Annotated in this window: 40 protein-coding genes; 12 read left to right on the top strand and 28 right to left on the bottom strand. The window is 46.8% G+C overall.

Features of this window, described 5'->3' with window-relative positions; genetic code table 11:
- Nucleotides 1-265 precede the first annotated feature (265 nt).
- From AC438_RS13865 to grpE, 7 genes are all read right to left on the bottom strand, one after another.
- Nucleotides 266-1285, bottom strand: a complete 1020-nt coding sequence (locus AC438_RS13865) for a hypothetical protein (protein WP_053981865.1) — start codon at nucleotides 1283-1285, stop codon at nucleotides 266-268.
- A 1070-nt stretch (nucleotides 1286-2355) separates the two neighbouring features.
- Nucleotides 2356-3159: a serine O-acetyltransferase gene (gene cysE, locus AC438_RS13855; protein WP_053981863.1), complete on the bottom strand. Its 804-nt coding sequence runs from the start codon at nucleotides 3157-3159 to the stop codon at nucleotides 2356-2358.
- Nucleotides 3160-3265: 106 nt separating this feature from the next.
- Complete coding sequence (dapB, locus tag AC438_RS13850; protein ID WP_053981862.1) at nucleotides 3266-4072, bottom strand: 4-hydroxy-tetrahydrodipicolinate reductase; 807 nt, start codon at nucleotides 4070-4072, stop codon at nucleotides 3266-3268.
- A gap of 150 nt (nucleotides 4073-4222) precedes the next feature.
- Nucleotides 4223-4819, bottom strand: a complete 597-nt coding sequence (locus AC438_RS13845) for a DUF502 domain-containing protein (RefSeq protein ID WP_053981861.1) — start codon at nucleotides 4817-4819, stop codon at nucleotides 4223-4225.
- Nucleotides 4820-5106: 287 nt separating this feature from the next.
- Entirely contained in the window at nucleotides 5107-6231 is a 1125-nt protein-coding gene (gene dnaJ / locus AC438_RS13840) for a molecular chaperone DnaJ (protein WP_053981860.1), read from the bottom strand.
- A gap of 119 nt (nucleotides 6232-6350) precedes the next feature.
- Nucleotides 6351-8273: a molecular chaperone DnaK gene (gene dnaK, locus AC438_RS13835; protein ID WP_053981859.1), complete on the bottom strand. Its 1923-nt coding sequence runs from the start codon at nucleotides 8271-8273 to the stop codon at nucleotides 6351-6353.
- A 188-nt stretch (nucleotides 8274-8461) separates the two neighbouring features.
- Nucleotides 8462-9067, bottom strand: coding sequence for a nucleotide exchange factor GrpE (gene grpE / locus AC438_RS13830; protein ID WP_156312598.1), 606 nt, complete (start codon nucleotides 9065-9067; stop codon nucleotides 8462-8464).
- A 228-nt stretch (nucleotides 9068-9295) separates the two neighbouring features.
- Here grpE and recN point away from each other — a divergent pair, with 228 nt between their 5' ends.
- Entirely contained in the window at nucleotides 9296-10963 is a 1668-nt protein-coding gene (gene recN / locus AC438_RS13825) for a DNA repair protein RecN (protein ID WP_053981857.1), read from the top strand.
- Nucleotides 10964-11045: 82 nt separating this feature from the next.
- Here the strand turns inward: recN and ispD are convergent, their stop codons facing one another.
- The 10 genes from ispD to AC438_RS13775 form a co-directional block, all read right to left on the bottom strand.
- Nucleotides 11046-11789: a 2-C-methyl-D-erythritol 4-phosphate cytidylyltransferase gene (gene ispD, locus AC438_RS13820; RefSeq protein ID WP_053981856.1), complete on the bottom strand. Its 744-nt coding sequence runs from the start codon at nucleotides 11787-11789 to the stop codon at nucleotides 11046-11048.
- Between the two features lie 245 nt (nucleotides 11790-12034).
- Nucleotides 12035-12304, bottom strand: coding sequence for an FtsB family cell division protein (locus AC438_RS13815; RefSeq protein WP_053981855.1), 270 nt, complete (start codon nucleotides 12302-12304; stop codon nucleotides 12035-12037).
- Between the two features lie 295 nt (nucleotides 12305-12599).
- Entirely contained in the window at nucleotides 12600-13892 is a 1293-nt protein-coding gene (eno, locus tag AC438_RS13810; RefSeq protein ID WP_053981854.1) for a phosphopyruvate hydratase, read from the bottom strand.
- 90 nt (nucleotides 13893-13982) lie between these two features.
- Nucleotides 13983-14837 carry a 3-deoxy-8-phosphooctulonate synthase gene (gene kdsA / locus AC438_RS13805; RefSeq protein WP_053981853.1) on the bottom strand — a complete coding sequence of 285 codons (855 nt, stop codon included), beginning with the start codon at nucleotides 14835-14837 and terminating at the stop codon, nucleotides 13983-13985.
- Complete coding sequence (locus tag AC438_RS13800) at nucleotides 14837-16474, bottom strand: CTP synthase (RefSeq protein WP_053981852.1); 1638 nt, start codon at nucleotides 16472-16474, stop codon at nucleotides 14837-14839. Before AC438_RS13800 ends, kdsA begins: the two co-directional genes overlap by 1 nt.
- A 315-nt stretch (nucleotides 16475-16789) precedes the next feature.
- On the bottom strand, nucleotides 16790-17329 hold the full coding sequence (locus AC438_RS13795) for a GNAT family N-acetyltransferase (RefSeq protein WP_053981851.1): 540 nt from the start codon (nucleotides 17327-17329) through the stop codon (nucleotides 16790-16792).
- Complete coding sequence (gene lipA / locus AC438_RS13790) at nucleotides 17330-18307, bottom strand: lipoyl synthase (RefSeq protein ID WP_053981850.1); 978 nt, start codon at nucleotides 18305-18307, stop codon at nucleotides 17330-17332.
- Nucleotides 18308-18399: 92 nt separating this feature from the next.
- A complete protein-coding gene (lipB, locus tag AC438_RS13785; RefSeq protein WP_053981849.1) occupies nucleotides 18400-19080 on the bottom strand; it encodes a lipoyl(octanoyl) transferase LipB in 681 nt (226 codons plus the stop codon).
- Complete coding sequence (locus AC438_RS13780; RefSeq protein WP_053981848.1) at nucleotides 19080-19355, bottom strand: YbeD family protein; 276 nt, start codon at nucleotides 19353-19355, stop codon at nucleotides 19080-19082. Before AC438_RS13780 ends, lipB begins: the two co-directional genes overlap by 1 nt.
- Nucleotides 19352-20575, bottom strand: a complete 1224-nt coding sequence (locus tag AC438_RS13775; protein ID WP_238376401.1) for a D-alanyl-D-alanine carboxypeptidase family protein — start codon at nucleotides 20573-20575, stop codon at nucleotides 19352-19354. The genes AC438_RS13780 and AC438_RS13775 overlap by 4 nt, the downstream gene beginning before the upstream one ends.
- 518 nt (nucleotides 20576-21093) lie before the next feature.
- Between AC438_RS13775 and lexA the strand changes: the two genes are divergently transcribed.
- Together lexA and AC438_RS13765 are read left to right on the top strand one after the other, a co-directional pair.
- Nucleotides 21094-21696 carry a transcriptional repressor LexA gene (gene lexA / locus AC438_RS13770; protein WP_053981847.1) on the top strand — a complete coding sequence of 201 codons (603 nt, stop codon included), beginning with the start codon at nucleotides 21094-21096 and terminating at the stop codon, nucleotides 21694-21696.
- Between the two features lie 4 nt (nucleotides 21697-21700).
- Nucleotides 21701-22123, top strand: a complete 423-nt coding sequence (locus AC438_RS13765) for a hypothetical protein (protein WP_053981846.1) — start codon at nucleotides 21701-21703, stop codon at nucleotides 22121-22123.
- Nucleotides 22124-22314: 191 nt separating this feature from the next.
- Here AC438_RS13765 and hisF read toward each other — a convergent pair whose 3' ends face one another.
- Genes hisF through hisB form a run of 4 tightly spaced genes read right to left on the bottom strand, consistent with a single transcriptional unit; the run spans nucleotide 22315 to nucleotide 25204 of the window.
- The gene (hisF, locus tag AC438_RS13760; RefSeq protein ID WP_053981845.1) at nucleotides 22315-23088 is read right to left on the bottom strand and encodes an imidazole glycerol phosphate synthase subunit HisF; all 774 of its coding nucleotides are present in this window, start codon (nucleotides 23086-23088) and stop codon (nucleotides 22315-22317) included.
- A 2-nt stretch (nucleotides 23089-23090) separates the two neighbouring features.
- Nucleotides 23091-23834 (bottom strand): 1-(5-phosphoribosyl)-5-[(5-phosphoribosylamino)methylideneamino]imidazole-4-carboxamide isomerase, encoded by a 744-nt coding sequence (gene hisA, locus AC438_RS13755; protein WP_053981844.1) that lies wholly within the window; start codon nucleotides 23832-23834, stop codon nucleotides 23091-23093.
- Between the two features lie 45 nt (nucleotides 23835-23879).
- Nucleotides 23880-24557, bottom strand: a complete 678-nt coding sequence (hisH, locus tag AC438_RS13750; RefSeq protein ID WP_053981843.1) for an imidazole glycerol phosphate synthase subunit HisH — start codon at nucleotides 24555-24557, stop codon at nucleotides 23880-23882.
- A 53-nt stretch (nucleotides 24558-24610) separates the two neighbouring features.
- Complete coding sequence (hisB, locus tag AC438_RS13745; RefSeq protein WP_053981842.1) at nucleotides 24611-25204, bottom strand: imidazoleglycerol-phosphate dehydratase HisB; 594 nt, start codon at nucleotides 25202-25204, stop codon at nucleotides 24611-24613.
- 141 nt (nucleotides 25205-25345) lie between these two features.
- Between hisB and AC438_RS13740 the strand changes: the two genes are divergently transcribed.
- Both AC438_RS13740 and glk read left to right on the top strand, forming a co-directional pair.
- Nucleotides 25346-25798, top strand: a complete 453-nt coding sequence (locus AC438_RS13740) for a thioredoxin family protein (RefSeq protein ID WP_162230749.1) — start codon at nucleotides 25346-25348, stop codon at nucleotides 25796-25798.
- Between the two features lie 187 nt (nucleotides 25799-25985).
- Nucleotides 25986-26951, top strand: a complete 966-nt coding sequence (glk, locus tag AC438_RS13735; protein ID WP_053981840.1) for a glucokinase — start codon at nucleotides 25986-25988, stop codon at nucleotides 26949-26951.
- Between the two features lie 8 nt (nucleotides 26952-26959).
- Here the strand turns inward: glk and AC438_RS13730 are convergent, their stop codons facing one another.
- On the bottom strand, nucleotides 26960-27250 hold the full coding sequence (locus AC438_RS13730; protein WP_053981839.1) for a hypothetical protein: 291 nt from the start codon (nucleotides 27248-27250) through the stop codon (nucleotides 26960-26962).
- A gap of 1 nt (nucleotide 27251) precedes the next feature.
- Here AC438_RS13730 and AC438_RS13725 point away from each other — a divergent pair, with 1 nt between their 5' ends.
- The 4 genes from AC438_RS13725 to hemB all read left to right on the top strand — a co-directional run bounded on the left by AC438_RS13725 (nucleotide 27252) and on the right by hemB (nucleotide 31599).
- Nucleotides 27252-28574 (top strand): glycosyltransferase family 4 protein, encoded by a 1323-nt coding sequence (locus AC438_RS13725; RefSeq protein WP_053981838.1) that lies wholly within the window; start codon nucleotides 27252-27254, stop codon nucleotides 28572-28574.
- Nucleotides 28574-29407, top strand: a complete 834-nt coding sequence (locus AC438_RS13720) for a class I SAM-dependent methyltransferase (protein ID WP_082354175.1) — start codon at nucleotides 28574-28576, stop codon at nucleotides 29405-29407. Before AC438_RS13725 ends, AC438_RS13720 begins: the two co-directional genes overlap by 1 nt.
- The gene (locus tag AC438_RS13715; protein ID WP_053981837.1) at nucleotides 29400-30449 is read left to right on the top strand and encodes a prenyltransferase/squalene oxidase repeat-containing protein; all 1050 of its coding nucleotides are present in this window, start codon (nucleotides 29400-29402) and stop codon (nucleotides 30447-30449) included. The genes AC438_RS13720 and AC438_RS13715 overlap by 8 nt, the downstream gene beginning before the upstream one ends.
- 154 nt (nucleotides 30450-30603) lie before the next feature.
- Complete coding sequence (gene hemB, locus AC438_RS13710) at nucleotides 30604-31599, top strand: porphobilinogen synthase (RefSeq protein WP_053981836.1); 996 nt, start codon at nucleotides 30604-30606, stop codon at nucleotides 31597-31599.
- Nucleotides 31600-31721: 122 nt separating this feature from the next.
- Here hemB and AC438_RS13705 read toward each other — a convergent pair whose 3' ends face one another.
- Both AC438_RS13705 and AC438_RS13700 read right to left on the bottom strand, forming a co-directional pair.
- On the bottom strand, nucleotides 31722-32453 hold the full coding sequence (locus tag AC438_RS13705; protein WP_274377619.1) for a LytR/AlgR family response regulator transcription factor: 732 nt from the start codon (nucleotides 32451-32453) through the stop codon (nucleotides 31722-31724).
- A 200-nt stretch (nucleotides 32454-32653) separates the two neighbouring features.
- Nucleotides 32654-33709 carry a sensor histidine kinase gene (locus tag AC438_RS13700; RefSeq protein ID WP_053981835.1) on the bottom strand — a complete coding sequence of 352 codons (1056 nt, stop codon included), beginning with the start codon at nucleotides 33707-33709 and terminating at the stop codon, nucleotides 32654-32656.
- A 186-nt stretch (nucleotides 33710-33895) separates the two neighbouring features.
- On the opposite strand from AC438_RS13700, the gene argH reads away from it, so the two are divergent.
- From argH to AC438_RS13680, 3 genes are all read left to right on the top strand, one after another.
- Nucleotides 33896-35314, top strand: a complete 1419-nt coding sequence (argH, locus tag AC438_RS13695) for an argininosuccinate lyase (RefSeq protein ID WP_053981834.1) — start codon at nucleotides 33896-33898, stop codon at nucleotides 35312-35314.
- A gap of 280 nt (nucleotides 35315-35594) precedes the next feature.
- Nucleotides 35595-37148, top strand: coding sequence for an FHA domain-containing protein (locus AC438_RS13685; RefSeq protein WP_053981832.1), 1554 nt, complete (start codon nucleotides 35595-35597; stop codon nucleotides 37146-37148).
- Between the two features lie 131 nt (nucleotides 37149-37279).
- A complete protein-coding gene (locus AC438_RS13680) occupies nucleotides 37280-38878 on the top strand; it encodes an ABC-F family ATPase (RefSeq protein WP_053981831.1) in 1599 nt (532 codons plus the stop codon).
- A 205-nt stretch (nucleotides 38879-39083) separates the two neighbouring features.
- On the opposite strand, the gene AC438_RS13675 is transcribed toward AC438_RS13680, so the two are convergent.
- From AC438_RS13675 to AC438_RS13660, 4 genes are all read right to left on the bottom strand, one after another.
- Complete coding sequence (locus tag AC438_RS13675) at nucleotides 39084-39431, bottom strand: c-type cytochrome (protein WP_082354173.1); 348 nt, start codon at nucleotides 39429-39431, stop codon at nucleotides 39084-39086.
- An 86-nt stretch (nucleotides 39432-39517) separates the two neighbouring features.
- The gene (locus AC438_RS13670) at nucleotides 39518-39844 is read right to left on the bottom strand and encodes a plastocyanin/azurin family copper-binding protein (RefSeq protein WP_053981830.1); all 327 of its coding nucleotides are present in this window, start codon (nucleotides 39842-39844) and stop codon (nucleotides 39518-39520) included.
- Nucleotides 39845-39908: 64 nt separating this feature from the next.
- Nucleotides 39909-40988 (bottom strand): cytochrome-c peroxidase, encoded by a 1080-nt coding sequence (locus AC438_RS13665; RefSeq protein WP_202904769.1) that lies wholly within the window; start codon nucleotides 40986-40988, stop codon nucleotides 39909-39911.
- Between the two features lie 12 nt (nucleotides 40989-41000).
- The gene (locus AC438_RS13660) at nucleotides 41001-41627 is read right to left on the bottom strand and encodes a methyl-accepting chemotaxis protein (protein ID WP_053981829.1); all 627 of its coding nucleotides are present in this window, start codon (nucleotides 41625-41627) and stop codon (nucleotides 41001-41003) included.
- Nucleotides 41628-42040: the final 413 nt, after the last annotated feature.

The raw sequence follows: 42040 nt of genomic DNA, 5'->3' as shown, positions 1-42040 counted from the left end.
ACCTGTAAGTAAACTTTTGAGTGAGTGTCCCTGCAAGTTTTAATGATCGGTGGAGTTAATCATTGGGGCTGCAAAATCTTGGAGCTTTTGAACAATACCGCCTTGTTCACGCTCGATGGCGTTAATATTCAATTGAGTCTCGTCATCGTTGGTGAGTCACGCTGAAACGAGGGCTCGCGATTAATGGCGTAATAGTGCCGCTAAAAACCTAAAAAAGCCGTTACACCTAGGCGTAGCGGCTATAAAATAGCGCCGTATTAAAAACCTATTGCAACACGTCAGGGTCATTCAGTAAAACATCATGCATCTCGGGTATTAGCTGCCCTTTTTGCCCTGCGCACTCACTGGTACTGGGAAAGCCTTTTTGCCACGTGAGCTTGCTGGTTTTTAACCAGTTTTTTATTGTTGCGCTGTCGGTTTTTTGTGGGAGATATTCGCTGGTTACGCCAGTTTTGAGTGTGGCTTGGGCTGTAAGATTTTGCTCATAATGCACAAATGTATCTTTTAGTTTAGTGAAGCCTTGAACGGAATTATTGATTAAATGAGATTCATATAACTTGCGCCACACTAAAATGTCAGGGTGCACATCACCATCAAAATTGCCAATAAAAATTTTGGCATAACCACGGTAACCCGGCAGGCGATAAGGGTGTAAAGAACTGGCTACCATGGCAGATTGGTACTGCGCAGTAGCGTCTGCATTTTTTAATGGTCGCAGGTTAAACGTTGCTGTTTCCGTAGTACTTAACCAGTCAGCAATGCTGTAACGTATCATGAATACCGTTTTTTCATAGCTAGGCGAAAACATCACTAAGTCATTGCCTAAAAAAAGAATCAGCTCAGCAGCCCCATCACCCTCTATATCACCATAACGTAGCGGACTGTCATCTAAACATCCCAGTGATGAATGATAGGCATTAACCCCAAAATCCATTTCGCCTAGTTGGTGATTTGTTAACCGAAAAGGTATTTCTGGTTCGATTGATTCATAAGGCCAGCGGGTAAGTGGCCAATTGTTTTCTGTAATACGCCCTTCAGTTTTAATTTTTTGGATTGATGGTTTCGTTGAAAGTGAATATACATATACTCCTTTATCTAAATAGGCGTTGATAGATTCATCTGGCTCTACCACTCTTAGCCCCTGCCTGGCAACAGCATAAGCGATTGAGGTATTCCATAAACTAAACTTATTACTTTCTGATATACCAATACCAACTTTGCTATTTTCAAAACTATGTACAACACAGGAAGTCAAAGATAAGAAAATTAATAATAAACACTGCATTATGGAAATCCTGTTAAGCAATTTATACGATTAACGTTATGTTATATAGCTGGCGCACTGGCCCTGAGCTTTAAACACGTTCCAATAGAGCTATACTCAATCGGCTTAACATAATAAGCGCAGCCCTTAAGCACAAATATGAAAGGTATAAAAACCAAGGCGAGCTTCATTAATCGTGTCATTCAGGTAAATGCTCCCCATACCCATCCTGAGTGCCAGTCATATAGTTAAAACAAAATAAATCAATCGAATTGCCGTTGAAGCGCTGCCCAGAAGAAAAGCCTATTATATCCGGCCGAAAGGGCGTCATTACCCCCAAACTTTTAAGTGAATGTCCCTGCAAGTCACTCAAGAATCACACCAACACAAGTCATCCCTTTACGATCACGATCTTTCCTCAACACTTGAGATATTTAGCGTCGTAATTTGCGGCCGTAGTGTAGGCACGAAGCGCCGAAACAGAGGTCCAGTGAACGAGGCAGGATACTTTGTTATGACTTTTTACTTTTAGCATTCTTTCACTGCCTATATTTATGCCACTTAGCGGAAGTCAATTTTAATTTTCCGCGAACTCCAGTCAGCGGTGTTCATTTGGGTATTATTGGCTTTCTCCACTTAATTAGACTTTTAAGAAGCACTACGATAAATATAGCCAGCCAAATGACTGCTTCTACTAGATAGAGCCCTAGTGGTAATACGAACTCTAAAGTTGGCCCTATCAAAAATATTACGGCCTCAACTAGCGTCATAATTAGCCCGATAAATAATCCCATTATATCGTCAATGAAAGCTAGTTCCTCCTCGGCTCATAAAAGTTTATTAGATGTAACTTAGGCGACATTAACATCCGTTCTGACCTAACTCATTTAAAGACGTGAACACTGCATTTACCAATGCTAGAGCACAAGGGTGCCGCGCGAATCTATCTTGTTACACGCTTTTCACAAAGCTGGCCCGCGCGCCCTATAACACAGATATTTATGCCACCTAAGAACGTATATATTACAACAGTCAGCCCTAGCCTTCGTGACTTCTAGCCGTCGAGTATTGACCAAACAGCCAAAGCTAGCTTATTGCTCCTTACAAGGCTCATCGCAACTAATTTCATGGTTCATGTCCAGCGCTGGTGATGCGCTCATAGGTCGCCCAATGACTACTGCCGGTACACCTGCTACAGTTGTGTGCGCCTCTACGGCTTTAAGTACCACGCTGCCCGCACCGACTTTCGCATTCTCGCCAATTTCGATATTCCCTAAAATTTTAGCACCGGCACTAATTAGCACGCCTCGGCGTACTTTTGGGTGTCTATCACCATTTTCTTTGCCCGTACCACCCAGTGTGACTTCTTGCATAATTGAGACGTCGTCTTCAATCACTGTGGTTTCACCAATCACAATACCGGTTGCATGGTCGAGCATTAGGCCTTTGCCTAGCTTGGCAGCAGGATGAATATCAACACCAAAAATTAAGGCAATCCGACTTTGAAAAAACAATGCCAAGCAATGGCGATTTTGGCCCCATAGCCAATGCGCAATACGGTAACTTTGTAAAGCCTGAAAGCCTTTAAAATACAGTAGCGGATATAAATAATTATCGCAGGCTGAGTCGCGCTCAAAAACAGCCTGTAAATCATGGCTCGCCGACTCCACAATCGTAGATTGCGCTGATAACGCCGACTCAACCACATCACGCACTTGCAGATCAGAAACCTCTGAACCGCCTAATTTATTGGCCAGCAAATAACTTAAAGCGGCACACAGTGTGTCATGGTTTAAAACTGTTGCATGTAAGAAGCTCGCGAGCGCGGGCTCTTTTACGGCATGTTCACGGGCTTCATCCGCAATTTTTTGCCATAAGATATTCGTCGAGGGCATTTCAGCTCCTTTGTGGCGGTATGAGTCACCGCATAAAAACAAACTAGAAGGCGCTAACACATGACTGATCGCGCTAATAAAGAGATAGCCGAGCTATACAGTACGCTTATTGCAGGTTGAGTACATCTTGCATATCAAATAAGCCCGCAGGCTGCCCAGTTAACCATTGAGCGGCTCTCACTGCACCCCGTGCAAATGCCATACGACTTGTGGCTTTGTGTGTAATCTCTACACGCTCGCCATCCGCTAAAAAGCTTACCGTATGATCACCCACAATATCGCCGCCGCGCACAGTAGCAAAACCAATAGTCTTACGATCGCGGGCACCGGTTTGACCTTCGCGACCATACACAGCCACCTGGTCAAGGTCCCGACCGGTTGCCTTGGCCAACACCTCCCCCATGCTTAACGCGGTCCCTGAAGGGGCGTCAAGCTTATGTCGGTGATGGGCCTCATAAACTTCGATATCAACGTCATCACCTAAAACCCGCGCAGCTACATCCAACAATTTAAAGCACAAATTCACACCGGTACTAAAATTTGAAGCCAAGCACAGCCCAATGGTTTTTTGATACGCGAGTAACGCTTCTTTTTGGCTGGCAGAAAAGCCTGTTGTGCCAATAACCATACCTTTGCCGTTGGCAGCACAGAGTTGGGCATTCGCTAATGTTGCCTCTGGCAGTGTAAAATCAATCAACACATCAAAGGTATCGCACTGCGTGCTAAGATCGTCGCATGTTAGTAGTCCGACCTTGCCAATACCGGCTAATTCACCCGCATCGACACCCAATAAAGAGCTCCCAGCGCGCACAGTCGCGACGGTAAGCTCAGCTGTATCACTGAGATGCACCGCTTCAATTAAAATTTTGCCCATACGTCCGTTAGCGCCTGCAACGGCAATTCGTACTGTCATAAATTTACATCCAACAATTCATTATTTATCTATGGCTACGCGCATATATAACGGCGCTGCACCTATTGGTTGTCACTATCGAGTGACGCATTTCACGCAAAAAAACACCTCAGTAATAGCATGTACTCCCACAACGGTGCTCATTCTACATCACGACTCTTTTTTAGGATGCGTAGCCGAATACTTAGAGATATGAGCGGTGAGCACTTGCTGCATCGCGGTTTTTACCGGTATATCCACATGCTCACAACGCTCTGGCGGGACTAGCAAGGTATAGCCTCCGACTTGATAACTCATCGGCAAATAGACCGCCACTAACCCGCTATGCTGTGCAATCGTCAGATTATCGTTGGTAACAAACCCCATTAAGCGTAAGTCGTTATCTAGCGTAATGACCACAACGCCCTGCATTGCACGCTCTTTATCACCTGCGACTAATTCCATAAAATCGCGCACCGTATTGTAAACTGTTTTAATGAGTGGTGTATGACCTACCAGCTCGCCAAACCAGCGCAAGACATGTTTAGTCACATACGCCTGTGCCAGTATGCCGGCCAAAAACACCAATATCACAGCCGATGCTACACCCATACCCGGCAAATAAGCACCCTCGGGCAATACCCACTGCAAAGGGGTTTTGAGCAAATTTTCAGCCTTAAAAAAAAGCCAATAAATTAAACCAAAGGTAATAACCAGCGGCAATGTGAAAACCAAGCCTTTTAAGAAAATATTTAATACAAACCGCATACATCACCCTAGAGCTACCCAAAAATCATCATAATACTCAGCCAAGCTGACCAAATTCACCTGATAGGGTGCTGATAGATTATTTCCTGAGCCTTTAAGTGCCGGCAGCGCTTATATAGCGCCCATAGATAGCTTGAGCGGCCCAGACAATGATTCATCAGTACCCAATTTCGATACCGCTGAATAGTGACACATAATCAACCGTTGCATAGTAACGAGATAACGAGAGGCATAAAAAAAGCCCGCAGCATATTAAAACACTGCGGGCCCTTTATAGATATAGACGCTTAAAGCTTCATATCACCAAAAAAATTTTTCATACCAGCAAACCAGCTAGATTGCTTAGGCGAATGCTTATCACCAGTCATCGAGTCTTTTAGCTCTTTAAGCAGCTCTTTTTGCTTTGATGATAAGCTAATCGGCGTTTCGAGTACAACACGGCACAGTAGGTCACCGGCTGTACCACCGCGCACAGGTGTTACACCTTTGCCGCGCAAGCGAAATAATTTACCGGTTTGTGTTTCAGCAGGTACTTTAAGCTTAACTCGGCCATCGAGTGTAGGCACCTCGAGCTCGCCACCTAAACAGGCATCAAAGATACTAATAGGCACTTCGCAATAAAGATTTTTACCGTCGCGCTGAAAAAACTCATGCTCTTTGACAGACACTTGAACATATAAGTCGCCAGTTGGACCGCCATCGGTTCCGGCTTCGCCCTCACCAGACAGACGAATGCGATCACCGGTATCCACACCCGGCGGCACTTTAACACTCAGTGTTTTAGTTTCTTCTACACGCCCTTGGCCATGACAGTTAGAGCAAGGTTCACCAATTTCTTTGCCTTTGCCGCGGCACGTTGGGCACGTTTGCTGTACCTGAAAAAAGCCCTGTTGCATACGTACCTGGCCAACACCACCACAGGTTGTACAGGTTTTAGGCTTAGTGCCTGGTTTAGCACCCGAGCCATCACATGGCTTACAGCTGACTAACGTCGGCACTTTGATCTTAACACTGGTTCCTTTAACGGCCTCTTCTAAACCAAGCTCGAGCGTGTAGCGTAAGTCAGAACCGCGTGCAGGTCCGCCACGTCTACCGCCGCCTCCGCCGCCGAAAATATCACCAAACACATCACCAAAGATGTCACTAAAATTACCCGAGCCGCCGCCATAACCACCACCGCCGCCACCTTCTAAGCCGGCATGACCATACTGGTCATAAGCGGCACGCTTTTGTGAATCAGAAAGAATTTCGTAAGCTTCGCTCGCTTCTTTAAATTGCTCTTCTGCTTCAACATCACCAGGGTTCCGGTCAGGGTGGCATTTCATAGCGATTCGTCGATAGGCTTTTTTCAGCTCTTTATCATCGACGCCCTTAGAAACACCGAGCACTTCGTAATAATCACGCTTAGACATGTTGGAGATTTTGCCTGTTGTTTATAAAAGGAAAGCAGAGCTGCGCTCTGCTTTTGAAAATATCAGTACTCACACCGAGTGCACGCACACTTAGCGGTGCGGGCACTCAGTACTCATACTTACTTGTCTTCTTTCACTTCTTCAAATTCAGCATCAACTACGCCGTCATCAGCTTGCTCAGCGCTCGCTTGCTCATTAGCGCCCTCTGTTGCTCCAGCAGCTTGCTGCTCTGCGTACATTTTTTGTGCTAAGCCGCCAGAAGCTTCACTCAGTTTTTTGGTGGCTTCTTCCATTTTTTCTTTATCTTCACCTTTAACCGCTTCTTCGGCTTCCGTTAAGGCAGCAGTAATGGCAGTTTTTTCTTCTTCAGAAGCTTTATCACCCGCTTCTTCTAACGTCTTTTTGGTCGCATGAATTAAGCCTTCAAGCGCATTGCGTGCACTGACAACTTCTTCAAATTTGCGATCACTCTCGGCGTTAGCCTCAGCGTCTTGTACCATTTTTTCGATTTCTTCATCACTTAAACCTGAAGAAGCCTTAATAACGATAGACTGCTCTTTACCAGTGGCTTTATCTTTCGCCGATACATTCAAAATACCGTTAGCATCGATATCAAACGTCACTTCAATTTGTGGCATACCACGAGGTGCCGGTGGGATATCCGCCAAATCAAAACGCCCTAATGATTTGTTGCCTGAAGCTTGTTTACGCTCCCCTTGTACAACATGAATAGTCACAGCGGTTTGATTATCTTCAGCCGTTGAGAACACTTGCGATTTTTTAGTGGGGATAGTCGTGTTTTTGTCAATTAATGGTGTAGCAACGCCACCCATAGTTTCAATACCCAAAGTTAATGGGCTAACATCAAGCAGTAATACGTCTTTAACATCACCCGCTAATACCGCCCCTTGAATGGCAGCACCCATAGCAACAGCTTCATCAGGGTTAACATCTTTACGCGCTTCTTTGCCAAAAAACTCAGCCACGTACTTTTGTACCATTGGCATACGTGTTTGACCACCCACCAAAATAACGTCGTCAATGTCGCTTACACTCAAATCGGCATCAGCTAACGCCACTTTCAACGGCTCAAGTGAACGTTTAACGAGCTCTTCCACTAATGACTCAAGCTTGGCACGGGTCAACTTCATGACTAAATGCTTAGGGCCTGTGGCATCGGCAGTGATGTACGGCAAGTTGATTTCGGTTTGCTGGCTAGAAGATAGTTCAATTTTGGCTTTTTCAGCGGCTTCTCTTAGGCGCTGTAACGCTAATGGATCATTGTGCAAATCAATGTTGTTAGAAGCTTTAAACTCTGCGGCCAAATATTCAATCAGACGCAAGTCAAAATCTTCACCGCCTAAAAAGGTATCACCATTGGTGGCCAATACTTCAAATTGATGCTCGCCATCGACGTCAGCGACTTCAATGATCGAAATATCAAACGTACCACCCCCTAAGTCGTATACAGCAATCGTGCGATCACCTTCGGCTTTGTCCATACCATAAGCTAATGCAGCCGCAGTAGGCTCGTTAATAATACGCTTAACATCTAAGCCTGCGATTTTACCGGCATCTTTTGTTGCTTGACGTTGCGAATCATTGAAGTAAGCCGGTACAGTAATCACGGCTTCGGTAACGGTTTCGCCAAGATAATCTTCGGCGGTCTTTTTCATTTTTTTGAGGACTTCAGCCGATATTTGTGGTGGTGCTTTTTTATCGCCTTTAACTTCAACCCAAGCGTCGCCGTTGTCGGCTTTAACAATTTTATAAGGCACCATCGAGATGTCTTTTTGAACAACATCATCAGTAAACTTACGGCCAATTAAACGCTTAACAGCATGTAATGTATTTGTAGGGTTAGTCACCGATTGACGCTTGGCGCTTTGACCCACCAAAATTTCATTATCATCGGCAAAAGCGACGATAGAAGGTGTTGTACGATCGCCTTCGGCGTTCTCGATAACTTTGGCTTTACCACCTTCAAGAACAGAAACACACGAGTTGGTTGTTCCTAAATCGATACCAATGATCTTACCCATAATTTTCTCCTCGCGGCTAATGCCGGATTTTCAGTGAGCCATACGGCTCAAAATCAATATTTAAATATGTTTCGCTGGATGTGCAGCGCTGCTGGCTGCCTTATCTTTTGGCTTGCAAGCTATATTGTTGCGCGCCGCTAATTTTCAACTGTTAAACACAAATTTTTTAAGGTTTTTCTCACAAAGTCTTACGGCGCTTTACTCACAACCACCATCGCAGGACGCACAAGACGACCATTCAGGGTATAGCCATTTTGAAAAACATTAATCACTGTGTTGGGCTCCACGTTAGGGTCGGGCACCATAGACATCGCTTGATGAAATTGCGGGTCAAACGGCTCGCCAGCAGGGTTAACCGCTTCAACATTGTGACGCTTTAGCGCGTCCACGAGCGACTTAAGGGTTAAGTCAACACCTTCGATCAGGGTTTCTATATGGCTTTGCTCACCTTGTGTTTGCTCACCTTTTGCCGCCTCAATAGAGCGCTCTAAGTTGTCGACTACCGGTAGCATGTCATTAACAAATTTCTCTAACGCGAATTTATGTGCTTTTTCAACATCTTGCTCGGCTCGACGCCGGGCATTTTGTGCCTCTGCTGCTGCGCGTAACGCTTGCTCATTGGCATTAGCTGCCTGCTCTTTTAATGCAGCAATCTCGGCGTGCAGCAGCGCCACTTCATCTTGCTCAACGATCTCTTCTGCCTCTGAGCTCAACTCTACTTGGTCGTCTTGCAACTGCTCATCAATGGCGCCTTCGGCTTGTAAGTCTTCGACATTAGATGGATCTTTGCTCACGATTGCTTCTCCTAAACGATAAGTATCTAAAATGGTATGGGTAGTAAAGACAAAGGCTATTTAGAGCCCCAGCATAACGATGCTGCACTTAATGGGGACTGCAACGAGTGATTCAAGGCTTTTGCTTAAAATGCACGAGCTTTGCTAAGACAAAACACTGAATATTGGAAAAAAGCAAAAAAGTACTGTATAAATAACCACTAGACTCTACTTCTGGCAGGCACCTTTATGCTCACTCATCTTGATGTACACAACTACACATTGGTTGATGAATTAAACCTCGAAATAAAATGTGGCCTCACAACACTGACTGGCGAAACAGGTGCCGGTAAGTCTTTGCTGTTGGATGCGATTGGCCTAGCCATTGGCAATAAGGCGCGCGGTGATGCCATTAGCGATCCTACCAATAATGCCGAGGTGACCGCCTCTTTTGAATTAAGTCATCAGGTGATTCAAGCCAAAGTACAGCAATGGCTAAGCGATAACGGCCTGCCAGCACAATCCGATTATCAGCTCAAGCGCATCATTACGCCGCAAGGCCGTTCGCGCTGCTTTATCAATGGCCGCGCCGTAACACTCACACAACTGCAACACCTAGGGGCACTATTGGTTAACATTCATGGGCAACATGAGCATCAAGCATTACTTAACCACCACACACAACGCAAATTGGTTGATACCTATGGCAACTACCCACATTTAACCCAAGCTGTAAAAGATGCCTTTAACCACTGGCAAAGCGCCCAAAACGCACTGCGCCACGCCCAGCAACAAGCCGACGCCATGAGCGCGCAATACCAACTCTTAAAATATCAGGTCGAAGAACTTGAACAGCTTAATTTGCAAGCTGATGAACTACAAAACCTTGAAGCCCAACAAAAACGTCTTGCCAATGCCGAGGCTAGTCAAAGTATTAGCCAAAACATTATCGATACCAGCCGCGACAACGAATTTAGCATTCAAAATCAGCTCACACACATTATCGGTCAAATCAAAGAGCTACAAAAATTAGGGCTTAATAGCAGCGAAGCTTATGAACTATTTAATACCGCCTTAATTCACAACCAAGAAGCCGTCGATGCCATCGAGCAATTTGCACTATCGTTTGAAGGCGACGAGTCGAGTTTACAAGCCATTGAATTACGCCTTTCCGAAATTTATACGGTTGCACGCAAACACAAAATCAACCCCGCAGCGCTGTATAGCCATCAACAGGAACTACTGGCAGAGTTTGCCCAGCTCAACAATAGCGACGAACACATTCAAGCACTAGAAGAAGCCGTGAACGAAGCCCAAGCCACCTACAATCACAATAGCCAACAACTGACGGCAGCGCGTGTTATTGCCGCTAAAAAAATCAGCAAGGCTATTAATCAGCACCTTAAAACATTAGCTATGAGCGATGCCAATTTTTGCATTACCTTTGAGCCACTCACCCAGCCGAGCCAACACGGCGATGAAAACACCACTTTTTTAATTAGTACAATCCCTAACAAACCGCCTGCGCCTTTACATAAAATTGCCTCTGGCGGTGAGCTTTCACGTATTGGTCTGGCCATTCAGGTGGCCACCGCTACAACGCACACCATTCCAACCCTCATTTTTGACGAGGTCGATGCAGGCATTGGCGGTACAACGGGTAATGTGGTCGGTAATTTATTACGGAAACTGGGTACAAATGCGCAGGTATTGTGCGTCACGCATTTAGCACAAGTAGCGAGCAAAGCTCACAATCACCTTTTAGTCCAAAAAAGCAAATACAAAAACAGTGTGCGCTCTACCATCCAATATTTACAGCATGACGCTGTCATTAGCGAAGTGGCTAGGATGGTTGGCGGGCCAGTAGACACAAAAGCCTCGCTCGCACATGCGCGTGAAATGCTCAATAGCCGATAAAAGTACCACAGATGATCGCTATGGACTAAACCGCACACCCCCCGTAAGATCAGTTAGCCCAGTCGCTACAACGGGTAAAGATTTAGCGCCGCTGCTGCGTTAATATAAATTCGGCCAGAGCCAAATCTTCTGGCTGGGTAATTTTGATATTGGCGCGCGAGTCGCTCACCAAACGTACGTTACCGCCTACCCATTCTATGGCGCTGGCCTCGTCGGTGATAAGGTGCCCTTGCGCGAGGCTTTCATCAATAGCATCACGTAAAACCTGCGCCGGAAAACACTGCGGCGTGTGCGCCTGCCATAAATGCTCGCGCGGCACCGTACTCACAATCGCACCGTCTTGCGCCCTTTTGAGTGTATCTGCAATAGGCGCCCCCAAAATAGCACCGGTGTACTGTGCCGCCGAGCGCAAACACACATTCATCAACTCGCGCAAGGCCGCATCGGCCACACAAGGCCTAGCGGCATCGTGTACCAATACCCAATCAGTGTTATTAAAGTGGGAAATATCACTTAAATACTGCAAGCCCTTAAGTACTGACTGGGCGCGTTCACCACCACCGGTTGTTGTGTGCACCCGTGGGTTAGAAGCAATATCTAGTCGCTTAAAGGTATCATCACTTTCGGCCAAGCATACAATCACACCCAGTAGTTGAGGTAACGCTAACAACTTGTTTAGCGTTACCTCAATGACGGTTTGGCCTGCCAGCCTTAAATATTGTTTTGGAATATGCGAACGCATCCGCGAACCGACACCCGCCGCCGGTACAACAGCCCAAAAATGCGGCGAAGGTGAAGGGTGATTCGTTGAAATAGATAAAGGCATAAAAAACTAATAACAAAAGGAAAATAACAATACCACGCGGTCTATCACTGACATCCGCATCAATATCACAATAAAACTAAAAAAATTACTCTTCAGAGGCACTGAAATTAGGCGCCATACCAGCACCCTAGGCGCTTAAATGCCCAGAAATAATCCATCAGTCACCTATCAATTAAGGCTGACTCGCGTGACTCACTAGCGACAAAAATACTTTAGTGACAAAGATACTAAAGTTGCGACAACTGTTATTGCGCAAACATATAGAAGGTTTCACCTTCTTTAATCATACCAAGCTGTGTTCTGGCCTTTTCTTCAATCATTAACGAGCCATTTTTTAGCGCTAACACCTCAGCAAATAACACGCGGTTACGCTCTTCGAGAATATCAACTTGTGCTTGTTGCTTAGCCATGTCGCGCTTTAATGACACCAAATGCCCCAAACTCCCTTCGCCAGCCCACAAGCGCAGCTGTAACCCTAGCATCAAAAAGATTAATATCAGTAATAATTTATTCATAATCCACGTCGCTAAGCCACAGTCTATATGGACACTATTATTAGGCACAACTAGGCGCTCAAATGCATAACCGATAACCCATCAGCACACTATAGATGCTATTGACCATCGGGCTAAATAATGCGTAATATTACTTAATAGTAGCAAATGACAGCCTTTCAATAGAAGCGCCACTTAACAAAAGCATCACTTTGCCAGCGCGTCACTGTTGAGCTGTACTGTGATATCCGGCGATGATTATGCCCTAAAGCAAAAAGGGCCGCTTAGCGGCCCTTTGCGACAATGAAAACAACACTTACACGCGTTTGAATTCGGCCAAACCACGGTAAGGGGCTTGTTCGCCAAGTTCTGCTTCAATACGCAATAAGCGATTATATTTAGCCACACGATCAGAGCGCGACAAAGAGCCTGTTTTTATTTGGCCAGCCGCTGTTGCCACGGCCAAGTCGGCAATAAAAGTATCTTCTGTTTCGCCGGAGCGATGAGAAATCACCGCGGTATAACCAGCCTCTTTTGCCATTTTAATTGCATCCAAGGTTTCGCTCAAAGAACCAATCTGGTTGAACTTAATCAAAATAGAATTAGCAATTTTCTTATCAATACCTTCTTTTAAAATTTTGGTATTAGTGACAAACAGATCGTCACCGACTAGTTGGGTTTTTTCACCAGTTTTTACGGTTAAGTCAGCCCAACCATCCCAGTCACTCTCATCCATACCATCTTCGATCGATAAGATAGGAAAGCGCTCTGTTAAACCTTTTAAATAATCTGCAAACTCAGAGGCGTTGAATTTTTTACCTTCACCGGCCAAGTCATAGACACCGTCTTTATAAAACTCAGAAGCAGCGCAATCCAATGCCAAAGTCACGTCTTTACCTAACTCATAGCCAGCGTTAGCTACGGCTTCCGCAATCGCCTCTAAAGCACCTTCATTGGACGGTAAGTTAGGTGCAAAACCCCCTTCATCGCCAACGGCTGTATTTAAACCACGGCCTGACAATACTTTTTTTAGTGCATGAAAAATTTCAGCACCTACGCGCAATGCTTCGGCAAATGTTGGTGCCGCAACAGGCTGAACCATAAACTCTTGAATGTCTACATTATTGTCGGCGTGCTCACCGCCATTCACAATGTTCATCATGGGGACAGGCATGCTGTATTGCCCTGGCGTGCCATTAATATCAGCAATGTGTGCATATAAGGGCACTTTTTTAGCGATTGATGCCGCTTTAGCCGCTGCCAAAGAAACCGCCAAAATAGCATTGGCGCCTAACTTTTCTTTGTTTTCCGTACCATCGGCATCTAACATGATTTGATCAAGTTCACGCTGAGCAGTGACATCTTTACCCATCAATAAGGGCTTAATCATATCATTCACATTGGCAACAGCCTTTAACACGCCCTTACCCAAGTAACGGCTTTTGTCGCCATCACGCAACTCTAATGCTTCGCGAGAACCCGTAGAAGCGCCAGAAGGTGCGCTCGCAGCACCCACCGCACCACACGCCAAAACAACTTCAGCCATCACGGTTGGGTTACCGCGTGAATCTAAAATTTCAAAACCTTTAATGTCAACAATGTTACTCATTAGAGCAAGTCTCCGTTCGTTGTGGGTAAATCTATGGGTCAATCTTATGGGGTATTCGCCGTCAACAGCCATTCAATCATGACTACGCCATCAATCAATCACCAAGGGCTCTTGCGATTTAATTAGATCATCAAGGGCTTTAATTTGCGCCAAAAAAGGCGCTAGCTTCTCTAGAGGCAAAGCACTTGGGCCATCGCATTTAGCCGCATCAGGGTTAGGATGTGCCTCTAAAAACAAACCGGCCAAGCCCACCGCCATGCCTGCGCGCGCCAGCTCAGCCGTTTGGCTACGCCGCCCACCCGAAGCCGCACCAAAGGGATCGCGACACTGTAGCGAATGAGTAACATCGAAAATAATCGGCGCTTGAGCACAGCTGTCTTTCATCGTTTTAAAACCCAGCATATCGACGACGAGATTGTCATACCCCATACAGCTGCCGCGCTCGCATAAAATAATCTTCTCGTTGCCGCACTCGGCAAATTTCTCGACAATATTGACCATTTGGCCAGCACTCAAGAACTGTGGTTTTTTAACGTTAATCACCGCGCCGGTTTTAGCCATTGCCTCAACCAAGTCGGTTTGACGAGCTAAAAAAGCGGGTAATTGAATCACATCGCACACTTCGGCAACCGGTTGTGCTTGATACACCTCGTGAACATCGGTAATGACCGGCACCTTAAAGGTTTCTTTCACTTCTTGAAAGATTTTTAAGCCTTCTTCCATGCCAGGACCACGATACGAGTGTACCGAAGAGCGATTAGCCTTATCAAATGACGCCTTAAAAACGTAAGGGATACCCAATTTTTGAGTCACCTCTACGTAAGCCTCAGCCGTTTGCATGGCTAAATCACGCGACTCCAACACATTCATGCCACCAAATAATACAAACGGTAGATCATTGGCTACCGAAATATCTTGGACTTTTATGATTTTGCTCGCGGTCATTACTGGTTGCCTTTCGCAGCGCGGTGCGCAAGCGCCGCTTGAATATAGCTAGTAAATAGAGGGTGGCCATCGCGCGGCGTCGAGGTAAATTCGGGGTGGAACTGACACGCCACAAACCACGGATGATCAGGGATTTCAACCACTTCAACCAACGCATCATCGGCTGACCAGCCGCCCACTTTTAAGCCCGCTTGACGCAACTGATCAATAAAATGATTATTCACTTCATAGCGATGACGGTGGCGCTCCACAATTACATCTTCGCCGTAAATAGCGCGCGTTCGGCTTTCTTTTTCTAAGCGACACTCTTGTGCACCTAGGCGCATACTACCACCGAGGTCGCTGCTTTCGTCGCGTGTTTCGGTATCGCCAGCGGCAGTCACCCACTCGGTAATTAAGCCAATCACTGGGTGCTTGGTCTTGGTATCAAATTCGGTACTGTTGGCATCTTCCCAGCCGACAACATTGCGGGCAAATTCAATCACCGCCGTTTGCATACCCAAGCAAATACCTAAATAAGGAATACCGTTTTCACGAGCATGACGCACCGCCATTAATTTACCTTCTAAGCCACGGCGGCCAAAACCGCCAGGCACTAAGATGGCATCAACGTTATCGAGTAATCCCAAACCTTTTTCTTCGACATCTTCGGCGTTAATATATAACACATTAACTTTAGTTTTGGTGTGTATGCCGGCATGGCTTAACGATTCATTGAGCGACTTATAGGCATCTAACAACTCCATATACTTACCGACCATCGCAATAGTCACTTCGTGTACGGGGTTAAGTTTACGCTCAGCGACCCAATCCCACTCAGCTAAGTGAGCCGGCTCTGCGGTTAAACCAAATTTATCTAATAGTATTTGATCAAGGTGATAGCTTTGCAAGTGATGCGGAATGGAATAAATCGTTTCCACGTCGGGTAAAGGAACAACCGCTTTTTGTGCTACATTGGTAAAGAGTGCTATTTTGCGCAACGAGTCATCGTCAATCAGCGTTTCTGAACGGCATAACAACACATCAGGCTGCAAACCAATAGAGCGAAGCTCTTTAACAGAGTGCTGAGTAGGCTTTGTTTTGGTCTCGCCTGCGGTAGCGATATAAGGCACTAAAGTTAAATGCATTAATGCACAGCGCTGACTACCCAGCTCTACAACCAATTGGCGAACAGACTCCAAAAAGGGTTGTGACTCAATATCGCCCACCGTACCGCCAATTTCGACCATTGCAACATCATAGCCCGCACCACCGGCCATAATACGACGCTTAATTTCGTCAGTAATATGCGGAATAACTTGTACCGTCCCACCGAGATAGTCTCCGCGACGCTCTTTACGTAAAACAGTCTCGTAGACTCGGCCTGTGGTAAAGTTATTTTTGCGTGTCATATTGGAGCGAATAAAGCGCTCATAGTGCCCTAAATCCAAATCGGTTTCGGCACCATCTTCTGTAACAAAGACTTCACCATGCTGAAAAGGGCTCATGGTGCCTGGGTCAACATTGATATAAGGATCGAGCTTAAGGATGGTCACTTTTAGGCCGCGCGCTTCAAGCACTGCAGCTAAAGATGCAGACGCAATACCTTTACCCAATGACGAAACAACGCCACCGGTAACAAATACAAATCGAGTCATTAGACGCCTTGTGATAGTCGGGTCGCTTGTTGTGCACAAGCATAAATTAACGGGTTGCCTCGATCAGCCGGTCTATAGCAATGATGCTGTAAACACAAGACACAATCAGACTGTGAGACAAAAATAGCGAAGCGTATACTTTCAATGGGCCTTACCTTCTGCCTAGCCGATAAACACTGGTAAAAGGCAAAGCAAAATAGACCACAAAAAGCGCCCGCTTGGATGGGACGGCAGATTACCAGATTTAGCTTAGCGCCTCAATTGATTGCATCGAATATTCCCATGCAATATTGCATTCACGCTCGGCCATACCTACTAACTGAGCTGTTTTTTCAAAACCGCAATCGGAGTGACTGCCACCGCTGTGCCGCCCCTCGGTTTAATGAGACATTCACGCCAACCTTTACTGGTGTAGTAGGCTTTAGACGATTGCGTATACAAATACATTTCCATGTGCCCCAAGTCGCGCGCTTGAGCCTCAACAGCCTGCAGTAATGCGCTACCAATACCTAATCCACGCGCCGTAGGGGTTACAAATAAATTACTCAACCATAGCGCATGATTGAGCTCAAGCGAAGCCAAAGGGCTCGCGCTCGCTAAACGCGCCATACTGACGCAACCCAATACAGGTTGCGTATCGCTTTTGCTCTCTTTGGCTATCAGTGTTAACGGAACGGCCGAGGGCGCTAAATGCTCCTGCAATTGAATACGCCTCAAGCCATAAGCTTCAGCGGGATTTTGAATGGTATTTTTACGCTGCTTAAGCCATTCAGCGTGCAGCCACAACAGTACAGTATCTAGCTGCTCTGGCTCCTCGCGCAAATCAAAACAATAGCCCTGCCAGCGCCTGTGCAATTACGTAATCTCTTCGCCATGCGCTTGCTTATCTGCATGATAAGAAGAGCGCACCAGGGGGCCGCACGCGGCATGCTTAAAGCCTAACGACTTTGCGTAAGCCGCATATTCATCAAACTCGGCCGGTTCCACATAGCGCTTGACGGGCAAGTGATCGCGCGATGGCGACAAATACTGCCCAATCGTTAGCATATCAATATCATAGTCACGCATTGTTTTGAGCACATCAAAGATTTCTTCTTTGGTTTCACCAAGCCCTACCATTAACCCTGACTTAGTCAACACATCAGGGCGTAATGCTTTATATTTTTTTAGTAGCTCTAAAGACCACTGGTAATTCGCACCTGGTCGCGCCTCACGGTAAAGCCTTGGCACTGTTTCCAAGTTGTGATTAAACACATCCGGCGGCTCAGCAGCCAAAATGTCTAACGCAACATCCATACGCCCTCTGAAATCAGGCGTTAATATTTCCATTTGAATATTGGGCGATAAGATACGCGCCTCACGAATACAGTCGGCAAAGTGTCCTGCACCACCATCGCGCAGATCATCGCGATCAACGGATGTAATCACGACATACTTTAATGCCATATCTGCAATAGCACGCGCCAAATTAACAGGCTCTTCGGTATCGAGTGGGTTAGGCTTACCGTGGCCTACGTCGCAAAAAGGGCAGCGGCGCGTACAGATATCACCCATAATCATAAAGGTGGCCGTGCCGCCACTAAAGCATTCGCTCAAGTTAGGGCAGTTGGCTTCTTCACACACCGTTGAAAGCTTGTTTTTGCGGAGCATGCTTTTAATGCGCTGCACTTCAGGTGAGGCCGGTATGCGCACACGAATCCAATCGGGCTTACGCAAAGGCGCATCGGACGCAATCACCTTCACAGGGATCCGCTCAACTTTATCAGCATCGCGGAGCTTTTCACCTTGGGCAATACGGCGGGTGCGCTTTACGGGGTCAAACTGTTCGGTCATATCTACCTCTAACTCTGGTCATTGCCAGTATTAACAATCATTGCTTTAGGCTGTAGTCAGGCTGCCAGCACTTTGGCAAAATATACGGTGGTTCACACAGCGTACGCTTGTAACTGAGCCAGCAAACAAGCCACGTACTGCTTTTTAATACGCTCAAAAAACGCAGCGGGTGCAAGCGTTGAGTCATGCGGTAAAACATCGACAATTTGGGTCATGGGCATCGCGGCATAACCACAAGGGTTGATACCCAAAAAAGGCGACAAGTCCATCGCAACATTAATGCCCACACCGTGAAAGCTGCACCCCCCTCGCACCCTCAGACCCAATGAGGCTATCTTGGCATCAGCCACATACACACCCGGCGCATCGGCTTTAGCCGCAGCATCAATACCCAACTCAGCCAAACACGCAACCACGCTGTTTTCAATTTTAGTCACCAACTCGCGCACTCCGAGTTTTTTACGCTTTAAATCAAGGAGCGGGTAAACCACTAGCTGGCCCGGACCATGATAAGTGACTTGCCCACCCCTATCGGTTTGAACAACAGGAATTGCTCGTGTGGAAGGGCTGTTGAGAATATGCTCAGGCTTGCCAGCTTGTCCCTGAGTATAAACAGGCAAGTGTTCGACACACCATATCTCATCCTGCGTATCTGCATCGCGCTGAGCGGTAAAATCGCGCATCGCTGACCATACTTGACTGTATTCCATCACCCCTAAGTCTTTGACGATGGCGGGTGTGCGCACGAGGTTATCACTTGACAACTCTGCCATCACAACACCATTTTAACAAAGCTAAGATCTTTAAGCTCTGCGTGCAAGCGCTTAAGTTGCGGCTCGCCGGTGGCGACTATTTTGACCGTTAAAGAACTAAAGCGGCCATTGCGACTAGCGTTTAGAGGTGCCGGTTTACCGCAAATATCGGCATGCTTCAACAGCACCGCCAGCACCTCTTTTTCGAATTCTACAAATGCATCCCCTAACACTTTAATTGGGTAATCCGGACACGGAAACTCAATCAACGGACGCGGTCCATTCTCTACACTCATGCCAATAAACCCTGAATCAATAATATTAAACTGTCCCACAAACGCGCCAAAAAGCCCGCCTGCTCTACATCGTGCAACGCCACTAATTCGCCGCGGTATAAAACATCACCATTAAAGGCAATAGACAACTTGCCCATCACCTCCCCCTCTTTAATGGGGGCTTTGATTGTTTTTGCGACCTCAGTGGTTAGCTCGAGTTTATCTTCGCTGCCACGCGGTACAGTTAAGGTGAGGTCCTCTTGCACACCTAAAGCGAGCGTATCCGTTAAGCCCTGCCAAATATGACTGTCTATAAGTGACTGATCAGCCTTAACCACCGTGTGAGTGGTATAATATCTAAAGCCATAAGATAGAAGCTTTTGCGACTCGACAGCACGCGCCTCTTTTGAGCGAGTGCCCAAAACGACGGAAATCAAGCGCATTCCTTCTTTTTTAGCTGTAGCAACCAAACAATAGCCCGCCGCTTCAGTGTGGCCTGTTTTTAACCCATCAACACTGGCATCGCGGAACAATAAGCTATTGCGGTTATCCTGTTTAATACCGTTGTAGGTAAAGCTTTTTTCGGCATAAATACCATAGTGCTCTGGGTGATCATTAATGGTTGCTTGCGCCAATAACGCCAAATCGTTTGCAGTGGTTAAATGCCCTTCTGCAGGCCAGCCGGTGGCGTTCATAAAATGCGTGTTTTGCATACCCAGTAACGTAGCCGTTTGATTCATCACATCGGCGAAAGCCCCTTCACTACCAGCAATATGCTGCGCCAACGCAATAGAGGCATCATTACCCGATTGAATAATGACACCACGCAGCAAATCAATCACATCGACTTCGCTACGCGGCTTTAAAAACATGGTCGAACCACCACTCGAGGTGCCGCCTCGACGCCATGCATCATCAGTCACATAAACCTTGTCTTGCTCACCTAGCTCACCACGTACAATCTCTTCCGAGACAATATAGCTAGTCATAATTTTAGTGAGACTCGCCGGCGGTAGTTGCTCATCGGCATTTTGCGCAACCAAGATATGGCCAGTATTAGCATCCATAAGAACGTAGGCTTTCGCAGCCACCTGCGGAGGCTTAGGAATAATAATAGTGCGCGCGGCAGCGTGCTGTACGCTACCTACAGCACCGACACAAAAAACAAAGGCACCCAAGATCGCTTTGCACCGTACACTGTTTACAATCATGCTTTTTAAAATCATATTTTTTAAAATCATGGCTAGCTTTAGCATCCGCTGTTAAAAGCGCACAATTATAACAGCTTTACACATTAGCGATGGCGCGATTAAGCCGTCATAAAGCATTTTCTGACTCACTCCAGCTCGCGCAAGGCAAGATATACACTCAACTCAGAGCCCTGAGCGACCTTGAATGTGAATGCCTCTGTATCACAGGCGCTTAAAGTTGTATAAAAAATCCAAAAATGGCAATGTTGGGCTAAATTTATCAGCATGAGTCCACTAGACTCGTAATCGCTATTAATAGAACGCTAGCCATAATAACCTGAATAAACAAAAATCTTATAGGCGGCAATTCTTATTCAACCAGCCTTTACAATAGAACCAGGATATTTGAGCCGCTTCGAGTATTTAACCTATAGTTCGAGTATTTAACCTATAGCACGCAAGTACTGCTTTTTTTGAGCTCACCGCTTGCCATGTGAGTTTTTCTGTATACAATAAAATACTGTATAGCTAACCAGTACCCCTATTCATACTCTTACACGGGAGAGACCATGCGAAAACTCACCGCAAGGCAACAGCAAGTTTTTGATGTTATTAAAAGCCACATGGAAGAGACCGGCTGCCCGCCAACCCGTGTTGAGCTAGCCAACATACTCGGCTTTCGCTCGGCCAATGCCGCAGAGGAGCACATTAAAGCACTCGCACGTAAAGGGGCTATTGAGATTATTGAAGGTGCCTCACGTGGTATACGCTTACCCGAAGAAGCCCGAGGCATTCCCATTGTAGGCCGTGTAGCCGCGGGCAACCCTATACTGGCGCAAGAACATATTGAAGATTATGCCGCTATACCGCAGTCGTTTTTTAAGCCTTCGGCCGACTACCTTCTTGAGGTAAAGGGCATGAGCATGAAAAATGCAGGGATTCTAGATGGTGACTTGCTGGCGGTACGCGAGGCAAAAACAGCCAAAAACAACGATATTGTGGTCGCACGCATTGATGACGAAGTCACGGTTAAACGCTACCGGCGCGAAGGAAATTGCGCCACGATTCAGCTACTCCCCGAAAACCCAACCTTTGATGTCATAGAAGTCGATTTACGTGATAGCCAATTTGCCATAGAAGGCATAAGTGTAGGCGTCATTCGCCGAGGATAATATTATGCAGGCTCTTTTACTCTCTGGCAGCCCATCGACTCAAAACCGCCAAGGCTATATTAGTGAAATCATCGTTGCGGGCAATGCACTAAATCACACCCAAACTGATATCACGTTTGCAATGCTGGCGCACCTTAGCCATCAATACAAAAAGCCAGAAAGCGCAGGGCAATGGCTAACCTGGATATGCCCCACCGGCCTTGGAAAAGAAGCCTTACAGCGATTTGATTTTGATGTGCTAGGCTTGCGTATTTTGCAGCCTAAGCAAGCGCCCGAAATACCCCGATTAATGGAAAGAGCACTCGCCGCAGGTAACAGTCATACAGTCGTTGTACACTGTCAAGCTATTAGCCACAAGCGACTGGCTAGGTTAGAACGTGCGGCATCTCAGGGGCGATGCAATGGCTTGATTATTCGCCCTCAGTAGCGCATATACAAAAGCCCTGTAAAGCACCTAGCATATTGCAATGATACTTGTTATATGCATTTTTGAGTAGGTTATCAGTGCCACATAGCAGTGATTTAACACTGACAAACCTCTAAGGTAAGCACCCCCCACATACTCAGGCTGCCATTACTGGATGTGCGGGGGTGTTTTTTTGAAATACTCAACTCTCACTAAAGCCGCACTTCAATACCGCGCTCAGCCATATACTGCTTCGCCTGGGGCACGGTATATTCACCAAAGTGGAAAATACTCGCCGCCAACACAGCGTCAGCCCCACCGCGCTCAACGCCATCGACTAGATGCTGCAAATTACCCACACCGCCACTCGCAATCACCGGCACGCTCACCGCATCACTGATAGCACGCGTGACACCCAAGTCAAAGCCTTGCTTAACACCGTCGTTATCCATACTGGTTAATAAAATCTCACCAGCGCCCAGCTCAACCATTTTTACACCCCACGCCACTGCATCAATGCCAGTAGGTTTGCGACCACCATGGGTAAATATTTCCCAGCGCGCCGCCTCATTGGGGCCACTGACTTTTTTGGCATCAATCGCCACAACAATGCATTGCGAACCGAATTTATCCGCCGCTTGCTGCACAAAATCAGGATTAAACACGGCCGCCGAGTTAATACTCACTTTATCGGCCCCTGCATTCAGCATATTGCGAATATCCACTACCGTGCGGATACCACCGCCAACGGTCAAGGGAATAAATACCTCTGAGGCAATAGCCTCAACCGTATGAATAGTAGTATCGCGCGCTTCATGGCTGGCAGTAATATCAAGAAAAGTGATTTCATCTGCACCTTGCTGATTGTATTTTTTCGCAATTTCAACGGGGTCGCCAGCGTCGCGAATGTCAAGAAATTGCACGCCTTTCACCACGCGGCCTTTATCAACATCTAAACAAGGAATAATGCGCTTTGCCAATGCCATAATTAGCCCGCCTTCTGATCACATAACATTTGCGCTTGCGCTAAATCTAACGTGTCTTCATATATAGCGCGACCAGTAATTGCACCGCAGATACCAGCACCCTCGTGACTGGCCGCCAATAATGCACTAATGTCATTGATATCCGTAATGCCGCCAGATGCGACAACCGGCAAGCTAGAAGCCTTAGCCATAGCCACCGTAGCTTCAACATTCACGCCTTGCATCATGCCATCGCGATCAATGTCAGTATATACAATGCTACTCACGCCATCTTGTTCAAAACGCTTAGCCAGCTCGGTCGCTTTCATATCAGACACCTCTGCCCAACCATCGGTAGCGACTAAGCCTTTTTTGGCGTCAAGACCCACAATGACATGACCGGCAAACGCCTTACACATATCGGTTACAAACTGGGGTTCCTTGACCGCTTTAGTACCAATAATGACATACTGAACACCCGCGTTTAAATAGTACTCAATAGTCTCGGCACTGCGAATGCCGCCACCGATTTGAATAGGAAGATGGGGATAGGCTTTTGAAATTTCAGTCACCACATCGCCATTAACAGGCTCACCGGCAAACGCACCATTAAGATCAACCAAGTGCAGTCGACGCGCACCTTGATCCACCCATTTTTTGGCCATACTCACAGGGTCGTCAGAGAACACCGTCGAGTCCTCCATTACGCCTTTACGCAAACGCACACATTTACCGTCTTTTAAATCGATCGCCGGAATAATTAACATTTTGATACCTTACACATTACGCCTGCCGAAAGCAGGCTAAAATCATTAAAATTTGCCATCCCATTCGGCAAAGTTTTTAAGCAGCTGCAAACCATTGGTATGGCTTTTTTCAGGGTGAAACTGCGCGGCAAAGACATTGTTTTGGGCAATAGCGGCGACAAAGTTGTGGCCGTAATGGCTTTGCCCTACCACCAAGTCGCTCTGCGGTGTCTGCACATAGTAGCTGTGCACAAAATAAAATCGCCCTTCGTCGTCTATATCGTGCCATAACGGGTGCGCTTGCTTTTGCTGCACTTGGTTCCAACCCATATGCGGCACTTTTAAACGCTCACCACTGTGCGAGCTTTCGTCACATATAAGGTTAAACCCTGGCGTACTCGCAAAGCCTTTCACCTCGCCCTCAAAGGCGCTAAGGCACTCGACACCGCCATTTTCTTCACTACTTTGCATTAGCGCTTGCAGCCCTACACAAATAGCCAACACCGGCTTACCCGAAGCCATTTCACGGGCAACAGCCTTGTCAAATCCACGATGTTTAATCTCAGCAACACAATCACGTATTGCACCGACCCCTGGAAATATCACACGATCAGCTTGGGCGATCGCTTGACTATCAGAAGTTACAATGACATCAGCCCTTGGCGCCACGTGCCTTACAGCACTAGCCACCGAGTGCAAATTCCCCATACCATAATCAATAATGGCAACTTGTGTACTACTCATTGGGCACTCTCATTAAAATTATCATCTATCGCGTATCACATACCACGCGGTTATTAGAGGGTTCCTTTAGTGGAGGGCATCGTATTCCCCATGCGCTCATCCACCTCTAACGCCATCCGTAATGCACGGCCAAATGCTTTAAAAACTGTCTCGGCTTGGTGATGGGCATTGTGCCCACGCAAGCAATCAATATGCACTGTCACTTTGGCATGATTGACAAAACCCTGAAAAAACTCCCAGAATAGCTCAGTATCAAAAGTGCCTATGCGCTTTTGTGTGAATGGGATATTCATGATCAGGCCTGGACGCCCAGAAAAATCAATCACTACACGTGATAGTGCCTCATCTAAGGGCACATAAGCATGGCCATAGCGATAAATCCCGCGTTTGTCACCCACGGCTTTATCAATAGCCTGGCCTATCGTAATACCAATATCTTCAACAGTATGATGGTCGTCAATATGTGTATCGCCCTTACAAAAAACCTCCAGATCAACCATGCCGTGGCGCGCAATTTGATCCATCATATGCTCTAAAAAAGGTACACCGGTATCAAAAACACCGGCCCCCTTTCCATCAAGGTTCAATGCAACGCTAATTTGAGTTTCAAGGGTATCTCGCTTAACACTCGCCGTACGGTCGGCCATGCTGACTCCAAAATAGTGATCTAAAATGATTAAAAGGGCACGATTATAGCGCTAGAGCCAGTCGCTGTCTTGAGTGTTTCACTAGAACTCTTTTGAAAACACCTTGTCTTGTACCTACGGAACTACATGCAAGGGTTATTTATGATCTCTCAAAAACGCCTCAAGAAAGAAATTCTCTCCTTTTTGCTTATGCTCGTCTTTGGTGCGAGCTTTTATTTTGGCATCCAAGCCCTGCAAAACTACAATGGTAAGCGCGCCTTTGCGAGCACGGGCTTAACGCCGCTCACCTTAGCAGAGGCCAAAACTAAAGCCGCCAAAGAGGGCAAGCCCGTTTTAGCTGACCTTTCCGCTTTTTGGTGTGGTTACTGCGTTAAGCTCGACAGAACAGTATTCAGTCAAGCTCGCGTCAAAGCACTGATAGATACGCATTATGTCTACGCACGTATTGACTCCGAGTCCGATGAAGCAGCCGGTTTTATGCAGCGCTACAACGCCACAGGTTATCCCACCTTAGTCATTATTCAGCCCGACGGTCGCTTAATTAAAAAACTGGATATCACCTTCGAGCCAGAGGCGTTTATTAGCCAACTCTAACGCGCACCTCAAGCCGCCTCCAAGCTGTTGCGTGCGCCATAAGGAATCAACGCTAACGACTCACTTGACACCGTGCATTCGTATGCACGCTTGCACGCTTTACAGGGTTTCTCTAGAGTGTCCCCTTTATATCGCGGTAACGGCATGTTTTGCTGTGCGACAAACCCCTACCTATAGAGAGTCCATCATGTACCCATATGTTGTCGCCGATATCGGCGGAACCAATGCCCGCTTTGCCCTTGTTACCGGCAAAAAAAGCAACCTCTACACCCTTGAGCATGTACACATTTTAAAAGGTCAAGATTACTCTAGCTTTGAAGAGGCCTTACGCGCTTACCTGGCATTGGTTGATGTTAAACCTACCGCCATGTGCGCCGCCATTGCAGGGCCTGTATTAGGTGACTACATCCAAATGACCAACTTGTCATGGGGGTTTTCGTGCAAAGCTGTCGCCGAGCAGTTTGGTTTTGAGGCGTTCACTGCCATGAACGATTTTGCCGCAGTCGCTGCAGGCATCCCTTTAATGGGCGAAGATGACTTAACCACCTTGAAAACCGGTGCCCCTAAAGCAGGCGCAAACAAAGCTGTCTTTGGCCCGGGTACAGGCTTAGGCGTTGCCGGCGTCATCAATCATAACCATCAATGGCTACCTAATCCCTGTGAAGGCGGCCATATCAATATTGCTCCGAGTTCCGCATTCGAAGCGGAGGTGATTAAAGCGGCGATCGGTCATTTAGGGCATGTTTCTGCCGAAGCCTTTCTTTCAGGCCCCGGTCTTGTGAACCTCTACAAAGCTATTTGTGAAGTAGAAGGCAGTACACCCTATGCCTATGAACCTAGTGATATTTCCACCAAAGCTATCGACGGTAGCGATGCCACCTGCGTAACCACTCTAGAGACTTTTTGTAGTTTTTTAGGCAGCTTTGCTGGCAACCTAGCGCTCACTTATGGCGCAACAGGGGGCATTTATCTCGCCGGTGGAATTTTGCCACGCTTTACCGGCTTTGTACTCAACAGTGACTTTGCCGCCAAATTTGCTCACAAAGGCCCTATGAGCCCCTATGTCGAGAATATTCCTGCTTATTTGGTCACACACAACGAGCTGGCATTTAACGGCGCAGCCGCTTGGCTAGAGCAACAGCTCAAGGCATAGTGAGCAATTTAAAATAACGCGACCAAGGCTTGGCATGTCCGTAACGCTAATAATGACTTTGGCAAGGTCACCGTTAAATCGGTCGCTGACCACAAATAGCCGTCAAGCCAAACAGCAGTGGAGTCACACAAGATATCCACTGTTGTTTTTAAGCTCGCATCGCATTTCACAGCACAAAAGCAGGTAAGTTCGCGCAATTGGCGTCCAAAGCCACCTTCAAATTCATTAGTCGCCGCATTGTGCCCCACAACAGCTAAAGGGCCAGTATAATCGTCAGCTTTTGTTTGATGGATACTCAACGTGCCAAATCAAGGGCAAGCCTCGCAATACAATGTCACTCCAACGTTTAAACCTTTACGCATCGCACTCGTGGGGTACCGCAGCGCCCCGCATGTAGGCGGGCAAGGCATTTATATACGCCACTTAGCCACCGCACTCAAAGCCTTAGGGCACCATGTGAGTGTTATTTCTGGCCCTCCGTACCCCGCACTGCCTAGCCATATCCCGCTAATTGCATTACCGAGCCTAAATCTCTATGAGCATCACAACCCACTTATCGCATTGCGCCCTAAACACTTTAAGCATCTAAGTGACTTGTACGAATGGTGGGGGAAAATGACTGGGCATTTTGCTGAACCCTACAGCTTTGGTCGCAGGCTAGCGCAATACCTTAAAGTGCATCGCCAAGATTACGATATTATTCACGACAACCAAACCTTGTGCTATAGCTTACTCAAGCTCCCCTTACCCGTAGTTGCAACGGTACACCACCCGATTACCCGCGATCGTGATCACGCGATCGAGACCGCCAAAAATAGATGGCATCGCTGGGGTACTCGACGGTGGTACAGCTTTTTAAAGATGCAACAAAAAGTCACCAAGCAACTGCCCAGTGTGGTGACCGTATCATCATCGTCGCAACAAGATATTGAAGCGTGCTTTGGTCGACCGAGCCAGCAAACACAGGTAATCTTTAATGGCATTGATACCGCTTTTTTTTCACCGCAACAATACCGTGTTAAGCGCGAGCAAGAACTCTTAGCCACCTGCTCATCTGATCAGCCGGTCAAAGGCTTTAGCGTGCTACTTGATGCCTACGCACAATTGCTTAAAAGTAAGCCTACACTGCTACTTAAAGTGATCGGCAAGCTCAACCCCAAAGGCGCTAACGCGCAAAAACTCAAAGCCTTAGGGCTAGAAAACAAAGTTCAGTTTGTTAGCGGCCTGAGCGACAAAGATATGGTCATTGCCTATAACAAAGCGACCGTTTTTGTATGCCCATCACTGTATGAAGGTTTTGGCTTGCCTATTGCCGAAGCTATGAGCTGCGCAACAGCGGTTGTCACGAGTGATGGTGGCGCATTAGCTGAAGTTGCTGGCGACGCCGCCTTAGTCGTACCTGCGGGCAATCCCAAGGCGCTCGCGCACGCAATTGCGCAAGCACTTGATGACGAAACACTGCGTCATACCCTCGAACAAAAGGGCCGCGCACGGGCTGTAGAAATGTTTTGCTGGCACAGCGTCGCCAAACAATACGCCGCGCTTTATCATCAAACTATCGCAGCACAAACAGCCGCATCCACACAATCTAGTACACCACCAACACACACGGAGCAACACTAGTGGAAACGATCAACATCGGTGCACTGACGCTCCCTCAAAACGCTAAAGTCCTGGATTTAGGCTGCGGCGAAGGCCGGCACTGCCACGCACTGGCTTGGCATCACCCGCACTGCCAAGTGGTTGGGGTTGACCTCAATCCACGCAATCTACGCATAGCACAAACGCGAGGCCAGGCCTTTTTTAGTGCGCAAAATCTCACCGCCGACATCAGCTATCCCTGTGCCGACGGCACCCAATTACCGTTTAGCGACGCTAGCTTTGATGCCGTTATCTGTTCCGAAGTGCTCGAGCATATTCCAGATTATCAGGCCTTTTTAGCCGAAATAAACCGCATTATCAAACCCAAGGGTTTGTTCTTGGCCAGCGTACCTCGGGCGTGGCCCGAGCGCATTTGCTGGGCACTCAGCGCACCTTATCACGAGGTAGAAGGCGGGCACGTGCGCATTTTTAATGGGAAAAAACTAGCCAATACCATTCAGCAACTGGGCTTTACACAAACCCAGCGCTACTATGCTCACGCACTCCACAGTCCCTACTGGTGGCTGCGGTGTTTATTTTGGCGCTGGGGCGAAGACGCTTGGCCGTGCCGCATGTACCATAAATTATTAGTCTGGGACCTCATCAAAAAGCCCAAATTCACACGCGTACTCGAGCAATGCTTAAACCCTGTCATGGGCAAGAGCGTTGTGTGGCACTTTATTAAATCATCACCTACGCCCCGATCACCTACGCCCCAATCAACGACGACTTCATCGACGATTGCATCACCCGCCAACACCTTACCTAATGGCTCAAAATACGAAAAGAACACTAAGGACGCGCACCTTGCTTAAGCTTGCCAGCCCACCACTCGATTTAACACTTACGGCCCACTACATCAAAAGCCTGCAGCGATCAGACGGCGCCATTTTATGGAACACCAACGATAAACTCGACCCCTGGGACCACGTAGAGGCCGCTATGGGGTTGACCGTAGCAGGCCACCACCGCGAGGCCAAAAGCGCTTATCTATGGCTTGCTAACAATCAACTCGATGACGGCAGCTGGCACGCGACTTACTTTCTACCTGCCAACCCCTCTGCTCACCAACAAGCCCAGGCGCATAGCGGTAAAGAAACCAATTTTATCGCTTATGTAGCGACCGGTGTTTGGCATTATTTTTTAGCCACAAACGATCGTGATTTTTTAACGCAGCTATTTCCTGTTATACAAAAAGCGTTGAATTTTGTCCTGCGATTCCAAACACCTTTTGGTGAAATTTGCTGGGCCGTTGATAAACACAACAACCCCGAACCCGATGCTTTAGTGACCGCTTGCAGCTCCATTGCGCGATCTCTAGAGTGTGGTATTTTAGCTGCGCAAGCCCTAGGGCAAGACTGCGCGCCCTGGCAAACCGCGTGGCAGGCACTGACCACAGCACTCACCACAAAGCCTGAGCGCTTTGATCGCACATGGCCCAGTAAGCAGCGCTTCGCCATGGACTGGTATTACCCCATTTTAGCCGGGCTATACACACCGCAAGATGCACAAGCCATACTGGCTAGGCGCTGGCAAGAGTTTGTAGAACCTAAACTAGGCTGCCGATGTGTGAGCGATGAGCCATGGGTCACGATGGCCGAAACCAGCGAGCTGGTTATGGCATTAGTCGCCGCCAACGACCTTCAAACAGCCAAAACACTCTTTGCAACCTTGCCTCAATGGCAGCAAGCCGATGGCGGTTTTATCACCGGCTATGTCTTTAAAGATGACCTTATATGGCCAGATGACAAAACCAGTTGGACAGCCGGTGCCGTATTGCTCGCAGCCGATGCAATTTTTAAACTAACGCCGGCTGCACATATTTTTACTCAAGCAGGCAGTGCTCATACTCGCTAACACACAGCGTTTACTTTATTGGTATTGAGCTTCTTAGTCGTTTCAATGCGACCTTACGTAATAATTGGCGTGTTGTGATCTAAAACAACTCAAGGACTTGAATAGCCGGTGCGTGTTAAGTAATCTGCCAAACACATTACAATAAGGATCTCTTATGAGTCGCTCATTTCCCAACACCCGTATGCGCCGCAACCGTTTTAGTGACTTTTCACGCCGCTTAGTCCGCGAAACCCACTTAAGTGCCAACGACTTTATTTTTCCGGTATTTGTGATGGAGGGCACCAATAAGCGCGAAGCCATTGAGTCTATGCCGGGTATATTCCGCATGACAATTGACGAGCTTGAGCGTGAAGTCGAGGAGCTATTAGCGCTGGGAATACCAGCCATTGCCCTTTTCCCAAAAGTGGGCGATGACGCCAAAGACTTAACAGGCAGTGCCGCATTTGATGACAATGGCCTAGTACCGCGCACTGTGCGCCGCATTAAAGCTCGCTTCCCTGAAATGGGCATTATTTGTGATGGCGCACTGGACCCTTATACCACCCACGGCCAAGACGGTATTATTGATGATAGCGGATATGTACTCAATGATATCACTGTTAGCGCACTCCAAAAACAAGCCATTGTCTGCGCGGCTGCGGGTGCCGATGTCATTGCCCCCTCCGACATGATGGATGGCCGAGTCGCCGCGATCCGTCAAAGCCTTGATGATGCGAGTTTCATCAACACCCAAATCATGGCTTATTCGGCTAAATATGCTTCAAGCTATTACGGGCCCTTCCGCGATGCTGTGGGCTCGGCCGGCAATTTAGGTAAAGGCAACAAAGCCACCTACCAAATGGACCCTGCCAATAGTGATGAAGCCATACACGAAATCGCCCTCGATTTACAAGAAGGTGCTGATATGGTGATGGTCAAGCCCGGCATGCCTTATTTAGATATTGTACGCCGCGTAAAACAAGAGTTTGGCGCACCGACGTTTGTTTACCAAGTGAGCGGTGAATATGCCATGCATAAACTAGCCATCGATAAAGGCTATTTAAGCGAAGCTGTGATATTAGAGTCATTAATGTGTATCAAACGCGCTGGAGCCAATGGTATTTTGACATATTTCGCAAAAGACGCCGCTAAAATGCTACAAAAACCGTAACGCGAAAAAGGCCCTGTAGTATGACTACAGGGCCTTTTCAAAACAACAATCGCCTACTGGGTTATCCGTTAGCGCTTAAGGCAAACGCCCTAAAACCCGATCAATTTTTATCAAGCGCAGGACTATAAACTACTGAGCAATTCCCTAACCGCAGCCACATGCCGACGGCTAACAATAGGCTTAAACACCGTGCCCTTGAGTTTTAACTCATACTGGCCAGAGGGTAAACGCTCTAGCTTTTCAATATTTTTAATGGCTACTAGTGCATTGCGGTGCACACGCACAAAACCACGATCAAACTCATCTTCTAGCTCTTTCAGTGTATCGTCAATCAGAGTATCACCTCCGGCGTGCATAATCGTGACGTATTTTTGATCGGCCATAAAACAAAAAATATCATCGATAGGCACAAGTTCTACGCCACGGCGTGTTTTAGCAGCAATATTTTTACGCTGATTAGGATTAGGCTCTTTGAGTTTTGCACGCTGCACTTTATTAATGCGGCTCGCTTTGGCAAGCGCCAGCTCAAGCTGATCTTGCCTTAGCGGCTTTAACAAATAGCCAACCGCCAACGTATCAAATGCCTCTAGTGCATATTCATCGTAAGCCGTGCAAAATATCACCGCCGGCGGCTCTTCAAGCTCGGCAATCGAGCGAGCGGCGCCTAAACCATCTTCGCCCGGCATACGGATATCCATAAGCACAATATCCGGATCCAGTGCTTCGATAGATTTTAGTGCCTCAATGCCGTTTTGCGCTTCACCCACGACCTCATAGCCGTCTATCCGTTCGATCATTCGCACTGCGCGCTGACGCGCTAGTAATTCATCATCAACAACTAAGACCTGTTTCACAGTCACCCAATCCTTTTGTTAAATGTTGCCTTGTTACTGTAAAGAACCTAGTAAGCAGGAAAAAATCCAGCCCGTAGGCTTTAAAGCCAAACTTATCCTCTAAACGCAAAACCCATGATTCAAAACACATAGAATATAGAGTCTACCCTTAGTATCAAATTACCGAGTAACAAGAGTGTTATATTTAGTTTAGCCCAGCTTTAAGCTTTAGCGTGTTTTTTCGCTACAGTAATTGGTAACTGTAACTGCACACTAAAACGCCCCGCTTGAGCCACAATAAATGTGCGTGCTCTAGAGCCATAATAAGCTTCAAGTCTGCGCTTCATGTTCTCCATGGCGATGCCATTTCCCTGCGTTTTTCGGCCACTAGGCTGCACTTGCGGTACAGGGTTAGAAACGGATAAGCTCACCTCGCCACCCTCAACGTGCACATCAACATCAACCACACCGCCTTCTTGTAAAGGCTGCACTCCATGGTAAATCGCATTTTCGACTAACGGTTGTAACAATAAGCTGGGCATATCCACACCTTCAATATTCCCCGCGATGTTCCAGTTTACCTTCAGGCGGTCACCCAAGCGCAGCTGTTCTATTCGACTAAATCGCTGACACAAATCCAACTCTTTACTCAGAGGAACCAAGCCGGGTTCACTTAAACTTGCACGGAATAAATCCGATAAATCTTCGATCATGCGCTCAGCTAGCTGCGGCTCAACCTCAATTAAACTGGCAATAGAGTTCATACTATTAAACAAAAAGTGCGGACGGATACGCGATTGCAACGCTTGGATACGTGACTCCAACTCAGACTGTTGCTGGTTGCGCAATTGTTGCTGTAAATAAAAATAACGCAATACCACACCAGCAAAAACAGCTGCAATAATAGTATTCGCATAAATAGTATGCCAACTCACAGGGCCTCCGCTAGACTGCACCCACACCCCTAGCGCACTAAATAATGCAGTGATGGCTAACACAATACAATAACTCACCCCCCCTGCAAGCTCGGGCGATTGCAGACGAAACCAGCTACGCAGCGGGCACAAGCACGCAGCACTCGCTAGGACAACCCACTGCACCATAATAGAGACCAGCCCAAATCGGTACCAATTTAAGCCTTTTTCACTAATGCCTGCCACCGTCAGAGCGATTGCTAAAAGCTCGCCAACAATGATCAAATGAAACACCGCTTGACCCGTGCATAAATTAGGCAAAAAGTCATGGCGCTTGAGTTTTAAAGGAGAATTCACTGTCATTTTTTCACTGTCTGTTCCGACTTGTTTTATAATGCTGCCACGACGTATTCATACATGCCTATTTATGCAGTCTAGCTCGAGCCGTGCAATTTAGCATGTCTTTCGCAAACAGCACTCACGCCTAAGTCGTCGCCCATTACTTTTTCTGCCTAACTATTGCACCTGCAAGCTTTAAAGAGACATATTATGAGCAACAAAGACACCACAGCACACAGCGCCTCCAAGACCAACAGCCAATGGGGCGGTCGCTTTAGCGAGCCCACAGATGCCTTCGTTCAGCGCTTTACTGCTTCTGTCATGTTTGACCAACGGCTGGCCAAGCAAGATATTCAAGGCTCTATTGCTCATGCCACTATGCTAGAAACCGCAGGCGTTTTAACCGCCGAAGAGCGCGATGCAATAATTAATGCATTAAGCGATATAGCCGCCGATATTGCCAATGGTCATTTTGCATGGAGCGTTGCACTCGAAGATGTGCATATGAATATCGAAAGCGAATTAACAAAACGTATTGGTCTCACCGGTAAAAAGCTACATACCGGTCGCTCACGTAACGATCAAGTCGCCACTGATATCCGCCTGTATTTACGTGATGAGATCGATGTAATCGCCACCGAGCTCACTCGTTTACAACAAGGTATTGTCGGTCTGGCTGAGCGCGAAGCAGCAACAATTATGCCCGGCTTTACGCATTTACAAACCGCTCAGCCGGTGACCTTTGGTCATCATTTGATGGCATGGTTTGAAATGCTCACCCGCGATTACACCCGCTTATTAGACTGCCGTAAACGCATGAACCAATCACCACTCGGTGCAGCCGCACTTGCAGGTACTACTTACCCCATTAATCGCGAATTAACATCTGAGCTTTTAGGTTTTGCACACCCTACGCGCAACTCATTAGATTCGGTGTCCGACCGCGATTTTGGTATTGAATTTTGCAGCTTTGCGGCCATTTTACTTACACACATGTCTCGCATGAGTGAAGAGCTTATTTTATGGACTTCAGCGCAATTTAACTTTATTGATCTGCCCGACCGCTTTTGCACCGGTTCATCGATCATGCCTCAAAAGAAAAACCCCGATGTTCCCGAGCTGGTACGCGGTAAAACTGGTCGTGTTAACGGGCATTTAGTGTCATTACTCACCCTCATGAAATCACAACCACTGGCTTACAACAAAGACAATCAAGAGGATAAAGAACCGTTATTTGATACCGTAGATACAGTACGCGACTGCTTGCGAGCCTTTGCCGATATGATTCCCGCCATCACCCCCAAAAAAGACAATATGCGCAAAGCCGCTATGCAAGGCTTCGCTACCGCAACCGACATGGCTGACTATCTCGTCCGTCAGGGCATTGCCTTTCGTGATGCCCATGAAATTGTCGGTAAATCCGTTGCTTATGGTATTGCACACAACAAAGATTTATCCGAGATGACGCTGCAAGAACTTCAGCAGTTCTCACCAAATATTGAACACGGTATCTTTGATGTGCTGACATTAGAAGGCTCAGTTGCCGCGCGTAATCATATCGGCGGAACGGCTCCTGAACACGTTATTCTTGCAGCCCAAAAAGCCAAAGCTGATTTGCTCACACGCTAAGTATTGACCAAGCTCGAATGATTGCACTCACGTATGACTCAGCACACGATATACGGCATCCGTGAGTACAATAACCAAGCATTCATTATCTTTTCGCCAACACGGTCAAAAAACAGCCAAAAAACTGGCACTAACGCAATGACTCCGACGCCACTTTATGATCTAATTGCGCCTCTCAATGAAACGCTATTAGAGATTGAGCTGCGCCAATGATAATGACTTCGGGCGCCTCACCTCACACAATGACAACCTAGCTGCACAACCTACAATAGGTACCCGCGTGACTATCGACGAAATCAATATTCCCCAAGCAACCTCATCAGACTTTGAATTAGTGTGCAAAAATACAGGTAAGGCTTACGCTTTAGCCGATGAGGTATTGATAGGGCAGGAACTTGATTGCACTATTCGACTTAAGTCTCCGCAAATTCGCCGCTACCACGCCAAGCTTAATAGAAGTGAAGATGGCTTGTTTTTAGAAGACCTCAACTCACAAAATAACACTTACCTCAACGGTTGCCGAATAGGCACAGGTGCCTGGGTGACACTAGGCGATGAAATCAATTTTAATGGCGCTAAATTTTTAATTAAAGCGCAAAACCTCTCAAAAACCGAACACACCCCGCGCACCTTTAGCGCCAGCCAGCGCCCACGCACCTCACAAAATACAGAGCGCGCATCGGCACCGGTTAAACACTCACCCATCGAGTTAAAGCCAGCCCCGAAGATACCCTTTTCTAATCAAGATGTTGTTGAAGCTACGCGAGCCTTAGAGGCGCGCGCCAAAGAGCGCTTACAACTGTATAAGCAAGAGGAATCAATACTCAACCCCGACTGGGAAGCCTTTATCGACAAGCGACAAAAGGTAGACCGCACCAGCTCTCGCGCCCAAGCAGACAATCCAAGTCGTGCAGCGCCAACCAGTGCCAAACCCACGCCACACAGACTAGCCAACGAGACGGTCAAAACCTCTGCAGCGCTCAAGCCAGCTGTAGGCGAGCCTCTCACCAAGCCTGCGGTCAAACCCAATGCCCTCTCAACTGCAACACCGCGATCAGCGCAGCCAACCAGCGCCAAGCCGATACCCCGCAAAAAAGCTCCCGCCGAAGCTGCTACTAGAGGCGCTCTTACTCAAACAGCGACCAATAAGCCCTCTATGACTCAACCCTCTATTACTAAGCCTGCTCATACGGCCGCCCCCATCAACACACCTTCGCCGCGCCTAAACGACAAAAACGACATCAGTAGTGCTAACAGTAATAAGAGCAACAATAGTGCAGCATCGCGCAGCATCACCTTGCCCAATATACAAGTGCCCGCTATTGAAGCCGCTAACGATGTTGCCCGCGAAACACCAACCCAGCCAGCAGCACACAAAAACACATCGGTCATCGCGAGTAGTGGTGATACCGGCAGTGGCCCTCGCTTAGTGGTACAAACAGCACCTACGCGCGGAAAGTGCTATCTACTAGCGCCTACCGACGCTAAAAAAGTCTGGACTATCGGGCGCGCTGACCATGCCGACCTTCAAGTCAGCGAAGAGGGCATCGACCTTATTCATGCACAAGTCGAGCTCACAGATGAGCACTACACTATTCGTACGACACGCAGCACCAACGGTATGCTAATCAACGATACTTTTAAAAACGAAGCCGCTTTAAAGGCTGGCGATAAAATTCAATTTGGCCGAATGGCTTTTGAGTTTCGCGCTGACTACCAAAGCACACCCATTGCTGAATCCGAGCCCAAACACAAAATTAATTATGGTTTACTCTTGGGCTCCTTAGTTGTACTCGGTGCTTTATTAATTGCCTTAACTCAAAGCCCTTTTTAGGTAAGACTATCTGTTTGATAGGCGCTAATGAGTCACTATTGGCTTAGCGCCATCGACTCGACTCCTTCTCGATAAACCCTTATAGTGCGCGTAAATTATTCTTCTTTTACTTTCGATCTATAGGCTTCCCGTTGATTTCTACCGCAAATATCACCATGCAATTTGGCAGCAAACCGCTGTTTGAAAATATCTCCGTAAAATTTGGCGATGGTAATCGCTATGGACTGATTGGCGCTAACGGGTGCGGCAAATCAACATTCATGAAGATATTGGATGGTACGCTCACCCAAACATCTGGTACGGTCAGTATTACGCCCAACGAGCGTATCGGCAAATTAAGCCAAGACCAATTTGCCTTTGAAGAGTATTCCGTTATTGATACCGTTATCATGGGTCACACCGAACTTTGGGCAGTCAAACAAGAGCGCGATCGCATTTATTCTTTACCCGAAATGAGCGAAGAAGATGGCATGAAAGTCGCCGAACTCGAAACATTATTCGCTGAAATGGATGGCTACAGTGCTGAGAGTCGTGCAGGTGAAATTTTATTAGGCGCGGGTATTGATTTAGCACTGCATTTTGGCCCGATGAGTGATGTTGCCCCCGGCTGGAAGCTGCGCGTATTACTTGCTCAAGCGCTATTTTCTGATCCAGATATTTTACTGCTGGATGAACCAACCAACAACTTGGATATTCACACCATTCATTGGTTGGAAGAGGTTCTTAATCAACGTAAAAGTACCATGATCATTATTTCGCATGATCGCCACTTTTTAAACTCTGTCTGCACTCATATGGCCGACATTGATTATTGCGACCTGCGTATTTACCCTGGCAACTATGATGACTTCATGACGGCCTCTACGCAGGTACAAGAGCGCCTTCAAAGCGAAAACGCTAAAAAGAAAGCGCAAATGGCCGAGCTTCAACAGTTTGTCAGTCGTTTTTCAGCTAACGCATCCAAAGCAAAACAGGCAAGCTCACGCGCCAAACGCTTAACAAAAATTAAGCTCGATGATATCAAACCCTCTAGCCGCGTAAGCCCTTATATTCGTTTCACGCAGGAGAAGAAACTACACCGCCAAGCGGTTACCCTTGAAAACCTTAGTCACGGTTTTGACGGTGAAACGTTGTTTTCGGGCGGGGATATCCTCTTAGAAGCGGGGTCACGGCTTGCCGTGATCGGCGAAAACGGTGCGGGCAAAACAACCTTTTTACGCTGCCTAATCGGTGACTTTCACGCCTCGAGCGGCCGCATACAATGGGCCGAAAATGCGACGATTGGCTATTGCCCTCAAGACAGCACTCGTGATTTTGATTGTGATAAAACGTTATTTGACTGGATGAGCCAATGGCGTAAACCGAATCATGACGATCAAATTGTACGCAGTACCTTAGGCCGGTTACTCTTTAGTGCCGATGACTTTAAGAAAAAAGTCCATGTGTGCTCAGGCGGTGAAAAAAACCGATTACTGTTTGGTAAACTTATGATGCAAGACACCAACATATTAATTATGGACGAGCCTACAAACCATTTAGATATGGAGTCCATTGAGGCGCTAAACTTAGCCCTCGAGCACTACGAAGGCACTCTTATTTTTGTAAGCCATGACCGTGAGTTTGTCTCTTCACTCGCCACTCGAATTATCGAAATCAAAGACAAAAAACTACATGACTTTCAAGGCTCTTATGATGAGTATTTAGCCAATGAAGAAGCGCTCGCGCAGTGACGCCATGGTGAGTGTCGCTACTCACCAAGCTGCCCAACCCCACCGAAAAGGTCATAATAGATGGCTTCAGCAGCCCAGTAAATAGTGCATTAGGCCCAATGCGGTGCCTCTAAATACGGTATCTCTAAATACGGTACCTCTAAAATAGGACTGCCGAATTCCAGTCATCTTAAATAGTGACTGCTTGGTTCTGAATAATGACTGTTTACTGCACCCTTAAACGATAAATATATTCCACCACATCTTTAATTTGCTGCTCGTCGAGCTCTTGCCCCCATACCGGCATTTGCGGCGAGCGGCCCATAATCCCCCCACCATAAGTAATAATTTTTTGCATATATGCTTTTGAACGCTTGCTTTTTATTAGATTCGCTGGTGGCGGTTCCGTGATCACCTTTGCCATACGGCCATCGCCCACACCTTTCTCGCCATGACAAAGCACGCAATTCGCACGGTAAATATCACCCCCTCGCTCACTGCTTGACCCTTTAGCCAAAACATCCGTCTCTGCCGCCTGTACATTCGTAACAGCCAAAGAAACACTTAAAGCCATACTTAAACAACATAACCTGTTTAAAAAAGCAGCTCGCACAAACAGTGTATTCACAATACAGCATACTGGATAATAAATAGTCGTCATTATTGCACCGTGATTGTCATAGTCATGTCCGGATGCACCGCGCACTCAACCTCAACCTCACCAGGGGCGTCAAATGTTACATCACGCGCAACACCTTGTGGATAAGAGCCTAAATCAAATAATTTGGCATCCGACAAACTAAACACATTATGAAAAAATGCATCTTCATTTTTAAAAGAAACCGTATCACCCACCTTGATCACTAATGCTTTTTGTGTAAAAGCTTTATTTTTTTGGCCGACTTCAAAGACCTCTGCGCACAAAGAGGTGGTGACACTCACACTACTCAAACAAACTATTAAGGTAAAAAACTTTAAACTCTTCATACAACATTCCCATAAATAGGTTACGTCATTAAGATAATAGCCATTACATGACATATGACGCGATTTAATGTAAAGGCAATTGCGGTAAAGTTACTTCAACAAATGGAGATTCTAGCGCTTGTAAAAAAGCTATAATATCCGCTGACTCCTGCGCAGTAAGAGTCAGCGCTTTTAGATTAGGCGAGACATTGGTTTTAACAACTCCACCAACAATATAATGCGTCATTACGGCATCTAGCGTCTTTGCCGAACCATCATGAAAATAAGGTGCTGTACGAGTAATTTCACGTAAAGTCGGTGTTTTAAATGCGCCTTTCATCATGCGAATAGGCTTTTCACTATAACGCCCTAAATCGGGATTTTCTTCACCAAAGGAAGCCAAGCCTAAATTATGAAAACCGTTATCAGTAAAGTTAGGCGCACTATGGCATACACTGCAATTTCCTTTATTAGGATCGACAAATAATTTAAAACCTCTAACTTGTTGCGCATTCATTGCCTTGCTATCGCCTTGTACCCAGCGATCGAAGTCAGAGTTACGACTAATCACTGTTCGTTCATAGCTCGCAATCGCCTTAGCAACCAGCTCCGGCGTTAGGGGCTGACCTGCGTAAGCATCGGCAAATGCCTGCTGATAACCTGTATTGGTTTTTAAAAAATCCAGTAAAACGGTGAGATCCATATTCATTTCTTGCTTTGCTGTGATTGGTCCTAACGCCTGCTCTTCTAAAGTTTTTTTGCGTCCGTCCCACATTTGAATAGGGTTATAACCGGTATTAATGACTGTTGGTGTGGCGCGCGCTAACATCTCGCTTTTAGCACCGCGCCCTGTTGGCAAGGCATCTCCCCAGCCTAAGCTTGGATGGTGACAACTGGCGCATGACATATTGCTATCACCACTTAGTCGCGGATCAAAAAACAATTGCTTACCCAGTGCAATTCTCGCGGCCGTCGGCTGATTATCGTCAGGAGACTCAGGCGTCACCGGTAATAGCCAATGCTGCAGTGATGCATGCCCGGCCTTAAACACCATTTGCCCATCTAACACAGTACTAGCAAATAACGGTAACGCACTCATCATACAATAAATGCCGGCAAACCCAGCAACGCACCATCCTGATAATGTTTTTTTGATATCGTTCATAAAATAACCTAGCTAGTTTTTAAAGTGCTCAATGGCTGTTGTTAAACTACGACTAATATTGCCTAATTGAATAGAGAGCTCATCTAAATTTTCAACACTTTGGTGACTACTATTGGAAACTTGAGATAAATATTTAGACGATGTTAATATCTCATCGATTGCTTTAATTTGCGCAGCATTTAGTGCTTGCAATAACTCAATAGACGCCAAAGTTTTATCCGCATTTTGACTTGCATTAATCGTACTATCCGAAGCATGCGACAAACTACTCACATTGGTATCGATCACTGTGCTAGCTTTGGCGAGGGCTTCAACGGCACTATCGACATTGTCACGCATATGGGCCGCCAAATCTGATATCTCCTCTACAGCATGACTAGAGCGCTGAGCTAATGTTCTTACCTCGTCAGCCACCACAGCAAAACCACGCCCCTGCTCACCCGCTCTGGCTGCTTCAATCGCTGCATTCAAGGCGAGTAAATTTGTTTGCTCCGAGATATCACGAATTGTTGCCGTGATTTCGGTAATTGTTTTTGCCGAGGCCGATAATTTACTGGTTTTTTGTGCCGCCGCATTCATTTCTTGCTTAAAGCGATTAAAGCTTTCAAAAGTTGCCTGAATATCATCGCTCGATTGCATACAGGTTGCCGAGGCCAATTTTGAACTGTGTATGCTCGTGTCTAAGTGTTTATCAACATCGCGTGAAATACCATTGAGCTCATCGATTTTTTCATCAATACGGCAGATTTGCTGATAAACTTCTTCTGATTGATTTCTTGTATTATTAGAAACCTCTTCCAGTGCGTGGGAGTTTTTATTAAGTATTTCTATTTGAAAAATAATGCCGCGAACAATCAGCTGTACTTTTTCAAGCGCTTTATTTAATCAACACTTCGGACAGTTTTAGACTCCAGAGCAAGCACAAAAGAGTCATGTAGCGCTGGCAGGAAGAGAGGTGGTGTTTTTGTAATATAAGTAGGTGTCACAGGTAAATTTTGAGATAATTTGGTTTCTAAGATCAAATAGCCCACAAGATTTACCCATGACAGACC

The sequence above is a fragment of the Marinagarivorans algicola genome, from assembly GCF_001292705.1.
Lineage (GTDB): Bacteria > Pseudomonadota > Gammaproteobacteria > Pseudomonadales > Cellvibrionaceae > Marinagarivorans > Marinagarivorans algicola.
The sequence above is the reverse complement of the archived record's forward strand: the minus strand, read 5'-3'. Positions and strand labels throughout refer to the sequence as shown.

What these genes read in the sequence shown, in the direction of transcription:
- AC438_RS13865 (WP_053981865.1), bottom strand. Translation starts at nt 1,285, where the DNA reads ATGCAGTGTTTATTATTAATTTTCTTATCTTTGACTTCCTGTGTTGTA.
- cysE (WP_053981863.1), bottom strand. Translation starts at nt 3,159, where the DNA reads ATGCCCTCGACGAATATCTTATGGCAAAAAATTGCGGATGAAGCCCGT.
- dapB (WP_053981862.1), bottom strand. Translation starts at nt 4,072, where the DNA reads ATGACAGTACGAATTGCCGTTGCAGGCGCTAACGGACGTATGGGCAAA.
- AC438_RS13845 (WP_053981861.1), bottom strand. Translation starts at nt 4,819, where the DNA reads ATGCGGTTTGTATTAAATATTTTCTTAAAAGGCTTGGTTTTCACATTG.
- dnaJ (WP_053981860.1), bottom strand. Translation starts at nt 6,231, where the DNA reads ATGTCTAAGCGTGATTATTACGAAGTGCTCGGTGTTTCTAAGGGCGTC.
- dnaK (WP_053981859.1), bottom strand. Translation starts at nt 8,273, where the DNA reads ATGGGTAAGATCATTGGTATCGATTTAGGAACAACCAACTCGTGTGTT.
- recN (WP_053981857.1), top strand. Translation starts at nt 9,296, where the DNA reads ATGCTCACTCATCTTGATGTACACAACTACACATTGGTTGATGAATTA.
- ispD (WP_053981856.1), bottom strand. Translation starts at nt 11,789, where the DNA reads ATGCCTTTATCTATTTCAACGAATCACCCTTCACCTTCGCCGCATTTT.
- AC438_RS13815 (WP_053981855.1), bottom strand. Translation starts at nt 12,304, where the DNA reads ATGAATAAATTATTACTGATATTAATCTTTTTGATGCTAGGGTTACAG.
- eno (WP_053981854.1), bottom strand. Translation starts at nt 13,892, where the DNA reads ATGAGTAACATTGTTGACATTAAAGGTTTTGAAATTTTAGATTCACGC.
- kdsA (WP_053981853.1), bottom strand. Translation starts at nt 14,837, where the DNA reads ATGACCGCGAGCAAAATCATAAAAGTCCAAGATATTTCGGTAGCCAAT.
- AC438_RS13800 (WP_053981852.1), bottom strand. Translation starts at nt 16,474, where the DNA reads ATGACTCGATTTGTATTTGTTACCGGTGGCGTTGTTTCGTCATTGGGT.
- lipA (WP_053981850.1), bottom strand. Translation starts at nt 18,307, where the DNA reads ATGACCGAACAGTTTGACCCCGTAAAGCGCACCCGCCGTATTGCCCAA.
- lipB (WP_053981849.1), bottom strand. Translation starts at nt 19,080, where the DNA reads ATGGCAGAGTTGTCAAGTGATAACCTCGTGCGCACACCCGCCATCGTC.
- AC438_RS13780 (WP_053981848.1), bottom strand. Translation starts at nt 19,355, where the DNA reads ATGAGTGTAGAGAATGGACCGCGTCCGTTGATTGAGTTTCCGTGTCCG.
- AC438_RS13775 (WP_238376401.1), bottom strand. Translation starts at nt 20,575, where the DNA reads ATGATTTTAAAAAATATGATTTTAAAAAGCATGATTGTAAACAGTGTA.
- lexA (WP_053981847.1), top strand. Translation starts at nt 21,094, where the DNA reads ATGCGAAAACTCACCGCAAGGCAACAGCAAGTTTTTGATGTTATTAAA.
- AC438_RS13765 (WP_053981846.1), top strand. Translation starts at nt 21,701, where the DNA reads ATGCAGGCTCTTTTACTCTCTGGCAGCCCATCGACTCAAAACCGCCAA.
- hisF (WP_053981845.1), bottom strand. Translation starts at nt 23,088, where the DNA reads ATGGCATTGGCAAAGCGCATTATTCCTTGTTTAGATGTTGATAAAGGC.
- hisA (WP_053981844.1), bottom strand. Translation starts at nt 23,834, where the DNA reads ATGTTAATTATTCCGGCGATCGATTTAAAAGACGGTAAATGTGTGCGT.
- hisH (WP_053981843.1), bottom strand. Translation starts at nt 24,557, where the DNA reads ATGAGTAGTACACAAGTTGCCATTATTGATTATGGTATGGGGAATTTG.
- hisB (WP_053981842.1), bottom strand. Translation starts at nt 25,204, where the DNA reads ATGGCCGACCGTACGGCGAGTGTTAAGCGAGATACCCTTGAAACTCAA.
- AC438_RS13740 (WP_162230749.1), top strand. Translation starts at nt 25,346, where the DNA reads ATGATCTCTCAAAAACGCCTCAAGAAAGAAATTCTCTCCTTTTTGCTT.
- glk (WP_053981840.1), top strand. Translation starts at nt 25,986, where the DNA reads ATGTACCCATATGTTGTCGCCGATATCGGCGGAACCAATGCCCGCTTT.
- hemB (WP_053981836.1), top strand. Translation starts at nt 30,604, where the DNA reads ATGAGTCGCTCATTTCCCAACACCCGTATGCGCCGCAACCGTTTTAGT.
- AC438_RS13700 (WP_053981835.1), bottom strand. Translation starts at nt 33,709, where the DNA reads ATGACAGTGAATTCTCCTTTAAAACTCAAGCGCCATGACTTTTTGCCT.
- argH (WP_053981834.1), top strand. Translation starts at nt 33,896, where the DNA reads ATGAGCAACAAAGACACCACAGCACACAGCGCCTCCAAGACCAACAGC.
- AC438_RS13675 (WP_082354173.1), bottom strand. Translation starts at nt 39,431, where the DNA reads ATGGCTTTAAGTGTTTCTTTGGCTGTTACGAATGTACAGGCGGCAGAG.
- AC438_RS13670 (WP_053981830.1), bottom strand. Translation starts at nt 39,844, where the DNA reads ATGAAGAGTTTAAAGTTTTTTACCTTAATAGTTTGTTTGAGTAGTGTG.
- AC438_RS13665 (WP_202904769.1), bottom strand. Translation starts at nt 40,988, where the DNA reads ATGAACGATATCAAAAAAACATTATCAGGATGGTGCGTTGCTGGGTTT.
- AC438_RS13660 (WP_053981829.1), bottom strand. Translation starts at nt 41,627, where the DNA reads ATGCAATCGAGCGATGATATTCAGGCAACTTTTGAAAGCTTTAATCGC.